This window comes from Coralloluteibacterium thermophilum, from assembly GCF_042654365.1.
In the GTDB taxonomy this organism is placed as follows: Bacteria; Pseudomonadota; Gammaproteobacteria; order Xanthomonadales; family Xanthomonadaceae; genus Coralloluteibacterium; species Coralloluteibacterium thermophilum.
This window is the reverse complement of sequence record NZ_JBHSGG010000003.1, coordinates 1-54,624: the sequence shown is the minus strand read 5'-3', so window position 1 is coordinate 54,624 and position 54,624 is coordinate 1. Positions and strand designations below refer to the sequence as shown.

The following is a 54,624-nucleotide window of genomic DNA, read 5'->3' as shown; positions in this document are numbered from 1 at the left end:
AGCGCCATCGGCACCGAGGCCGCGGAGGTGTTGCCGTGGCGGTCGACGGTGACGACCACGCGGTCCATCGGCATGTCCAGGCGCTTGGCGGTGGCCTGGATGATGCGCAGGTTGGCCTGGTGCGGGATCAGCCAGTCGATCTCGTGGCGGTCGAGCCCGTGGTGTTCCAGGGTCTCCTCGACCACCGCGTCGAGCGTCTTGACCGCGACCTTGAACACCTCGCTGCCGGCCATCAGCACGCGCACGCCGGCGTTCTTCTCCTCCGGCTTGAAGCCCGCCGACACGCCGACCGGGTTCCAGAGCAGCTCCTTGAAGCCGCCGTCGGCGTGCAGATGGGTGGAGAGGATGCCCGTCTCGGTGTCCGGCTTCAGGACGACGGCGCCGGCGCCGTCGCCGAACAGCACGCAGGTCGAGCGGTCCGACCAGTCGAGCATGCGGGTCAGCGTCTCGGCACCGACCACGAGCACGTTGCCGGCGCCGCCGCGGATGAACTTTTCGCCCACCCCCAGCGCATAGACGAAGCCCGAGCAGGCGGCGTTGACGTCGAAAGCGGCGCAGCCGTTGGCGCCCAGCCGGTGCTGGAGCAGGCAGGCGACCGAGGGAAAGATGAGGTCCGGCGTGGTGGTGCCGACGATGATCGCGTCGAGCTCGGAGGGCGCCACGCCTGCGGCCTCCAGCGCGCGCAGGGCGGCACCGTAGGCGAGGTCGCTGGTGGTCTGGCCTTCGGCCGCCACGTGGCGCTGGCGGATGCCCGTGCGCTCGCGGATCCACTCGTCGCTGGTGTCGACGAACTGCCTGAGGTCGTCGTTGCTCAACACCTTCTCGGGCAGAAAGCTGCCGGTACCGGCGATGCGGGCGTACACCCGACCTGCGTTGGAGTGGGCCATGCCGGCTTCCTGATGAGGCCGGCGCGCCGCCGGCCGGTGAACCGAACCGACGCGGCGCCGTTCACGGGCGCCGCGCGGCCATGCCGTCGCGCGCTGCGCGACGTGCGGAACTTACTCTTCGTCGACCGCCGCGCGCGCGGTGTCGATCACCTTCTTGCCGCGGTAGTAGCCGTCGGCGGTGACGTGGTGGCGGATGTGGGTCTCGCCGCTGGTCGGATCGGTCGACAGCTGCTTGGCGCTCAGCGCGTCGTGCGAACGGCGCATGCCGCGGGTGGACGGGGTCTTGCGGGACTTCTGGACGGCCATGGGAGTTTCTCCGGCTTACTAGCTAATGCTTGCGCTCTTTGAGTACGGACAGCGCGGCAAAAGGATTCGGCCGCTCTTCCTGGTTTTCAGACTGCTGCGGCGCCGGCCATTCCTGCTCGGCCGGCTCCGTCCCCGGCGCCACCGGAACCACCGGTATCGCCAGGATCAACTCGTCCTCGATCAGATCGAGGGGGTTCACCGCTCCGTCCTCGCCGACCAGCACCGGTTCGTACTCCCCGGGAAGCGAGGCCTCCTGGGACTCGGACGCGATCAGGCCGAGGCGCTGGTCGATCCGGACCGGATGCAGGAACCGCTGCAGCGTCCGCTGGCACTCCAGCGGAAGGTCTGCCTCGATATGCAGGTCGAGAGTGGCGATCTTCAGGGCGTCGCGGTCGAAGTCCAGCGTGTAGCGGACTTCGCCCTCGGCATCCGTCAGGCTCTCGCCGAGCCGGCCGAACGCCGACAACGGGAGACGGCCTTCGAAGGAGCGCCTGGCCGCGACCATGCGCCAGACATCCAGCACGGCAGGAAGGGACGCGGACATAAGCGCGAAATGGTATGGCGAGGGGTGGCGGGTGTCAACGAAGCGCGCGCCGCGGCCGGCCGCCGCCACAGCGCGGGTTTACCCTGGCCGGCCGCGCGGGTCAGACTCCGCAGCGTGCCATGCCCGCGGGACGGGATGCGCGCCGTCGGCGTGGGCCCTGTCCCCGCACATGCGCCGCTTCACGTGCACCCCGAAGGGCATGACACGCTCCCGCCTCCCCTGCGACCGATCCGCCGCGTGAAGACCGCCCTGCTCTGCCTGCTGCTTCTCGCCCTCGGCGTCGCGATCCTGGAATGGCGACGCCGGCGGGTGCGCCGCCGTGCCCGCACCCTGACCCGCCTCCTGGACGGCGCCGACGCCGTGGAACGCCTGCTCTACCGCACGCGCGAGCGCATGGGCGCCATGCACGGCGTGCTGGGCCGCGTGCCGGACGACATCGGTGCCGCGGCGCGCGCCTCGCTCGACAGCGAGCAGGCGGTCCAGGATGCGCTCCGGGACGTGCTGCAGCACCGGCTCTGGATCGATCGCCACGGCAGCGAGGCCACCCAGGCCGAACTCGACACGGCGTGCGACGCCATGGAACGCGCACGCAGCCGCATCGGCGACGAGCTCGCCCGCCTGGACCGCGCGGCGGCCGCCCTGACCCGCGCGACCGACGAGGCACTGGAAGCCGCCGCGCGCGAGCCCGCCGCCCTGCGGCGCCGCCAGTAGTCCGGCAGCGCCGCGCGCGGGCCTCGTCCACGCTGCCGGAGGCGCACGGCGGCTTTCCGCGACGCCGGAACGCATCGTTGCCCCGCCGACGCGCGCCGGGAGCCGAAACGCCAAATATCCGGCACGAACCCGGAAAACAGCCCCCGAATATCGAAGAGGCGCCGCGATCACGCCCGCCGAACCGCCATTCGCGCCGAATACCCGTCACCCGTCCTCGGGAATGCGCCTGGAAAGGCGCTGGCGCGCCGGAATCCCGGCATTTCCAAACATATCGATTCCACGGATTCCGTGACGGCGTTCCAATATCCGGACGTTTCCTTCTGGATAATCGAGGCGCCGTCCGCCGGGAGCCCGGCGGCGCGCATCGTTCATCAATCAGGGGATACAACATGAAGGTCTACATCGTGCTTGCCGCCGTCGCGGCATCGCTGGCGCCGTTCGCCACCCGCGCACAGGACGCCACCGCGTCGCTCCAGGTCCAGGCGACCGTCGCCGAGTCCTGCGAGGTCACGACGACGCCGGTCGATTTCGGCTCCGTCAACCTGCTCGCTGCGACGGCGCACGAGGCCACCGGCACCATCTTGGTCACCTGCACCAATGACGCCGCCTACCAGATCGCGCTGGATGCGGGCCAGGGCGCCGACGCGACGGTCACGACCCGCCAGATGACCCGGGACGGCGGCACCGGCACGCTCGCCTACGCGCTGTTCAGCGATGAAGCCCGCGCCACGAACTGGGGCGACACCACCGATACCGTGACCGGCACCGGCACCGGCACGGCGAACACGCACGACGTCTACGCGCAGATTCCCGCCGGTCAGACCAGCGTCGCCGCGGGCAGCTACGCCGACACCGTCACCGTCACGGTGAGCTACTGATGCATCGGCGGGCGTCGACGTCGCCGACCTGGGGCGCGGCGCTGCTGTCGCTGCTGGCGTTCATCGTCCATCCTCCGGCCGCCACGGCCGGAGGATTCCTGGTTTCGCCGACCCTCGCCGAAGTACGCGCGGGCGCGCGGGTCGCCTCGTTCGAGCTGGCCAACCGCGGCGACGCGCCGGTCGCCGTGCAGGTGGATGCGCTGGCATGGTCGCAGGACGGCGAGGATGTCCTGGCTCCCGCCCAGGACCTGGTGATCGCGCCGCGCCGGGTCGAGATCGCGCCGGGCGCCAGCCGCCTGGTCCGGCTCGCACTGAATCCCGATGTCGCCGAGGAGACCGGGGAGCGCGCCTACCGCGTGCGCTTCCGGGAGCTCCCCGGTGCCGGCGCGGCACCGCGCGACGGATTCGGGATCGCCACCCTCGTCGAACACAACGTGCCGCTGTTCTTCAACGTCGGGCGCGCTCCCGACCTGCACCTGCGCGCCTGGCGGGACGAGGCCGGGCGACTGATCCTCGAAGCCGCCAACGCGGGCACCCGCTACGCCCGCCTTGCCGGAATGCGGGTCTGGGACGGGGCCGGGACGCTCGCGTACGAGCACAACGGTCCCCGCTACGTCCTGGCCGCCCGCACCATGCGCTGGACCTTGCCGGACGACGTCCGGATCGGTTCCGGCGAGACCGCCCAGGTGCAGTTCGCGGGCGACAGCGGGAAGCGGACCGTCCTGGTGGAGTAGGTGGCGCGCAGGCGGTCGATCCCCGCGTGGTGCACGCTCCTGTTCGCCACGGCAGCGGCCGGCGCGACCGGCGCCGCGCCGTCCGGGGAACCGCCTCCGGCGCAGGGCGCCGCGCATGCGGACCGCCCGCCGGTGCTCGTGCTGACGCACGCCGGCGAATCCTGGGTACGCCGACGCGACATCGCGCGGCTCGGATTGCCGCAGCCCGACGCGCCCGAACGTGCCCATCACGGCGAACGCTTCGTCCCGCTGCGCACGGTGCCGCAGTTGCGGCTGGACCTCGCCCGGAGCAGGCTCGTCCTGTTCCGCCAGCGCACCGATGCGGCACCTCCGCCTGCACCCGCGCCGGCGGACGACGAACACCTGATCGTGGACGTGTACGTCAACGGCGACCGCCTTCCTGATCCCCAGGTGGTACGCCACACGCCGGACGGGGTGCTGCTCGAGGCCGGCACCGCGCATGCGCTGCGCTTACGACCTCCACAGGGTGGCGACGCCGAGGCCGGGTGGATACCGCTGGCGTCGCTGGTCGGCGACGACTACCGCCTCGCCCCCGAGGAGGCCATCCTGTCGATCGCCGCCGCACCGGAGCGGTTCCAGCGCACCGTGCTGCATGCCCGCCCCCCGGCGGGCGCACCCGCCAGGCGGCGGCACGACATGCCGCCGGTGGCCACGCTTTCCTACGACCTGGGGCACGCCTGGGAGGGGACCGGCGCCCGGCACGCCAGGGGCTGGTTCGATGCAGGGCTCGCCTGGCTGGGCGTCCATTGCCGGAGCCGTCACCTGGCCAGCCGCGGCGAGCGGCCGCTCCGGGCATCGAGCCACTGCGCCACCGACTGGCCGGAGCGCCCGGCGACGCTGACGCTGGGCGACGCCATCAGCGACGGCGGTCCGCTCACCGCGCCGTTGCGCTACGCCGGCATCCGCCTGGGCTCGAACTTCGCCCTCCAGCCGGAGGTGCCCACCTATCCGATGCTCATGTTCGAGGGCAGTGTCGACGAGGCATCGCAGCTCGAACTGTGGTTCCGCAATCAACTCGCCCTGCGCGCGCGACTGCCGCCAGGAGGCTTCGTGGTGGACGGGCTGGCGCCCACGGGCGGACGGGGCGTCCTGCATGCGCTGATGTCGACCGCCGACGGCGTGCATGCGCTCGACACCCCGTTCTACTTCGACACGCGCCTGCTGCGGCCGGGACTGGCCGACTGGAGCATCGACGCGGGCTGGCTGCGCCGGGACTTCGGCGGAGAGGACGACCGCTACGCCGATCCCTTCGCACGGCTCGCGTGGCGGCGCGGACTGACGCCGGAGGTCACCGTGGGGCTGGAGAGCGAGTGGAGCGAAGGCCACGCGCTGCTGGGGGCCGGGACGCGGTTCAAGGTCGGCACGCTCGGCATCGTCGACCTGGACACCGCGGCGGCGCGCTCGGACGCGGGGACGGCATGGGCGCACGGCGCGGCGTACACGTTCCGCGCAGAGCGCTGGAACCTGGGACTGCACCATGTCCGGCGCGGCGACGGCTTCGTTCCGCTCGCGCACGCCCAGGCCCTGGCAGGGCCGCTCTGGCCGCTTCGGCCGGCGCTGCCACAGGAGGAGACACGGGCCCAGGCCGGCGCCCGCCTGGGGCGGCTGTCGGCCTCGCTGGGACTGCTCTCCACGCGCCAGGCCGGCCGCGACCGCCAGCGCTACGCGACCCTCGGCCTCAACCTCTCCCTGCCCGGCAGCTTCCTCGGCCTGACCGCGTTCCGCGCGCTCGACGGCGGCGAGGACGTGGCGATGTTGACCTACACGCTGCCGCTCTCGTCCCGCCATACGCTCTCCGCCTGGACCGGCAGGCCGGCCGGAGGCGGCGGCGTGACCCTGCAACGGAGCCCGGGCGGCGGGCTGGGCTACGGCTACCGCGTGGGCTACCGGGACGTGGGTGGCCGCGGTGAGGCCGCGCTCGGCCTCGATTACCTTGCCGAGCCTGTGCGGACGAGCCTGCAGGTACGCCATTCGGCCTCGGGCTGGGCCGGGGCGCTGGGCGCCGCCGGCACGGTGGTCGCCAGCGGCGACGGGCTGTTCCTGCACGCGGACCGCAGCGACGGCTACGCCCTCGTGGCGCTGCCCGACGCCGGCGTCCGCATCTACCGCGATCGCCACCTGATCGCGGTCACCGACCGCAACGGCCGTGCGCTGGTGCCGGGGCTGCGGCCCTACCAGCGCAACCGCATCGACCTCGACCTCGACGACCTGGCACTGACCACTGCACTGGGGCGGGAATGGGAGGAGGTGGTACCGCAGCGCGGCGAGATCGTGCGGGTCGATTTCGCCGCCCGCAGCGAACGTCCCCTGGACGTCCGGCTGGCCGGACCCGGCGGCGCGCCGCTGCCGCTGGGCGCCACCGTGGTGGCCCTGCCCGGCGGCGAGACGGCATACGTCGGCTACGATGGCGTGGTCTTCTTCGAGGACGCCGGCGCCATCGAACGCATCGAGGCGCACTGGCATGGCGGCGCCTGCGTCGCGACGGTCGGCCGGGCCGCTGCGGTCCCGCCGGCATCCACCCTGACCTGCAGGAGCGAGCATGCGCGCTGATCCCCGCGCCCGGGCGGCAGTCCTCGGGCTCCTCCTCGGCTGCTCCGGCCCGGCGGCGGCCTGCACCGTGGCCACGACGCCGGTCGCATTCGGCAGTATCAATCCGCTCACCCAGCGCACGGCCGACGGCGTGGGCAGCATCCGGATCGCCTGCCCGGAGGCGACCGCGTACACGCTGTCGATCGCCGCATCCTCAGGCGATGCCGGGGCCGCCGGCGCGCGCCGGCTGGGCGACGACGGGCGCGGCATCGACTACCAGCTCTACGCGGACGCCGCACGCCGGCAGGTCTGGGGCGACGGCACGGGAGGCACCTCGACCGCGCACGGCACGGCCGACGCCGCAGGCACGGAACATACCGTGTACGGCCGCGCCTTCCCGCGGCCCGAGACCCGCGCCGGGCACTACAGCGGCACGCTCCTGATCACCATCGCGTACTGAGCGCGGCGACGAGATCCACGCCGCGCGTCCGCGACAGGCGTTCAGTCGCGCCGGTGCGTCCCGGCAGGCCCGGCCTCGCCGCCCTCGACCACGACCACCTGCTCCGGCCAGTCCTCGCTGCTGCCGTCCCTGCCGTGCAGGCGCACGCCGAGGCGGTAGGCGCCGTCCGGCCGCTCGCCGACGTCCACCTCGCCGGCGAAGCCGACGTCCGGGTGCGCAGGGTCGCTGGAGGTCCGCCAGAACTCGGCGACGTGCGGGGCGGCCGCGCCGTAGGCGGCCTCGGCGACCGGCTCGCCGTCGAGCAGGATCTCGACGCGCGCGATGCCGGCGCCGTCCTTGAACGCCCAGCCGGCGACGCCGAAGCGCCGGCCCACGCGTGCGCCGGGCGCCGGTACGTCGATCCAGGCCAGGGCCGGCAGCACGCAGGCCGCCGGCGTCGCCTGTGCGCGCGCCGGCAGCGGGAACAGCAGGAAGCGCTTGCGGCCACCGTCGACGTTCAGCACCTGCGGCGGCACGTCGATGCCGGCGACGGCGCACAGGTGTCCGTACCAGTCGAGGCGCAGGCGCGGCGACTGCGCAGTGTCCTCCACCGCCAGCAGCACCGGGCCCTCGCGGCGGTCGATGGCAGTGACCACGTGGTCCCACAGCGCCAGCTGCGGCGCGCGCCCGTGCTTGTGGTTGAGCGGATGGTCGAGGACCTCGACGCCGCCGTCGCCGCGCGCGAAGCCGAGCTGGGCGGCCAGCATGAAGTTGTCGACCACCAGCCGGGTCTCCGGCGGCAGGCGCTCCAGCGCCGCGTCCACCTCGGCGGCCACGTCGCGCCAGCCGGCGAAGTTGTCGGGATACACGGTGGTGCCCGCCAGGCGCGCGCGCAGCGCCGGGCTCGCCGCCGCGAGCAGGTAGCCCAGCGCCACCGCGAGGCCCAGGCCGGCCACGGCCCAGGTGGCGCGGCGCCAGCCGCGCGGCCAGCGCGCGAGCACCGCAGGGGCCAGGGCCAGCAGGGCCAGCCAGCCGGGCAGCGCCCAGTGGAAGCTCACCCGCTCGGTGTCGGCGAAGAAGCCCAGCACGCCGTAGCCCAGCACCGGAACCGCGCCGGCGCCGAGCAGGTAGGCGTGCAGCGCCTCGCCGCGCCCACGCCATGCGTCGCGCAGCGCCACGACCAGGGCGACGCACAGCAGCGGCGTCACGAAGACCAGCTGCACGAACGGAAACAGCGCGCCGCCGGCGTGCAGGCGCCACGGGTGGCGGTCGACGAGCTGGAAACGCAGCCCGACGTCGCCGTGCTGCAGGTTCCAGGCCAGCAGCGGAATCCAGGCGACCGCGCCGATCGCGACCGCCGTCCACACGCGCGGATCGCGCAGCGCGGCCCGCCCCTCGCGCGAGAGCAGGAGCGCGGTCGCGCCGGCGACCACCACCAGGGCGAAGCGGTAGTGCGCCAGCGCACCGAGGGCCAGCCCGGCGGCGAGCTCGGCGCAGGCCCCGGGGGTCACGCCGCGCAGCAGGCGCGCGCCCGCATCCAGACAGAGCATGGCGGCGAAGGTCATCGGCACGTCCGGCAGCGCCAGCACGCCCAGCGTGCCGGAGAGCGGGAGCAGCAGGGCCAGCGCCCCCGCCCGTGCGCCGGCCGCATCGCCGCCGAGCTGGGCGGCGATGCGCGCGACCAGGAAGGGAATGGCGGCCCCCATCAGCAGGAACGGCCAGCGCACGCCCAGGAGGGTATCGCCGCCGACGGCGGTGCCCAGCCACACCAGCCAGGCAGTGGCGCCCGGCAGGTCGGAATAGGCCCAGGCCGGATGCCGGCTCTCCTGCCAGTAGAAGGCCTCGTCGCCGAACAGGGGCAGGGTCGAGGCGAGCGCGACCTTGGCCGCGAACACCAGCGCGCAGAGCACCAGGAAGGCCCGACCCGCTGCGTCGCGCCGCAGCCCGATGCCGGTCATCGCAGCCCGCCGTGGCCTGCGCCGGCACCCGGCCGCGATGCCTGGCGTACGGGCATGCCGCACGGACCGACGGAACGGCCGGCGCGGGGGCGGACAGACGGGCCGGCCCGATCGGGAGTTGGTCGCAGCATCGATAACACGTTCTAATCCCGATCCATCATCACGCCGGCAGCCCGCATGCACGCACAGGTACGGACCGCAGCCATCCTAACCGACGCCGACCGCGCCGCCCTCGACGCCGCCATCGCACAGGTCAACGGCCTGGTGCTGGGCAAGGCGCGCGAGGTGGATCTCGCCTTCGTCGCCCTGCTGGCCGATGGCCACCTGCTGATCGAGGACCTGCCCGGCCTCGGCAAGACCACCCTCGCCCGCGGGCTGGCGGCGACGCTGGGGCTGGACTTCCAGCGCATGCAGTTCACCGCCGACCTGCTGCCCTCGGACATCCTCGGCGTCTCCATCTACGACCAGGCGACCGGCGCGTTCCGCTTCCACGCCGGGCCGGTGTTCACCCAGCTGCTGCTGGCCGACGAGATCAACCGCGCCCCGCCGCGCACCCAGAGCGCACTGCTGGAGGCGATGGCGGAGTACCAGGTGACGGTCGACGGCATCTCGCACCCGCTGCCGCGCCCGTTCTTCGTGATCGCCACGCAGAACCCGGTCGACCTGTCCGGCACCTTCCCGCTGCCGGACTCGCAGCTCGACCGCTTCCTGCTGCGCCTGCACCTGGGCTATCCGGACGCGGAGGCGGAGCGCGAGATGCTCGCCGGCACCGACCGCCGTGCGCTGATCGCCCAGGCGATGCCGGTGCTCGCGCCCGAGCGGGTGCTGGCGCTGCGCGACGCGGCCGCCGCCATGCCCACGCGCGAGGCCCTGGTCGCCTACGTGCAGGCGCTGCTCGCGCGCAGCCGCACGCAGCCGGGCGTGCGCGTGGGGCTGTCGCCGCGCGCGGGGCTGGCTCTGCTGCGCGCGGCCCGCGCGCGCGCCCTGATCGCCGGGCGCGGCCACGTGCTGCCCGAGGACGTGCAGGCGCTGTTCGTCGAGGTCGCCGCACACCGCCTGGTGCCCGAGGCCGAGACCGACGAGCGCGCGCGCCTGGCGGGCGACATCCTTCAGGCGGTGGCGGTCGACTGAGTGCATGTCATGCACCTAGAGACGCGATGCGTGGCCCGTCGGCGATGCGGAGCCGGTGCCGCAGGGCGCAGCCCCGGCCGGCCGCCAGGGCAGGTCCTGCCCCGCCATGCCACGGACGGCCGACCCGCGGGGAGGCGGCCCGGGCCGCTCCGCCCTCGCCCCGAACCGCATCGCGCGCCCTGAGCCGTGGCGCGCCGCTCCGTTCCCGCGCCGGCCGCCGGCACCGCCGACGGCGTCGAGCGCTTCGGCGACCGCCTCGCGCGGCTGGGCTGGAACCGGCCGCGCGAGGTCGAGCCGCTGCCGCTCCGCCTCGACCGGCGGCGCATCTTCGTGCTGCCCACCGGCTACGGGACCTTCGTCTCGGCGCTGCTGCTGGCCATGCTGGTGGGCGCGCTCAACTACAACAACAACCCGGCGCTGCTGCTCGCCTTCGTGCTGTCGGCGAGCGCGCTGTACGGCCTGGTCCAGGCGCAGCTCACGCTGTCGGGAGTACGCCTGGCCGCGCTGCACGCCGCCCCGGTCCACGCCGGGCAGCCGCTGCAGCTGCGGGTGGACCTCGAGGCCGAGCCTGCGCGACCGCGCCGCGGGCTGGAACTGCTGGTCGGCGGGCGCCGCACCACCTTCTCGATGGCGCCCGGCGAGCGCACCGAGGTCGCGCTCGCGCTCCCCACCGCCGCCCGCGGCTGGTGGTCGCCGGGCCGCGTCCGGCTCTCGACCATCCAACCGTTCGGGCTGGCACGGGCCTGGAGCTGGCTGCGCCCGGACGTGCGCCTGCTCGTCTATCCCGCGCTCGAGAGCAACGCGCCGCCGCTGCCCGAAGGCGACGGCGGGCGTCCGACCCAGCGACGCTCGCCCTTCGGCGACGAGTTCCACCACCTGCGCGAGTACCGTGCCGGCGACCCCACCCGGCGCATCGCCTGGCGGCCCAGCGCCCGCAGCGGACGCCTGCTGGTCCGCGAGCACGAGGAGGTCGCGGGGCGCGAGCTGGTGCTCGACTGGCACGCGCTGGAGGCTCTCCCGCACGAAGCGCGCATCCGGCGCCTGGCGCGCTGGGTGGTCGATGCCGACCGTGCCGGCGCCCGCTACCGACTGCGCCTGCCGCGCGAGACGCTGGGGCCGGCGCACGGGCCGGACCATCGCCACGCCTGCCTGCGCGCGCTCGCGCTGCTGCCGCCCGCATGAGCACGCGCCTGCCGCTCGACGCCCCGACCCGGCGCTGGTGCCTCGCCGCCGCGGCCGCCTGCGCCCTGCCCCTGCTGCGCCTGCTCCCCGCCTGGCTGGCGCTGGTGCTCGCCGGCATCGGCCTGCTGGGCGCGCTCAGCGCCTTCCGATGGCCGTGGCCGTCGTGGCTGCGCCTGATCATGACCCTCGCCGTCGCCGGCGCGGTGTTCTTCGCCTTCGACTTCCGCTTCGGCCGCGACACCGGCTGCGCGCTGCTGATGTCGATGCTCGCGCTCAAGTGCGGCGAGACCGCGCAGCTGCGCGACGGCCGCAGCCTGGTCGGCTTCGGTCTGTTCGCCGCGTTCGCCGCCTTCCTGCAGGACCAGGGCCCGATCACCCTGCTGCTGGCGGTTCCGGCGGCGGTGCTCGCGATGGCGGCGAGCCAGCGGCTGGCCGAGGCCGACGCCGGACTCGACGGCCCGCAGGGCGTGACCCCGCGCCTGCGCGCGGTCGGGCTGGTGATGCTGCTCGCCCTGCCGCTGGCGATGGCGGGCTTCTGGCTGTTCCCGCGCCTGCCCTCGCCGCTGTGGGGCGTGCCGGAGAACGCCATCGCCAAGACCGGCATCGACGACCGCATGGCGCCGGGGGAGTGGATCGACCTGATGGCGGACGACAGCCCCGCGTTCCGGGTGCGCTTCTTCGGCGCACCGCCGCCGTCCGGGCAGATGTACTGGCGGGGGCCGGTGCTGTGGCATTTCGACGGCCGGACGTGGTCGCGCTGGGAGGGCATCGCCTACATGGCCTCGCCCGAGGTCGTGGCCGCGCAGGCGCCGCTGCGCTACGAGATCACCCAGGAGCCCACCGACCGCCGCTTCATGTTCGCGCTCGACCTTCCGCTCGCGGCGCCCGACGGCGGCCGGCTCGGCCTGGACCTCTCGCCCTACGCGGACCGCCCGCTGCGCGACGTCACCCGCTACACGCTCGAATCGGCCGTGCCGGCGCGCTTCGAGGCCACCCTCTCGCGCAGCTCGCGCGACATGGCCCTGCGCCTGCCCGAGGGCTTCAACCCGCGCGCCCTCGAACTCGCGCGACGCTGGCGCGAGGAGGCCGGCGACGACGACCTCGCCGTGATCCAGCGCGCGCTCGACCTCTTCAACCGCGAGTTCACCTACGACCTGGCCGCGCCGCCGCTCGGTCGCGACAGCGTGGACGAATTCCTGTTCTCCACCCGCAGCGGGTTCTGCGAGCACTACAGCTCGGCCTTCGCGGTGCTGATGCGTGCGGCGGGCATCCCGACGCGCGTGGTCACCGGCTACGTCGGCGGCTACCGCAATCCGCTGGGCGACTACTGGCTGGTGCGGCAGTCCGAGGCGCATGCGTGGAACGAGTTCTGGATCGAGGGCCGCGGCTGGGTACGCGCCGATCCGACGGCAGCGGTGGCGCCCGAGCGCATCCTCAACACGGTGGGCGACATGCCGGGCACCGCCGGCGCGGCGCTGCGGCCGGTGTTCGACATGGGCGACTGGCTCCGGCGCGGCTGGAACGACCTGATGCTCGGCTTCAACGCGCAGCGCCAGAGCCTGATCCTGCGGCCGGTCGGCATCGAGCACGCCTCGGCATGGCAGGTGGGACTGGTCTTCGCGACGGTCGCCGGACTGGTCCTGGCGGTGAGCCTGGTGCTGATGCTGCGCGAACGCGGCCGCCCGCGCGATCCCGTGCAGCGCGCATGGCGGCGCTTCGTCGGGCGCTTCGCGCGCGGTCCGGCGGCCAAGGCGGCGCACGAGCCGGCACTGAGCTGGGGCTGGCGCGCCGCGGCCCTGCATCCGGCGGACGCCGACGCGATCCGTGCGCTAAGCGCGCGTTTCGCGGCCTGGCAGTACGCTCCCGCCGAGCCCGACGCCGAAACCGCCCGCAGCCTCGTCCGCGACCTCCGCGCCTTCCGTCCGCGTCGCTGAGCAGCCCGCCGTCCCGAACATCCGGAGCCCGCCATGCCGCGCCGCCTGCTTCTCCTTCCGCTCCTCGCCCTGGCCGCCTGCGCCACGCCGCCGGCGCCGCTCAAGGGAAACTACGCGCCGCTGTCGCCGGAACTCGCGGCGCACCGCGAGGCGGTCGGCGACCTGGTCCGCTGGGGCGGCACCCTGGTGCGCGCGACGCCGGAGCCGGGGCGCACGTGCTTCGAGCTGGTCGGGCGCGAACTCGACGCGCGCGGACGGCCAAGGGAGGTCGACCGCAGCGCGGGCCGCTTCGTCGCCTGCCGCGCCGGGTTCTACGACCCGGAGGTCTTCGCCGAGGGCCGCGCGGTCACGGTGACCGGCCGCATCGATGGCTTCGAGACGCGCCGCGTCGGCGAGTACGACTACCGCCAGCCGCGCGTCGCCGCGGACGTGGTCTACCTGTGGCCGGAACGGCGCGAGGTCGAGGTGATCCACGCGCCCTACCCGTACCGCTACGGCTACTGGTGGTGGTGAGGGCCGGCACGCCGGTTCTCACCCGCCGGCGCCACGTCAGCCCGGCGGCCAGCCCATCTGGCGGCCGCCGAGCAGGTGCAGGTGGATGTGGTAGACGCTCTGCCCGCCGTGCTCGCGGCAGTTCATGACGACGCGGTAGCCGTCCTGCGCGATGCCCTCCCTCCGCGCGAAGGCCGCCGCGGCCAGGAACAGCCGCCCGACCAGCTCCGCGTCCTCCGGCTGGATGTCGTCGATGGTCGCGATCGCCTTCTTCGGCACGAACAGCACGTGGACCGGCGCCTTCGGATCGATGTCGCGGAAGCCGAGGACGTGCTCGTCCTCGTGCACGATGTCGGCGGGAATCTCGCGGCGGATGATGCGGGCGAACAGGGTGTCTTCGGACATGGCGGACCTGGGTGGGGACTGGGCCGCCTAGCCTCGCACAGGCGCGGGCGGCGGTTAACCGTCGCGGCGCGGCCACGACCTTGGTCGCATCCCCGGCGGCCGCCCCACCTGCGAGGATCGACCGCATCTCCTCCGGCGTAACGGCGCGTGCGACCCGACTCCCCGGCCCCTCCCGCTGGCTCCGCCACGCGCCCGCTCGCGCTGCTGGGCATCGCCTTCGTGCTGGTGTGGTGCACGGGCTACATCGCCGGCAAGCACGCCATCGCGCAGGCCGGCCCGATGACCACGCTGCTGCTGCGCCTGGTCCTGGCGGCGCTGGTCTTCGCCGCCGTCGCGGCCGCCGCGCGCACCCTCTGGGGCCCGCCGCGGGCGCTGGCGCACAGCGCGGTGGCCGGTGTGCTGCTGCTCGCGGTGCAGTTCGGCGGCATGTATCTCGGGATGCGGCTCGGCGCCACCGCGGGCGCGGCCGCCCTGGCCACCGGCAGCATGCCGCTGCTGGTCGCGGTGCTCGCGGCCCTCGGCGGGGAGCGCCTCGGCGCCCTGCGCTGGTGCGGGCTCGGCATCGGCCTGGCCGGCGTCCTGCTGGTGGTGGGCGAAGGCCTCGAGGGCGCGACACCGCCGGTGGCGTGGCTGGCGCTGGCGGCCAGCCTGCTCGGCATCGCCGTCGGGACGCTCTACCAGAAGCGCCATGCCTCGTCGATCGACATGCGGGTGGGACTGGCGGTGCAGCATGGCGCCGCCGCCCTGGTCGTGCTGCCGCTCGCGTGGCACGAAGGCTTCGCCGCCACGCCCGGCGCCGCCTTCCTGCTGCCGCTGGCCTGGCTGGTGCTGGTGAACTCGGTCGGCGGCTTCGCCCTGCTGTTCCTGCTGATCCGCCGCGGCGCGGCGAGCCGGGTCGCCAGCCTGTTCTTCCTTGTGCCGCCGGTCACCGCCCTGATGGGCTACCTGCTGCTGGGCGAGCCGCTGACGCCCGCCAAGGTCGCGGGCTTCGCCTGTGCGGCCGTCGGCGTGCGCCTGGCCGTCCGCCGGGAGTCCACGCGCTGAGCACCGATGCCTGCATCACGGCCGGACCAGGGCCACGGCGGGCATCGCCACGGCCGCCGGCGCGGCGTCAGCGCTGAATCTCGGCACGCGTGCCGAAGGCATGGGCGAGCGTGCCGCGGTCGGTGTATTCCAGTTCGCCGCCCAGCGGCAGGCCGTGCGCGGGACGGCTGGGCCGTACGCCGTGGCTGCGGGCGAGCTGGGCGAGGTAATGCGCGGTGGCCTCGCCCTCGACGGTCGGATTGGTGGCGACGATCAGCTCGTCGATCTCGCCCGCCGCCAGCCGCTCGGCCAGCCGGTCCAGTCCGAGTTCGCGCGGGCCGATGCCGTCGAGCGGCGACAGCCGGCCCTGCAGCACGAAGTAGAGCCCGCGATAGCCGGTGGCGGCCTCGATGGCGAGGCGGTCGGCCGGGGTCTCGACCACGCACAGCGTGCGCGTGTCTCGCGCGGGACTCGCGCAGATCGCGCACACCGGCGTCTCGCTGAAGTCGCGGCAGCGCTCGCAGTGCCCGACCTTCTCCATCGCCTCCGCCAGCCGCTCGGCGAGACGGCGGCCGCCGGCGCGCTCGCGCTCCAGCAGGTGGTAGGCCATGCGCTGCGCCGACTTCTGGCCGACGCCCGGCAGGCAGCGCAGGGCGTCGATGAGCTGTTCGAGGAGCGGCGTGGTCACGTCAGGGCGTCCGGTGCACTTCGAGATGGGATGCGTGGGTCGTCGGCGCTGCGGAGCAGGTGGCACGGGCGGCGCAGTCTGCGTGACCTTCGTCGCGACCCGTGAAGCGGCCACGCCGCACCGGACCAGGGCGCACCGTCGCGGCTGAAGCCGCTCCTACATCCTGTCCCGGCGCGCCCGCGGCGCTTCGCACGCACCCAGCCCGTTCCTGGGAGCGGGCGTGCGGCGTGCTGCGGGGCCGTGCGGGTGGATCAGAACGGCAGCTTCATGCCCGGCGGGATCGGCATCCCGGCGGTCGCCGCACTCATGCGGGACTGGCTCTCGGCGTTGACCTTGTTGACCGCGTCGTTGAACGCGGCGGCGACCAGGTCCTCGAGCATCTCGGCATCGCCCAGCGCCTGCGGGTCGATGCGCACGCGACGGGTCTCCATGCGGCCGGTGAGGGTGACCTGCACCAGGCCGCCGCCGGACTGGCCGGTCACTTCCAGGTTGCCGAGCTCCTCCTGCGCACGCTTGAGGTTCTCCTGCATCTTCTGGGCCTGCTGCATCAGCTGGGCGATGTTGCCTTTCATGATCGGTTCTCGTTCTGGTTCGAAGGGGCGACGGGGGCGATCGAGCCGGGAACGACCGTCGCCCCGTACTGCTGCACGAAATGCTGTACGGCCGGCTCGTCGAGGAAGGCCTGTTCCGCCTGCTGCTGGCGCTCGCTCGCACGGCGCTCGGCGCGCAGGTGCATGGTCTCGCCCTGCGGCTCGGCGTCGCGGGTGATCTCGAAGCGGATCTGCGGCGTCCCGCCGAAGGCCGAGGCGACGGCATCGGCGAGCTGCGCGACCAGGCGGTCGCTCAGCAGGAGCTCGTCGGCCTCGGGGAGCGCCAGGGTCAGGGCGCGGCCTTCGAGCGACAGGAAGCGGGTGTGCGAGGCCAGCACCTTGGCCGGGCCGCGCAGCTCCGCGCGTTCCAGGATGTCGAGCCAGTCGTCGTTGCTGGCGCAGCCGCGCGCGGCAGCGGGCTGCGGCGACGGCGCCGGACGCGGGGACGGGGCGGGCGGTGCCGGTTCGGCGATGCGATCCGGCGCGACGGACGCCGGAGGCGCCGACACCGGCGCAGCGACGGGAGCGGCGCTGCGCGCGGGCGCCCCCTGCGGCGCCGCCGCCCGGGCCGGACCGGGGGCCTGCGCCTCGCCCTCGCCCAGCGGACGGAAGGCGAGCATGCGCAGCAGCGCCATCTCGAAGCCCGCGCGTGGGCTCGGCGCGTACGGAAGGTCGCGGCGGCCATTGACGGCCATCTGGTACCAGAGCTGCACGGTCTCGGGCGAGACCGCCGACGCCAGCGCGGGATCGGCCTCGCCGGCGGCGCCCGGCACCAGCTGCGCGAGCTGCACGCGGTGCAGGGCCGCGGCGACCTCCTCCAGCACGCTGCCGAAGTCGGGGGAATAGGTGGCGAGCGTCTCGATCTCGCGCATCAGCCCGGCGCCGTCCCCCGCGGCGAGCGCGGCGAGCAGCGCATCCACCCGAGCGTGGTCCACGGTGCCGAGCATGGCGCGCACGCCGGCCTCGTCGAGGGTGGCGCCGGTGTAGGCGATGGCCTGGTCGAGCAGCGACAGGCCGTCGCGCAGGCTGCCGTCGGCGCCCTTGGCCAGCAGCGCCAGCGCGCCCGGCTCGGAGGGCAGGCCCTCGGCGGCGAGGATCTTCTCCATCTGCCCGCGGATCTGGCCCTCGTCGAGGCGCTTGAGGTTGAACTGCAGGCAGCGCGACAGGACCGTCACCGGCAGCTTCTGCGGGTCGGTCGTCGCCAGCAGGAACTTGACGTGCTCCGGCGGCTCCTCGAGCGTCTTCAGCAGCGCGTTGAAGGCGCTCTTGGACAGCATGTGCACCTCGTCGACGAGGTACACCTTGTAGCGGCCGCGGGTGGGCGCGTACTGCGCGTTCTCGATCACCTCGCGGACGTCGTCCACGCCGGTGTTGGAGGCGGCGTCGATCTCGAGCAGGTCAACGAAGCGCCCGGCGTCGACCGCCTGGCAGATCGCGCACTCGCCGCAGGGTTCGGCGCTGACTCCGCTCTCGCAGTTGAGCGACTTGGCGAAGATGCGCGCGATGGTGGTCTTGCCCACGCCGCGCGTGCCGGTGAACAGGAAGGCATGGTGCACGCGGCCGGTGTCGAGCGCGTTGGAGAGCGCGCGCACCACGTGCTCCTGGCCCACGAGTTCGGCGAAGCGCCTGGGGCGCCACTTGCGGGCGAGGACGAGGTAGGACATTCCGGCATTGTGCCAAGCCCCCTCCCCCCGGCCAAGCGAAGCCCCCGCCGCTTGTGGCCGCAGGTGCGCACCGGTACACTTTCGCGCCCCTGTCCGCAGGGGAGATCAGGCGCTACCTCGCGGAGAGGTGTCCGAGTGGTTGAAGGAGCACGCCTGGAAAGTGTGTAAACGGCTAAACCCCGTTTCGCGGGTTCGAATCCCGCCCTCTCCGCCACATCATCGCGCCGCCAGTTCCCATGGTGGCCCCCGTCGGTCCTCGCGACGATAGGCCGAAAACCCCGCCAGGCCCGGAAGGGAGCAACGGTATCGGCCGATTCGGGTGCCGGGGTCAGCCGGCGGGGGCTGCCGCCTTCTGGAGCCGGGAAGAGGAAATCGGGAAGCGGGAAGTGAAGCCGCGCGTGTACTGCCGTGGTGTTCCTCGCCCGACGCTCCTGGCGCGCCACCGAAAGCGCACTGCTGCGGGGCGTCCAGCCCCCGCCCTTCCCTCTTCCCCATGCCCTATTCCCGCTTCTCCTGAAGCGGATGCAACCACCCCTCTCCGCCCTCCACGTAACGCTCGCGCTTCCAGATCGGCACGCGTGCCTTGATGGCGTCGATGATCCAGCGGCAGGCCTCGAAGGCGGGGCCGCGGTGGCCGGCGCTGACGCCGACCCAGACCGCGAGGTCGCCGATGGCGAGTTCGCCGGTGCGGTGCACGCAGTGCGCGGCGACGATGTCGAAGCGGGCCAGGGCCTCGGCGACGATGGCGGCGCCCTCGCGCTCGGCGAGCGCAGCGTAGGCCTCGTAGTACAGCCCGCGGACCGCGCGGCCCTCGTTGTGGTCCCGCACCCATCCCTCGAAGCTGGCATAGGCGCCGGCGGCGTCGTGCAGCAGCGCCGCGCGCAGCGGCGCGATGTCGAAGGGGACGGACGCCAGCGCGAACCCCGACACCGTCAGCCCCCCGAGACCGGCGGAATGAATGCCACCTCGGTGCCGGCGCGCGGCGCCTCCTCCCACTGCGCGAAGGCGCCGTCCACCGCCACCCGCAGGCGCGCGCGCGGCAGCGCGAAGCCGTGCCGCGCCTGCAGCTCGGCGTAGAGCGCCGCCAGGTCCGGCGCGGCGGTCTCGACCGTCTCCTCGGGCGCGCCCGCCGCGTCGCGCAGGCTGGCGAAGTAGAGGACGCGCAGCGCGGTCATGCCGGCGCCCCGACGTCGCGCTTGCCGCCGCGCTTGCCGGTCAGGGCGGCCGGGCCGATCTCGATGGCGTGCGACAGCGCCTTGCACATGTCGTAGATGGTGAGCGCGGCGACGGTGGCGCCGGTGAGCGCCTCCATCTCGACGCCGGTGCGGTGCGTGGTGCGCACGCTGCACACGATACCGAGCGCGGTCTCGTCGTCCCAGTCGATCCCGATGCGGCAGCCCTCGATGGGCAGCGGATGGCAGAACGGGATCAGCTCGTGCGTGCGCTTGACCGCCATGGTGCCGGCGATGATCGCGGCATCCACGACCGCGCCCTTGGCCGTGCGCAGGCCTTCCGCGCGCAGCCGCGCGGCGACCTCGGCGGGAAAGCGCACACGGCAGTGCGCCGAGGCCTCGCGGCGGGTGACGGCCTTGTCGCCGACATCGACCATGGCCGGACGGCCCTGGGCGTCGACGTGGGTGAGGGATGCGTGCTCTGGCATGGCGCTGTCGGGTGGTGCGGCCGCCAAGCCTAGCAATGCCGCAGGCGACGGCCACGTGGAGTCATCCGCCGATGAGGAACATCTCGATCGGGCGGGCGCCCGCGCCGCGGCCGCGCAGTTCGCTGTAGCGGTCCGTGCGCGCCGCCCAGACCGCGGCGATGCGCGCGTCCAGGGCGGCATCGTCGCCCTGCAGGAAGGGCCGCAGCGCATGTCCGCGCGAGGCGAACAGGCAAGTGTAGAGCTGCCCGTCGGCGGACAGGCGCGCGCGGTGGCAGTCGCCGCAGAAGGGCGCGGTGACCGCGCTGACGAAGCCGACCTCGCCCTCGCCGTCCGCGTAGACGTGGCGCTCGGCGACCTCGCCGCGGTAACTGCGGTCGACGGCGCGCAGCGGCCAGCGCGCATGGATGCGGTCGCGCAGTTCGCGCGAGGGCACGACCTCCTCGCGCCGCCACTCGTTGCAGGTGCCCACGTCCATGTATTCGATGAAGCGCACCACGTGCGAACTGCCGCGGAAGTGCGCGGCGATGGCCAGCGCGTCGTCCTCGTTGACGCCGCGCCGGACCACGACGTTGAACTTGATCCGGCGGAAGCCGGCCTCCTCGGCCGCCGCGATACCGCGCAGCACGTCGCGCAGCGCGCCGCGGCCGCCGCTCATGGCCGCAAAGCGCGCGGGATCCAGCGAGTCCAGGCTGACGGTGAGCCGGTGCAGTCCCGCCTCGCGCAGCGCCCTGGCCTGGCGGTCGAGCAGCGCGCCGTTGGTGGTCAGGGCGAGATCCTCGACGCCGGGCAGCGCCGACAGCCGCGCCACCAGGTCGGGCAGGTTCCTGCGCAGCAGGGGCTCGCCGCCGGTCAGGCGCAGCTTGCCGACGCCGGCGCGCACGAAGCCGCGCGCCGCGCGCTCGATCTCGTCGAACGACAGGCGCGCGCCGGCGTCGGTGCCGTGCCGCTCGGGCACGCGCTCGGCCGGCATGCAGTAGGGACAACGGAAGTTGCAGGCGTCGATGACCGAGATGCGCAGGTCGCGCAGCGGTCGGGCGCGGCGGTCGAGGACGGCGGTGCGTGCATCGTTCCGGGCCGCGCTGCGGCTGCTCATCCCTGGGTCTCCACAGGTTGCGGCGGGCCCAGCGGATAGATCTCCCCCGGCCGCGCCACCCGATGCCCGCGCGCGGCGATGGCCGCGGCGTCCTCGGGACTGCCGTAGTGATAGAGCACCATGCGCGAACGCAGCGTGTCGGGGTATTCGCGTTCGAGATCGTCCACGCCCGTGTGGGAGGGATTGCCCACCAGGCCGCAGTCGTGCGCGATCAGCTCGCCGGCCTCGGCCTGCACCGCCAGCATCTCCGGGATCGGCCGGGTGTCCCCGGTCCACACCACGCTGCCGCGCAGGCGCAGGCCGAAGGCGGTGTCGGGCCGGTGGTGGCGCACCGGGAACACGTCGTACCACAGCCCGCCGTGCCAGAAGCCGCGGCTCACCGGGATCAGCCGGAACGCCTCCCAGAAGTTGACCCCGCCCTCGGCGAGGATCCCGGGATAGTCGGCGACGCGCGCCTGCATGTGCGGCAGGAGCGCCGCCGGCACGTACAGCAGGGGGCGCGCGTCGCCGCCGAACCAGGTCAGGGTGAACAGGCGCTCCAGCCCGCCGACGTGGTCCATGTGCAGGTGGGTGACGAACAGCGCCGGCGGCGGCCCCGCATGCCGCGCGAGCCAGGCGTCCAGCGCGTACTCGCCGCAGTCGATCATGAGCTGCGGGACGCCGTCGCGCTCGATCAGCGCGCTGGCCGAACCGAGCGCGGGCGCGGCGCCGGCGTTGCCAACGCCGAGGAAGCGCAGCGCCCAGCGTCCCGGGACGTCCGGTGCGGCGCTCACAGGCTCCGCGCCCAGGCACGCGAGTACGCGGCGTGCAGTTGGCGGTAGTCGCGCTCGACGTCGGCCACCGCACGGGTGCCGCGGAGCTTGAGCAGCGAGCGGCGCAGGCGGCGCAGGTTGCGCTCGCGCCAGCCGCTGGCCGGCGGGCGCCGGCGGCCGCGGTCGAAGTCGATGAGCCAGACCTCGCCGGCCGCGTCGACCAGGATGTTGCTGGCGTTGAGGTCGGCATGGTCCACGCCCGCGCGATGGAAGCGCGCGAGGGTGCCGCCGACCCGCGCCCACAGCGCGGCGTCCGCATCGTGCTGGCGCTCCGCGAGCGAGCGCGTCCCGGGAATCCGCTCCACGATGATGTCGGCGCGATAGCTGGCGCCGCTGCGCACGTAGCCGGCCGCCAGGGGCGCGGGGACCGGCAGGCGCAGCCTGCGCAGCTCGGCGAGCAGACGGAATTCGAGGAAGCTGCGGGTCCGGTTCGCCCCGTGCCACCAGTAGCGGTCGGCGACCAGGCGCGCCGGCAGGCCGCCGCGCCGGTAATGCCGCAGCACGGCCTCGCCCAGCCCGGCGTCGTGCAGGAACCACGCCGAACCGCGGCCGCCGCGGACGCCGACCGGCTCGGCGCGCTCGCCCCAGTGGGCGGGATCGAACAGTTCCCCCGCGGGTTGCCGCACGCGTGCAGGGTCGAACAGAATCGCGCCGTATCCGCGCTCCGCGCGGAACGGCTGCAGGCCCTCGGTGGCGAAGTCCACGCTCATCCCGCTGCAGTCTAGAGAGTGTGCCCTCCGATTTCATGGCGCCGGTTTCCCGGTGGCCCGCGAACGCCCCGATGACCGACGCCTCCCCACCGCCTGCGCCCACGGCGCTCTGCCTGCTCCGACTCTCCGCCCTCGGGGATGTGACCCACGTCGTGCCGCTCGTGCGCACGCTGCGACGCGCCTGGCCGGAGACGCACCTGACCTGGATCCTCGGCGCGGGCGAAGCGAAGCTCCTCGACGGACTGGAGGGCGTGGAGCTGGTGGTCTACGACAAGCGCAGCGGCTGGTCGGGCGTGCGCGCCCTGCGGCAGCGGCTGGCCGGGCGGCGCTTCGACGCCCTGCTGCAGATGCAGGTGGCCCTGCGCGCGAACCTGCTGTCCGCCGCGATCCCGGCCCGCCGCCGCATCGGCTACGACCGCGCCCGCGCCAAGGACCTGCACGGCCTGTTCGTGCGCGAGCGCATCCCCGCACGCAGCGGCGAACACGTGCTGGACGCCATCGGCAGCTTCGCCGAGCCGCTCGGCCTGCGCCAGACCGAGGTGCGCTGGGACCTGCCGGTGCCCGACGCCGCGCGCGAGTGGGCCGCGACGCAGCTCGCGGGCGATGCGCCCTGGCTGCTGATCTCGCCCTGCTCCAGCCACACGCTGCGCAACTGGCGTGCGGAGCGCTACGCCGCGGTCGCCGACCATGCCGCGCGCGCGCACGGCTACCGCGTCGTGCTGTGCGGCGGGCGCAGCGAACTGGAACGCCGCACCGGCGACGCCATCCTCGCCGCAATGAAGACGCCGGCGCTCGACCTGATCGGCAAGGACACGCTGAAGCAGCTGCCCGCCCTGCTCGAGCGCGCGGCGCTGGTGATGACGCCGGATTCCGGCCCGATGCACATCGCCAACGCCATGGGCACGGCCGTACTGGGCCTGCACGCCGCGAGCAACCCGGCCCGCAGCGGCCCGTACAGCGACCGCCGCTTCTGCGTCGACCGCTACGACGACGCCGCGCGCCGTTTCCTCGGCCGTCCCGCCGCCGAGATCGCATGGGGCACGAAGATCGAGCGCCCGGGGGTGATGGACCTGGTCACCGTGGACGACGCCGTGGCCGCCTTCGAGCGCTTCGTGTCGGATCGAGAAGCGAGCGGAGAGAAGTGAGGAACGGGTGCGGAACGACGGCTTTCCCTCGTTTCCCGCTCCCCATGTCTCACTCCGCGCTCGCCCGGTAGTCCTCGTAGGACTTCTCCTCGACGTAGGTCGAGCCCAGGGCGAGATTGATGTCCTTCTTGATCCGGGCGCGCTCGTCGTTCTCGATGTAGACGCTGCGCGCGAGGCGGACGAACTCCTCGTCGAAGGCCTGCGCCTTCTCCTTCAGCCGGATCTCGTCCTCGATGACCCACAGGCGCTCGTTCACCGCCTTGAGCTGGGCGCGCAGGGCGGCGATGTCGTGGCCCGCGGCCGGATGCGCCATCCAGGTGTTCTCCAGCGCCGCCAGCTCGGCACGCACGTTGGCGAGCTTGGCCTCGTCGCGGATGCGCTCGGACTTGATCTGCAGGATCGCGATCTTGTCGAGCAGCTCGCCGAAGGAAACGGGTACGGAAATCTCGGACATGGCAGGCACCACAGACGGGGCCGGCTAGTTTAGGCCGTACCGCAGGGCCGACGCATGCCACGCTCCGGGACCGGAAACGAAAAAACCCCGCCGGAGCGGGGTTCTTCGATCACTGGCGGAGAGGGTGGGATTCGAACCCACGTTACGGCATAACCGTAAACCGGATTTCGAATCCGGCGCATTCGACCACTCTGCCACCTCTCCAGTGATCGCACCGCCGACGCGAGCCGGCGGGCCGGAAATGATACGCGGCCGGCGCCCGCCGCGGCAAGCGTCCGCGGGAGGTCGCACCGCGGCTTGCAGCGGCGTCTCGCGGCCGAGCATGATCCCCGGCCGGTGCCACACGCGCCCAGAGAGCAAGCAGCGCACATGATCGAATTCGGGCACCTGAGCCACGTGGGCCTCCGCCGCGACCTGAACGAGGACACCTACTACGGCGACATCGAACTCGGCCTGTGGCTGGTCGCCGACGGCATGGGCGGCCACGAGTCCGGCGAGATCGCCAGCGCCATGGCGCGCGAGGCGGTGGTGCGCGAGGTGCGTGCCGGTGCCGGCCTGGCCGATGCGATCCGCCGTGCCGACGAGGAGATCCTGGCGCATTCGCGCGCGCGCGCGCAGGCGCTGCCGATGGGCACCACGGTCGCCGCGGTGCGCATCGTGGGCAACCGCTTCGAGACCGTCTGGGTCGGCGACAGCCGGGTCTATCTGTGGACCGGCGAGCGGCTGTGCCAGCTCACCCAGGACCACAGCTACGTCCAGAGCCTGATCGACCAGGGCAGCATCAGCGCCGAACAGGCGCGCAGCCACCCGCAGCGCAACGTGGTCACCCAGGCGCTCGGCGTCACCGCGGCCGAGGCGCTGCAGCTCGATCCGGTCTCGGGCGAGCTCCGGCCGGGCATGCAGCTGCTGCTGTGCAGCGACGGCCTCACCGAGGACGTGGACGACGCCAGCATCGCGCGCATCGTCGCGCGCACCGAGCTTTCCGCGCAGGAGTGCGTGGAGCACCTGCTCGCCGCCGCGCTCGACGCCGGCGGCTCGGACAACATCACCATCGTCCTCGTGCGCCGCCGCTGAGGCGTCGCTCAGGCGGGCGCGACCTCCTCGACCGCCTCGTCCGCCGGCCACAGCAGGGCCCGACCCGCCTTGCCCGCGGTCTTGGCGATCGCGGCCAGGCGCGCCTCGTGCGCCTGCAGTTCCTCGGCCGATGCGCGCAGCACCCGGCGCGGCGCATCGAGCACGGCCGGCCGCAGCGCGTGCACCGCCGCCGCGGCCTGCCCGGCGTCGAGGTCGCCGAAGCCGAGGTCGTCCTGCCCCGAGGTCAGGCCCAGGTAGACCTCGGCCAGCAGCTGGGCGTCGAGCAGCGCGCCGTGGAGCTTGCGGTGCGCGTTGTCCACGCCGAGCCGCTTGCACAGCGCGTCCAGCGAATTGCGCTGCCCGGGATAGCGCTCGCGCGCCAGCGCGAGGGAGTCGCAGACCTGCGCACGGTCGGCGATGCGGCCGTACTGGGGTCCCAGCAGGGACAGCTCGTAGTCGAGGAAGCCGACGTCGAACGCGGCGTTGTGGATGACCAGCTCGGACCCGTCGATGAACGCGAGGAACTCGTCGACGATCTCGCCGAAGCGCGGCTTGTCGGCCAGGAACTCCAGGGTGAGGCCGGTCACTTCCTGCGCCCCGGCCTCGAACTCGCGATCCGGGTTGAGGTACTTGTGGAAGCGCCGCCCGCTGGGCCGGCGCTCGATCAGCTCGACCGCGCCGATCTCGACGATGCGGTTGCCGGTCTGGGTGGACAGGCCGGTGGTCTCGGTATCGAGGATGACCTGCCTCATGCGCCGACCGCCCCCCCGCGCGCCGCGACCGCCTGCAGGCGCGCCTGCGCGCTGGCGATGGCGTCCACCCGCTCATTCTCCGCGTGCCCGGCGTGGCCGCGCACCCAGTGCCAGCGGATCTCGTGCCGCGCCGCGGCGGCGTCGAGGCGCTGCCACAGGTCCTGGTTCTTCACCGGTTCGCCGCCGGCAGTCTTCCAGCCGCGCCGGCGCCAGCCCGGCAGCCACTGCGAGAAGCCCTGCTGCAGGTAGCGCGAGTCGGTGTGGAGATCGACCGAGCACGGCCGGGTCAGCGCCTCCAGCGCGGCGACCGCCGCCATCATCTCCATGCGGTTGTTGGTGGTGTGCGGCTCGCCGCCGGCCAGCTCGCGCTCGTGGCCGCCGGCGCGCAGCAGCGCGCCCCATCCGCCGGGTCCGGGGTTGCCGAGGCAGGCGCCGTCGGTGAAGACCTCGACGGGAGTGAGGGAAGGTGCAGCGTTGGTCATCCGGGACGAAGCTCCGCGCGAAGGCGCCGGGTCGGCACGCGTCGCGCTGCGATGAGGCCGGGCTCGCGGCTCCGGGCCTGGATCAGGTAGGCGGCGCGCAGCGGACGCAGGGCGCCCTGCTCGGGCGCCTCGCGCCAGCGCTCGTCGGCGCGCCAGTAGGGTCCCACGTAGTGCCGCGCCTCGAGGCGCAGCCCCGCGTGGTCGGCCATCCGCGCCAGGGCGCCGGGCGCGAGCGCCGCTGGCACCTGCCGCTGCCAGCGCAGCCGCGTGGCGCTCCAGGGATTGAGCGCCACGATGAGGGCGAGGCCCTCCGGTCGCAGCACGCGCCGGAACTCCGCCAGCAGGGCCGCGGGGTCGGTCGCGGTCTCGAGGACGTGGGCCGCGTAGAGCAGGGAGATGCTGCCGGACTCGAGCGGCAGCGCGTGCTCCGCGCAGCGCACGTCGCCCTCGAAGCCACAGGCCCCGCGCACCAGCGACAGCACGCGGCGCATGCCGGGGCCGAGCGGCGGCGGCGCGAGCCCCGCGCAGGCGCGCAGCACCAGGGCCGCGGGGCCGACGGCCGGCGGCAGGTGGGCGGCCACGTCGCGCTGGATGGCGCCGATCAGCCGCAGCGAGTCCGGCTGCTGGAACCACGCCCCGCCGGACGGCACGGGTTGACGTCTGGAACGGGGCGCGCGCATGGTCGCGATTTTGCGCCAATCGAGGCCTCAGGTCATGCCTTCCTGGTCCCTGCGCCCCCTTCCCGCGCTCGACGACAACTACATCTGGCTGCTGGTCTCGCCCGCCGGCGACGCGCTCGTGGTCGACCCGGGCGAGGCCGCGCCGGTGCTGCGTGCGGTCGCCGACGAGGGGCTGCGGCCGCGGGGCATCCTGCTGACCCACCACCATGGCGACCACATCGGCGGCGTGGAGGCGTTGCTGGAGCGCTTCGATGTTCCCTGCGTCGCGCCGCACGACCCGCGCATCCCCCGCGCCAGCCGCCGCGTCGGCGCCGGCGACCGGGCCGCCTTCGACGCGCCCGACGTCGCCTTCGAGGTCATCGAGGTGCCGGGCCACACGCGCAGCCACGTCGCCTACCACGCGCCGGGCGTGCTGTTCTGCGGGGACACCCTGTTCAGTCTGGGTTGCGGCCGCCTGTTCGAAGGTTCGGCGCCGCAGATGCTGGCCTCGCTGGATCGCCTCGCCGCCCTCCCCGACCACACCGCGGTCTGCGCCGCGCACGAGTACACGCAGAGCAATGCCGTCTTCGCCCGTGCCGTCGATCCCGACAATCCGCGACTGGCAGAACGCGCCGCGCAGGTCGATGCGCAGCGCGCGCGGGGCCTGCCCACCCTGCCGACCCGGCTCGCGGACGAGCGCGCCTGCAATCCGTTCCTGCGCGTGGACGCACCTGCCGTGATCGCCGCCCTCGCCCGCCACCTCGGCCAGGCCCCGGCCGGTCGCGCCGAGCGCTTCGCGGCGCTGCGCGCCTGGAAGGACGGCTTCCGCGCATGAGCTGGAGGAGGCCGCGCCGCTTCGCGCTCGTCGGGGCGATCGCACTGGCGCTGGCCGCCTGCCAGACGCCCCCCCGTGGCGGCGCACCGGCGGCCGAGGAGCCATCCGAGGTGGCCTCCCTGCGCGTGGTCGCGCGTCCGTCCGCACCGCCGCGCCCGCCCAGGGTGCCGGTGCTGCGGGTGAGCGAGGCCGAGCCCGTCACCGGCGGCGAGGTGCTCGACCGCCTCACCGCCCGCCTCAGCACCCCGGCCTGCGTGCGCGGCAGCCACAACGAGACCTGGCGCAGGCGCTACGCGGGTCATCCCGCGCGCTTCAGCCAGCGGGTCGAGGCCATCCTGCCGCTGCTCAACTACGTGCTCGAGGAGGTCGAGAACACCGACCTCCCCGGCGAGTTCGCCCTGATCCCGCTGGTCGAGAGCTGGTACCGGCCGGACGCGGTCGGTGCCGGCGGCAGCAACGCGCCCGGCGGGCTGTGGCAGATGATCCCGGGGACCGCGCGCAACCACGGCATCGCCATCATGCCGGGCTACGACGGGCGCTACTCGCCCATCGACGCCACCCATGCGGCGCTGTCCTACCTCGATGCCCTGCATGCGGAGTTCGGGGACTGGCGCGCGACCGCCATGGCCTACAACGCGGGCGAGGGACGCATGCGCCGCGCGCTGGCGGCGGGCGACGGCCGCGTCCACGGCGAGCGTCGCAAGCCGGCCGGCCTTGCCAGCCACACCTACGCCTACATCGACAAGCTCCGCGCGCTGAGCTGCCTGCTCGCGCACCCGGAGCGCCACGGCCTGCGCCTGCCGCGGGACACCGTGGTGGATCCGCTGCGACGCATCTCGCTGGCCGGCGGGGCGCAGGACCTGGGCGCCGTCGCCGACGTACTGGAGATGCCGGTCGAGGAACTGCGCCGGCTCAATCCCGCCTACACCGGCACGCGGGTCAGCGCCGACGCGCCGCACGTACTGCTGGTGCCCGAGCGGACCCAGCCGCGCTGGGCCGCACTGGCCGACCTGGATCCAGGCGCCCGCGTCGCCGCCACGCGGCCGACCCCGGCGGAGCCCGGCGCCGCGGCCACGGCGACCGCCGGCGCAGCCTACACGGTCAAGCGCGGCGACACGCTGTCCGCCATCGCCCGCAGCCACGGCCTGCGGGTGGCCGACCTGCTGCGCTGGAACCAGCTCACGCAGGCGTCCATCCTACGGCCCGGCCAGGAGATCCGCCTGGCGCCGCAGTAGACGCTCCGCCGTAGGTCCGGACGCCGGCGCATTGATGACACGTCCCGGACCGCTGGGCACACTAGCGTTTTCGCGCCGGTCCGCCGGCCGCCGTATCCGGAGGTTGCAATGGGTTTTCTGAGTGGCAAGCGCGCCCTGATCGTGGGCATCGCCAGCCAGCGTTCGATCGCCAGCGGCATCGCCGAGGCGATGCACCGCGAGGGCGCCGAACTCGCCTTCACCTACCAGACCGAGAAGCTCAAGTCGCGCGTGGAAGACGCGGCCGCGCAGGCCGGATCGGACATCGTGCTGCCCCTGGACGTCGGCGACGACGCGCAGATCGAGAACGTCTTCGCCGAGCTGGGCAAGCGCTGGGACGGCTTCGACATCCTCGTGCACTCGGTCGGCTTCGCGCCGCGCGAGGCGCTGGAGGGCGCCTTCCTCGACAACCTCACGCGCGAGAACTTCCGCATCGCGCACGACATCTCGAGCTACAGCCTGGCCGCCCTCGCCAAGGCCGCGCGCCCGATGATGCGCGGCCGCAACGGCGCCATCCTGACCCTCTCCTACCTGGGCGCGGAGCGCGCGCTGGCGAGCTACAACGTCATGGGCCTGGCCAAGGCGAGCCTCGAGGCCAACGTGCGCTACCTGGCGATGAACCTCGGCCCCGAGGGCACGCGCGTCAACGCGATCTCGGCCGGCCCGATCAAGACCCTTGCCGCCTCGGGCGTGGCCAGCCTGCGCAAGATGCTCACCCACGTCGCCGAGACCGCGCCGCTGCGCCGCAACGTCACCATCGAGGACGTCGGCAACGTCGGCGCCTTCCTGTGCTCGGACCTGGCCGCCGGCGTCACCGGCGAGGTCACCTACGTGGACTGCGGCTACAACATCCTGGGCATGACGGGCATCGGCAACGACTGACCCGCGACAATCCCGGAGCACCGGCACGGCGACGGCTCATCCCCGTCGCCGTTTTCGTTTCCGGCCCCTGTCCGATCCGCCCCCCGGATACGGAAACGGCGACGGTCTCCCGTCGCCGCTCCGTCACGCCGGGAACGAACGCCCTCAGCGCAGGCGGTCCTCCATGACCGTGATGCGGTACTGGCGGCGCAGCGCGTCGATGTAGTCGCGCATCTCGACCGAGGCGTAGAGCTGCGCGAGCTGGTTGCGCATCATGCCGTGCAGCGGCCCGGTCAGCAGGGCGGTGTCGCCCTCGGCCACCGCATCCACCGCCAGCACCACGTAGTTCTCGCCGACCCGGGCGATGCCGTAGGCGGGCACGCCGTCCTGCGGGTGCGGCAGGCGGAAGGCTTCCGCCACGAGTTCGGGTGCCGGCGCCTGGGCGTTGCGCACGACGCCCGCGGCCGAGCGCAGGGCCAGCGTTTCGGCTTCGGCGAGGGCATCCAGGGTCTCGCCCGCGCGCACGCGCGCCAGCAGCGCCTCGGCGCGCACGCGCGCCGCCTCGGCCCGCTGCTCGCGGAGGTAGTCGGCGACGACGCGCTCGCGGATCGACTCCAGCGGCAGGGGCTCGGCCGGACGGTGCTCGCGCACCCGCACCAGCACGAGATGGTTGGCGCCGAGCTCGATGGCGTCGCTGACCTCGCCGCGCAGGCCCGCCTCGGAGAAGGCGGCGCGCTGCACCTCCGGATGCGCGGCGATGCCCTCGCCCTCGCCGCGCGCGAACGGCGCGGTGGTGCGCAGCGGAAGCTCCAGCTCCTCCGCGGCCGGCGCAAGCGCGGTCGGATCCTGGTAGACGCGGTCGATGAGGCGCCCGCTCAGCTCGCTGTAGGCGCGCTCGCGCGTGGTGCGCACGTACTCGGAGGCGAGCGTCTCGCGGACCGACTCGAACGACTGGCGCTGCCCGCCGCGCACCTCGCGCAGCTGGATCACGTGCCAGCCCTCGCCGGTGCGCACCGGATCGCTCACCTCGCCCGGCTCCAGCGTGTACAGCGCCTGCTCGAAGGCGCCGTCGGCCACGCCCGGCTCCAGCCAGCCGAGGTCGCCGCCGGCCGCGCGCGAACCCAGGTCCTCGGACGCCTCGCGTGCCAGGGCGGCGAAATCCGCCCCTTCGGCACGGGCCTGCGCGGCGATGTCCTCCGCGCGCTCCCGCGCCGCCTGCACGGCCGCCTCGTCGGCATCGGGCGCGACCGCGACGAGGATGTGCGACGCCAGGCGCTGGTCGGCCTGCGTGAAGCGGTTGGACTGCTCCTCGTACAGGCGGCGCAGCGCCGCCTCGCTCGGCTCGCCCACCTCGGGCAGCATCTCCGGGGTGATCTCGACGTACTCCAGCGCGACCTGCTCCGGCTGGCGGTAGGCCGCGGCGTGGTCGCGGTGGAAGGCTTCCAGCGTGGCGGCGTCGGGCTCGGCGACGTCCTCGGCGGCGGGCACCTCGAGCCAGCGCAGGTCGCGGGTCTGCCCGCTCAGGCGGAGGAACTCGCGCACCTCGGCGTCGGCGACCACGGTGCTCTCGGTGATCTCGGTGGGCAGCAGGCGCACCTGCAGGTCGTTGCGCACGCTCTGCTGATAACCCAGCGGCGTGAGGCCGGCGCCCAGCAGGGTCATGCGGTAGCGCTCGCGGTCGAACTGGCCGTCGACCTGGAACGCCGGCTCGCTGGCGATCTGCTCGAACACCATGACGTCGGTCGCCTGCATGCCGCCGCGCAGGGCCTCCAGGCGCAGGAGCTCCTCGTCGACCAGGCGGTCCACCATCTGGCGGCGGGTCTCGGGCGTGTCGAAGTCCCGGGCGTCGAACTGCTCGCCGAGCTGCTCGCGCACCTGCTGGCGGTAGAGCTGGAAGCGCTCCTGGAACTGCTGCTGGGTGATCTCGTGGCGATCCCAGAGCATGCGCACGGGCCATGCGTGCGGCGCCGAGGGCCACCACGTCGGGGGCGACTCGATGCGGGCGACGTGCGTGCCCATGTCGTCGGCGGCGTAACGCTCGACGCCCACGAAGACGAAGGGAATGGCCAGGAGACCGATGATGACGACGGCGATCCAGCCGGTGGTCTTCTCGCGGAGTTTCTGCAGCATTGGCTACGGTGCCGAGCGACGGACGGAACCAGCAAGTCTACCGTCGATGCCACGTGTTCCGCAGCTCCGGCCGTCGCCGGATCGCACCAAAGAAAAAGGACGCCCCAGGGGGCGTCCTTCGAAGATGGCGGAGTGGACGGGACTCGAACCCGCGACCCCCGGCGTGACAGGCCGGTATTCTAACCGACTGAACTACCACTCCGCGCTGTACCGCTCCCGGGACGCCGCGGCGCCTCCGGTCCTGCCTGCGATGCCGTCGCCGGCGATCGCCTTCTCTCGAAAAAAAGGACGCCAGCGAAGGCGTCCTCTTTGTAGGTGGCGGAGTGGACGGGACTCGAACCCGCGACCCCCGGCGTGACAGGCCGGTATTCTAACCGACTGAACTACCACTCCGCGCTTGGTGTTGCACGCCGGCACGGGGCCGGCGCTTGCTGCATCTGGTGGGCGCTGAGGGTTTCGAACCCCCGACCCTCGCCTTGTAAGGGCGACGCTCTACCGCTGAGCTAAGCGCCCTGAGCGAGTTGATCAGTTTACAGCGTCCTTCAGCGCTTTGCCAGCCTTGAACGCCGGATTCTTCGAAGCCTTGATCTTGATGGTCTCGCCCGTCTGCGGGTTGCGGCCGACGCGCGCACCGCGCGAACGCACCTCGAAGGTGCCGAAGCCGACGAGGGTGACCGACTCCTTCTTCTTGAGGGCCTTGGTCACGGTGGCGACAAACGCATCGACCGCGCGGCCGGCGTCGGCCTTCGAAAGGTCTGCAGCACCGGCGATGGCTTCGATGAGCTCGGACTTGTTCATTCTTTTGGACTCCCTGCGCGAGATGACCCGCATTGGTGTTTTGAACCGGGCGCCCCCCTGTAAGCGTTTCCCCACGGGTGGCCCGATCGACTGGAATCGCGGCGCCGGACAGGCTCCGCGATTGCGGCGATTTATAGCAGTGGCACCAGGGGGGCGCAACCGAAAAACCGCGCCGTAGCGCGGTTTCCGGGGTGTCTACGGTTTTTCTCGCGCGTGCGCAAGTGGCCTTCAGTGCGGACGCGTCTCACCCTGCGGATCGCGCGGCTTGCCTTCGCCCGAGCCGCTCGACGCGCCCTCGGTCCCGCCGCCCTCGACCGGCTGCAGCGGACGCTCGAGCGCGATGTCCAGCACCTCGTCGATCCACTTCACCGGAACGATCTCGAGCCCCTCGGTCACGTTCTTCGGGATGTCGGCGAGGTCCTTGCGGTTCTCCTCGGGGATGATCACCGTGCGGATGCCGCCGCGCAGCGCGGCCAGGAGCTTCTCCTTGAGCCCGCCGATGGGCAGCACGCGGCCTCGCAGGGTGATCTCGCCGGTCATCGCCACGTCCGCGCGTACCGGCACCTTCGACAGCACCGAGACCAGGGCGGTCACCATGCCGATGCCGGCGCTGGGGCCGTCCTTCGGCGTCGCCCCCTCGGGAACGTGCACGTGGGTGTCGTTGTTGCGATGGAAGTCCACGTCCAGTCCGAGCCGCGCCGCGCGCGAGCGCACCACCGACAGGGCCGCCGACACCGACTCCTTCATCACGTCGCCGAGGTGGCCGGTGACGATCAGGTTGCCCTTGCCCGGAACGAGGGTGGCCTCGATCTGCAGCAGGTCTCCGCCGACCTCGGTCCACGCCAGGCCGGTCACCTGGCCGATCTCGTTCTCCTGCTCGGCGCGCCCGAAGTCGAAGCGGCGCACGCCCAGGTACTTGTCGAGGTTCTTGGAGCTCACCTGCACCGCGCCGGCCTTGCCCTTGGCCTTCTTCTTCTGCATCGCCTCGGCGCCGGCCAGCGCCAGCTCCTTGACGACCTTGCGGCAGATCTTGGAAATCTCGCGCTCCAGGTTGCGCACGCCCGACTCGCGCGTGTAGTAGCGCACGATGTCGCGCAGCGCGCTCTCGGCGATCCTGATCTCCTCCGGCTTCAGGCCGTTGGCCTTGATCTGCTTGGGGACCAGGTAGCGGGTGGCGATGTTGAGCTTCTCGTCCTCGGTGTACCCGGGGATGCGGATGACCTCCATGCGGTCCAGCAGCGGGCCCGGGATGTTCAGCGAGTTCGCCGTCGCGATGAACATGATCTCGGAGAGATCGAGGTCCACCTCAAGGTAGTGGTCGTTGAAGCTGTTGTTCTGCTCCGGGTCGAGGACCTCGAGCAGCGCCGACGCCGGATCGCCGCGGAAGTCCATGGCCATCTTGTCGATCTCGTCGAGCATGAACAGCGCGTTCTTCGAGCCGACCTTGTTGAGGTTCTGCACCAGCCGGCCGGGCATCGAGCCGATGTAGGTCCGGCGGTGGCCGCGGATCTCGGCCTCGTCGCGCACGCCGCCGAGCGACATCCGCACGAACTTGCGGTTCGTCGCCTTGGCGATGGACTGCCCGAGCGAGGTCTTGCCCACGCCCGGCGGGCCGACCAGGCACAGGATCGGGCCCTTCATCTGGCGCACGCGCGACTGCACCGCGAGGTACTCGAGGATGCGGTCCTTGACCTTCTCCAGGCCATAGTGGTCGGCGTCCAGCACTTCCTGCGCGGCCGCGAGGTCGCGGCGCACCTTGGAGCGCTTCTTCCACGGCACGCCGACCAGCCAGTCGATGTAGTTGCGCACGACGGTGGCCTCGGCCGACATCGGCGACATCTGCTTGAGCTTGTTGAGCTCCGACTTGGCCTTGGTCTCGACGTCCTTGGGCATGCCGGACGCGGCGATCTTGCGCGCGAGTTCCTCGATCTCGTTGGGGGCGTCCTCGAGCTCGCCGAGCTCCTTCTGGATCGCCTTCATCTGCTCGTTGAGGTAGTACTCGCGCTGCGACTTCTCCATCTGCGACTTCACGCGGCCGCGGATGCGCTTCTCGAGCTGCTGGACGTCGATCTCGCCGTCGACGAAACCGATCAGCATCTCCAGGCGCGCGCCCACGTCGAGCTTCTCGAGCAGGGTCTGCTTGTCCGGCAGCCGGATGGCCAGGTGCGCGGCGATGGTGTCGGCGAGACGGCTCGGGTCGTCGATGCCCGACAGCGTCGCCAGGAGTTCCGGCGGCAGCTTGCGGTTCATCTTGACGTACTGCTCGAACAGCGACAGCAGCGAGCGGACGGTCACGTCCAGCTCGCGCTCGTCGCGCTCGTAGTTCGACTCGACCACCTGGCCGGTGGCGGTGAGCGCACCGTCGCGGTCGCCGAAGCCGCTCAGCGCCACGCGCTCCGAGCCCTCGACCAGCACCTTGATGGTGCCGTCGGGCAGCTTGAGCAGCTGGAGCACCTGGGCCAGCGTACCGACCCGGAACAGGTCGGCGGCCTGGGGATCGTCGATGTCGGGACTCTGCTGGGCGACCAGCAGGATCTGCTTGTCGCCTTCCATCGCGAGCTCGAGCGCCTTGATCGAGCGCTCGCGCCCCACGAACAGCGGAATGACCATGTGCGGGTAGACCACCACGTCGCGCAGCGGCAGGACCGGCAGGTCGAGGATGGTGGAAGTGTTCTCGGACATTCGAACTCCTGGAGGAGAGCCGGAGCGGCACGCCCTCGACGTGCCCGGCCGGGCCCTGGCGCACGGCGCCACGCCCGCTGAGATGGGGTCGCACCGGCACCATGCAAGATCCAGCCTGCGCCAGCCCGGGACGGCAGGCAAGGCGTCTTTCGGATCAACGACTTGCGGGTGAACCGCGGCCAACGCCGCAGCCGGCGGCGGATACGAAAAAGCCGCCCCGGAGGCGGCTCTCTCGCTGGACCGGAGCGGGCGGTCGCCCTATTCCGAGGCCGCCCGCGGCTGCTGCGCCGGGGTCGAGTAGATCAGGTAGGGCTCGGCGCGCTGTTCGATGACCGACTCGTCCACCACCACCTTGCTCACGCCCTCGGTGGAGGGCAGCTCGTACATGGTGTCGAGCAGCACGGACTCGATGATGGTGCGCAGGCCGCGGGCACCGGTCTTGCGCTTGAGGGCCTTGCGGGCGATCGCCGAGAGCGCGTCGGGCCGGATCTCGAGCTCGACGCCCTCCATCTCGAACAGCTTCTTGAACTGCTTGGTGACGGCGTTCTTGGGCTCGAGAAGGATCTTGACCAGCGCCTTCTCGTCCAGTTCCTCGAGCGTCGCGACCACCGGCAGGCGGCCGACGAACTCGGGGATCAGGCCGAACTTGATCAGGTCCTCGGGCTCGGCGTCGGCGAGCAGCTTGCCGATGTCGGCCTTGCGGCTCTTGCTCTTGACCTGGGCGCCGAAGCCGATGCCGCCGGCCTCGGTGCTGCGCTGCTGGATGATCTTGTCCAGCCCGGCGAACGCGCCGCCGCAGATGAAGAGGATGTTCTTGGTGTCGACCTGCAGGAACTCCTGCTGCGGATGCTTGCGGCCGCCCTGCGGCGGCACCGAGGCGACGGTGCCCTCGATCAGCTTGAGCAGGGCCTGCTGCACGCCCTCGCCGGAGACGTCCCGCGTGATCGACGGGTTCTCGCTCTTGCGCGAGATCTTGTCGATCTCGTCGATGTAGACGATGCCCGTCTGCGCCTTCTCGACGTCGTAGTCGCACTTCTGAAGGAGCTTCTGGATGATGTTCTCGACGTCCTCGCCGACGTAGCCGGCCTCGGTGAGCGTCGTGGCGTCCGCGATCGTGAAGGGCACGTTGAGCAGGCGCGCCAGCGTCTCGGCCAGCAGCGTCTTGCCCGAGCCGGTGGGCCCGATCAGCAGGATGTTGGACTTCGCCAGCTCGATCTCGTCGTTCTTCTGACGGCTCTCGATGCGCTTGTAGTGGTTGTAGACCGCCACCGACAGCGTCTTCTTGGCGCGGTTCTGGCCGACGACGTACTGATCGAGCACGTCCATGATCTCGCGCGGCTTCGGCAGATGGCTGCGCGCGGCCTGCGCCTTCTCCTCGAGTTCCTCGCGGATGATGTCGTTGCAGAGCTCGACGCACTCATCGCAGATGAACACGCTCGGGCCCGCGATCAGCTTGCGGACCTCGTGCTGGCTCTTTCCGCAGAAGGAGCAGTACAGGATCTTGCCGCTGTCACTGGAACGGCCTTGGCGCTCGTCGGTCATCGCCCGTAGCCCCGCTGGAATGAGTCGGTCTGGAGAGTAGCACTTGCCCCCGGACCGGTCAGCCGGGGGTTCATGAAGCGGTTATCGGCAGGCATCAGGACGGCTGGACGCTCGATTCGGTGCGGCGGTCGATGACCTGGTCGATCAGGCCGTACTCGCGTGCGCCCTCGGCGCTCAGGAAGCGGTCGCGCTCCATGTCGCGCTCGATCTGTTCGAGCGGCTGCCCGGTGTGGTCGGCGTAGATCTGGTTGAGGCGCTGGCGGAGATAGAGGATCTCGCGGGCGTGGATCTCGATGTCCGTCGCCTGGCCGTGCGCGCCGCCGGAGGGCTGGTGGATCATCACGCGCGAGTTCGGCAGCGCGAAGCGCTTGCCCTTCGCGCCCGCCATGAGCAGCAGCGAACCGGCGCTGGCCGCCTGGCCGACGCACATGGTGCTGACGTCGGGCTTGATGAACTGCATGGTGTCGTAGATCGCGAGACCCGCGGTGACCACGCCGCCCGGCGAGTTGATGTAGAGGCTGATGTCCTTGTCCGGATTGTCGGCCTCGAGGAACAGCATCTGCGCGATGACCACGTTGGCCACATGGTCGTCGATCGGCCCCACCAGGAAGATGATGCGTTCCTTGAGCAGGCGCGAGTAGATGTCGTACGACCGCTCGCCGCGGCTGGTCTGCTCGACGACGATGGGGACCAGGTTCAATGCCTTCGGGCTAATCATGGTGCGACTCGATCCTCGTGTGCGGTTGACCTGATCGTGCGGCGGCGCCCACGGCGCCGCCACTCCCGCGTCCGGCTCAGGCCGGACGCATCAGCTCGTCGAAGCTCAGCGTCTGCTCGGTGACGTCGGCGTGGCTGGCCACCCAATCGATGACCTGCTCCTCCATCACCCGCGTCTGCAGGCTGGACATCAGATTGGGATCCTGCCGGTAAAGTTCAACGACCTGCTCCGGCTCCTCGTAGGTCGAGGCGATGAGGGCCAGGGTCTCGCTGACGCGCTTGGGATCCAGGCGAAGCTCGTTCTGGCGCGCGATCTCGCCCAGCAGCAGGCCGGCGGCGACGCGGCGCGAGGCGGCGGGCAGGAAGTTCTCGTGGGCGATCTTCTCGCCCGGGCGGCCCTGCTGCGCGGACTGCTGCTCGGCCTGGCGCGACATGGCGCGGGCCTCGGCCTCGATCAGGCGCGGCGGGAACTCGGTGGACGCGTAGGCGGCGACCAGCTTCTCGACGACCTCGGCGCGCAGGCGGTTCATCAGCGCGCCCTTGAGCTCGCGCTCGAGGTTGCCGCGCACGTCCTTGCGGAACTGCTCGATGTCGCCCGACTTGATGCCGAAGCTGCGGATGAAGGCCTCGTCGACCTCGGGGAGCTGCGGAGCGGACACGCTCTCGACCTTCACGTGCACGGTGGCGGTCTTGCCGGCCAGGGCCTGCACGCGCCAGTCGGCAGGGAACTCGACCTCGACGTCGGCCTCGTCGCCGGCCTTCAGGTCCTTGAGCGCGGCTTCCATGGCAGGCAGCAGCACGCCGGAGCCCAGGATGGTGGTGCCGCGCTCGGCGCCCTCGGCCGGCAGGCGGACGTCGCCGGCCTGCGCGCTGCTCTCCAGCTGGACGAGGTCGCCGTCCTGCGCGGCGCGCTCCACCGGCTCCCAGGTCCGCCGCTGCAGGCGCAGGGTCTCGATCATGCGGTCGACATCGGCGTCGGTGACCTCGGCGACCGGCCGGGTGATGGCCAGGCCGCTGACGTCGATGGTGCCCAGCTCCGGGATCACCTCGAAGGTCGCGACCACGCGGACCTCGTCGCCCTCCTCGCCCGCGGACTCGATGCGCGGCGCGGCGGCCGGGCGCAGCTTCTCCTGGTCGATGGCGGCATTGAGCGTGGAGCGCACCAGCTCGCCCAGCGCTTCCGCGCGTACCTGCTCGCCGTAGCGCTGCTCGATCACCTTGGCCGGCACCTTGCCGGGACGGAAGCCCTTGATGCGCACCGAGCGCGACAGCTCGCGCAGGCGCGAGCCGATCTGCGACTGCAGGCGGTCGCCGGGCAGGCTGACGGTGAGGCGACGCTCGTGGTTACCGACGGTTTCGACCGAGACTTGCATTGCTGATGCTCCTGGACGCGCGTCACGCGCGAGCTGATGCTTCACCCCGCGCGCCACCGCGCAGGCACAAAAAAACCCGCGGAGTACGGTCGCCCCGCACCCCGCAGAACATCGCTGGTGCGAAAGGAGAGACTCGAACTCTCACGGGTTTCCCCACTGGAACCTAAATCCAGCGCGTCTACCAATTCCGCCACTCTCGCGCTTACAGCGACGAACGCGTCGGGTCTTCGAAGATGGTGGGCCGTCAAGGATTCGAACCTTGGACCTACTGATTAAGAGTCAGCTGCTCTACCAACTGAGCTAACGGCCCATCTTAGACCTGCCGCCGCGGCGGCTGCGAACGGACATTATGCCCTATCGCATGTGTGGGGTGGAAGACGGGACTCGAACCCGCGACCCTCGGAATCACAATCCGATGCTCTAACCAACTGAGCTACATCCACCACATCGGAACATCTTACGACCTGCAGCATGCGGATGGCGCGCCCGACAGGAATCGAACCTGCAACCCTCGGCTTAGAAGGCCGATGCTCTATCCGGTTGAGCTACAGGCGCCCGGATGGATCTTCGCACCCTTCAAGCCCGGCCGCATCGCCAACCTCGCGCCGCGACCGTCTGCGGATGGTCGGGGTAGAGGGATTCGAACTCTCGACATCCAGCTCCCAAAGCTGGCGCTCTACCAGGCTGAGCTATACCCCGAAGTCCGTCCCGCACACCTACCTACCGCCACTGCCTGCCACCGACCGTCAACACCGTGCGAAGCATGCTGCCGGCCAGAACAAAAAGGGTGCCGAAGCACCCTTCCTGCCGTATGGCGCGCCCGGAGAGATTCGAACTCCCGACCCCCAAGTTCGTAGCCTGGTGCTCTATCCAACTGAGCTACGGGCGCAGAAGCGAGATTATGAAGCGTTGCCACATCGTCCGTCAACGACTTTTTCATCATCGACGTCGTGTCGCAGATGCCATGCGACGGCACGATCCCGCACCGTGTCGTCGCACGCGAACGCCGCCCTGGGGCGGCGTTCGCTAAGGCTGGCGGAGAGTGAGGGATTCGAACCCTCGATGGAGCTTTTGACCCCATACTCCCTTAGCAGGGGAGCCCCTTCGGCCTCTCGGGCAACTCTCCGTGTTCCGTGGCGGCGCGCCTGGGCGCCCCGCCTGTCTCTCACGCCGCGGCCGATGCAACCGGCCGACGACCCCGAGAGCGGTCGCACAGCATAGCGACTCGCCGCTCCCGGGTAAACCGCATCCGGTCAGCGGGAGCCCTGCGGCTCCTCGCTCTCGCCTTCGCGATGGATGCGGTCGTAGATCTCCTCGCGGTGAACGGCGACGTTCTTGGGCGCAGTGATGCCGATGCGCACCTGGTTGCCCTTCACACCGAGCACGGTGACGGTGACTTCGTCGCCGATCATCAGGGTTTCGCCGACCCGGCGGGTCAGAATCAACATAAGCTCTCCTCGCCGACACGTCCCTGCATCGGGTCTGCCCATCGCCGCATCCTGCGTCGAACAGGTCGATAATTCCCCGGGAAAAGCCGCGCGACCGCGCGACCACGAAGCACGTGATCGTAGCGAACCGCTGCCCCCCGGTGCAATGCGCCGGAGGTCATGTCCCTCACCCCAGTTTGGCCTGCAGCCAGCCTGGGACGTCCGCGAGCGCCTCGACCAGGGCCGGGCCGTCGGGACCGCCGCCCTGGGCCATGTCGGGCCGACCGCCGCCCTTGCCGCCGATCCGTCCGGCGACATGGGCGAGGAGCTCTCCGGCCTTGACCCGCCCCAGCGCCGCACCGTGGACGGCGGCGACCAGGGCCGCCTTGCCGTCGGTCGCCGACGCCAGCACCACGACCGCATCGCCGAGCTGCTGCTTCAGCCGGTCGACCGCCTCGCGCAGCGCCTTGGGCTCGATGCCCTCCAGCCGCGCGGCGACCACCTTGACGCCGCCGACCTCGACCGCGCCGGCGGCGAGTTCGCCCGCAGCGCCCGCCGCGGCCTTGGCCTTGATCGCCTCCAGCTCCTTCTCGAGCCGCTTCTGGCGCTCGAACACCTGGCGGAGCTTCTCGAGCATGCCCTCGCCCGCCGCGCCGAGCAGCTGCGCGGCCTCGCCGAGCCTGCGCTCCTCCTCGGCGACGTGGTCCAGCGCGCCCTGCCCGGTCACCGCCTCGATGCGGCGGACGCCCGCGGAGATGCCGCCCTCGGACACGATCTTGAACAGCCCGATGTCGCCGGTGCGGCTGGCATGCGTGCCGCCGCAGAGCTCGGTGGAGAACCCGCCCATGCGCAGCACGCGCACCTCGTCGCCGTACTTCTCGCCGAACAGGGCCATGGCGCCGGCATCGAGCGCGTCCTGCATCGCCATGTGCCGGACCTCGACCTCGGCGTTGCCGCGGATCTCCGCGTTCACCAGGCGCTCGATCTCCGCCAGCTCCGCGGGCCCGATCGGCTGGAAGTGCGAGAAGTCGAAGCGCAGGCGCTCGGGCGCGACCAGCGAGCCCTTCTGCTGCACGTGCGTGCCGAGGACCTTGCGCAGGGCGGCATGCAGCAGGTGCGTGGCCGAATGGTTGAGCACGGTGGCCTGCCTGCGCGCGACGTCGATGCGCGCGCCGACCGTGTCGCCGACCGCGAGCGTGCCCTGCTCCAGATGGCCCACGTGGCCGTGGAAGGCGCCCGAGAGCTTCTGCGTGTCGGTCACCGCGAAGCGCAGGCCCGGGCCGAGCAGTTCGCCCTGGTCGCCGACCTGGCCGCCGGACTCGGCGTAGAACGGCGTGCGGTCGAGCACGACCACCGCCGCGTCGCCGCTGTCGAGCCGCTCGACCGGTTTGCCCTCGCGCAGGATGGCCAGCACCCGCCCCTCGCCGGTATGCGCGTCGTAGCCGTCGAAGACGGTCGGCGCGAGCGTGCTCGCGAGCTCGGCGGGCAGCGTGACCGCACCCGCGAACTGGCTGGCGGCGCGCGCGCGCGCGCGCTGCGCCTGCATCGCCGCCTCGAAGCCCGGCATGTCCACGCGCAGGCCGCGCTCGCGCGCGATGTCCGCGGTGAGATCCACCGGGAAGCCGTAGGTGTCGTAGAGGCGGAACACGTCCTCCCCGGCGATCACGCCGCCCGAGGCGCGCGCGGCCACGTCCTCGAACACCTTCATGCCGGAGTCCAGCGTCTCGGCGAAGCGCGCCTCCTCGGCCGCCAGCGCGGCCTCGATGGTCTCGCGTCCGGCGACCAGCTCCGGATACGCGGCGCCCATCTCCTCGACCAGGGGTTCGAGCATGCGGTGGAAGAAGGCGCCGCGCACGCCCAGCATCCAGCCGTGGCGCAGGGCGCGGCGGATGATCCGGCGCAGCACGTAGCCGCGGCCCTCGTTCGAGGGCAGCACGCCGTCGGCGATCAGGAAGGCGCAGGCGCGGATGTGGTCGGCGATGACCCGCAGCGACCCGTTCGCCAGGTCCTCGGTGCCGGTGAGCGCCGCCGCATGGCGGATCAGGCGCTGGAACAGGTCGATCTCGTAGTTCGAGTGCACGTTCTGCAGCACTGCGGCGAGGCGCTCCAGCCCCATGCCGGTGTCGACGCAGGGCGCCGGCAGCGGCAGCAGGGTGCCGTCGGGCTGGCGGTCGAACTGCATGAAGACCAGGTTCCAGATCTCGATGTAGCGGTCGCCGTCCTCGTCCGGCGAGCCGGGAGGGCCGCCGGGGATCGCCGGACCGTGGTCGTAGAAGATCTCGGTGCAGGGGCCGCAGGGACCGGTGTCGGCCATCTGCCAGAAGTTGTCGGAGGCGTAGGGCGCGCCCTTGTTGTCGCCGATGCGCACGATGCGGTCGGCCGGCACGCCCACCTCGTCGTGCCAGATCCCGTAGGCCTCGTCGTCGGTGTGGTAGACCGTGACCAGCAGGCGCTCCGGCGCCAGGCCCCAGACCCGGGTGAGCAGCTCCCAGGCCCAGAGGATGGCATCGCGCTTGAAGTAGTCGCCGAACGACCAGTTGCCCAGCATCTCGAAGAAGGTGTGGTGGCGCGCGGTGTAGCCGACCTGGTCGAGATCGTTGTGCTTGCCGCCGGCGCGCAGACAGCGCTGCACGTCCGCCGCACGCACGTAGCCCGGCTTCTCGCTGCCGAGGAAGACGTTCTTGAACTGCACCATGCCCGAGTTGGTGAACAGCAGCGTCGGGTCGTTGCCGGGGACCAGGGTGCTCGACGGCACGATGGTGTGTCCGCGCTCGCGGAAGAAGTCGAGGAAGTCCTGGCGGATCGATTGGGTGGTCTTCATTACGGGGCGTGGCATGGCGCTGGCGATGGGGACGGACGCGGCCGCACGTGGCGGGGCACCCGCATGCGCGGGCGCCTGGAAGCCATGGCGGGCCCGGCGGACCGGGCCGGAAAGCCTAGCATCGGCGCGCCCTGCGCGCCGCCCTCGCGACGGCCGCGCTCAGGCGTCCGGGTCGCACAGCGCCTCGACGGCGGCGTAGGCGTCGTCGCGCCCGAAGCCGCGCCGGAGCAGAAGCTCGACGGCCTTGCGCCGGCGCACCGGATCCTCCAGGTCCGCGACCGCGAACCGCCGGCCCACGAGGTCCTCGGCCACGGCCCGCCAGGAGGCCACCTCCTCCGCCATCGCCGCGTCGATATCGGCGGTATCGACGCCGTGCTGTTCCAACTCCATGCGCACCCGCAGCGGGCCGTAGCCGCCGGCGGCGCGGGTACGCACCAGGGTCTGCGCGAAACGCGCATCGTCCTGCCAGCCCTTGCCGGAGAGTGTCTCCACCGCCTCGCGCGCGGCCTCGGGCTCCACGCCCTTGGCCACCAGCTTGCGGGCAAGCTCGCGCCGCGAATGCTCGCGCCGGGCGAGCAGGCCGATGGCCCGGGCGACGGGATCGGGCGGCGGGCGGCTCACGCGCGCCCTCCTGCGCGCGCGGCGCCCGTCGCGACCGGCGCCGGCACGTCCGCGGGCGCCGGACCGCACAACGCACTGCCCCGGCCGGAGCCGGGGCAGGTCGGATCGCGGAGCAATGCGCTGGCCATCAGGCCTCGACGCCCTCCGCGTTCTCCTCGCCGATGACGAGGTCGGGCACGAACAGCTCGCGCAGCTTCTGCTCCAGCTCGGCGGCGGCCGCGGGATTGTCCTTCAGCCACTGGCGGGCGTTCTCCTTGCCCTGGCCGATGCGCTCGCTGCCGTAGCTGTACCAGGCACCCGCCTTGTCCACGAGCTTGGCGGTCACGCCCATGTCGATCAGTTCGCCCTCGCGGCTGATGCCCTCGCCGTAGAGGATCTCGGTGACGATCTGCTTGAAGGGCGGCGCCAGCTTGTTCTTGACCACCTTGATCTTGGTCTGGTTGCCGATGATCTCGTCGCCCTTCTTGACCGCGCCGATGCGGCGGATGTCCAGGCGGACCGAGGCGTAGAACTTCAGCGCGTTGCCGCCGGTGGTGGTCTCGGGGCTCTGGCCCGGCATCATGACGCCGATCTTCATGCGCAGCTGGTTGATGAAGATCACCAGGCAGTTGGAGCGCTTGATGTTGCCGGTCAGCTTGCGCAGCGCCTGGCTCATCAGGCGCGCCTGCAGGCCCGGGAGCTGGTCGCCCATCTCGCCCTCGATCTCGGCGCGCGGGGTGAGCGCGGCGACCGAGTCGACCACCACCATGTCCACGGCGTTCGAGCGCACCAGCATGTCGGCGATCTCGAGCGCCTGCTCGCCGGTGTCGGGCTGCGAGACCAGCAGGTCGTCGACGTTGACGCCGAGCTTCTGCGCGTAGACCGGGTCGAGCGCATGCTCCGCGTCGACGAAGGCGGCGGTGCCGCCGTTCTTCTGGCACTGCGCGATCGCCTGCAGGGTCAGCGTGGTCTTGCCCGAGGACTCGGGACCGTAGATCTCGACGACGCGCCCCTTGGGCAGGCCGCCGATGCCGAGCGCGATGTCGAGCATCAGCGAGCCGGTGCCGATGACCTCGGCCGCCTCGATGCTCTTGTCGCCCATGCGCATCACCGCGCCCTTGCCGAACTGCTTCTCGATCTGGGAGAGCGCCGCGGTCAGGGCCCGCTTCTTGTTGTCGTCCATCGAAGATTTCCTCGGGGTATTCGGATGTGCTGGGAGAAGCTTAGCGAGGGTGCGTCGCAGGGGCTGCGACACCGCCGCCGGCGACGATAGGGATGCAGGCGGGCCGGCATCGCCCGCGGGCCGCCGCGGCCGCGGTAGGAATTCGCCGCACGCGGGCCGGGCGGCATGACCGCGCCGTCACCGGTTGGGCCTGACCAGGCCGCAGTAGAGGCCCTCGATGGCGAAGTCCTGGTCCGGGCGCACCTCGATGGGCGCGTAGTCCGGGTTGCGCGGCAGCAGGCGGATGCGGTCCTTGCCGATCTTGAGCAGCTTGACGGTGATCTCGTCCTCGATGCGCGCGACCACGATCTGCCCCGAACGCGCCTCGCGCGTGCGGTGCACGCCGATCAGGTCGCCGTCGAAGATGCCCTCGTCGCGCATGGAGTCGCCCTGCACCCGCAGCAGATAGTCCGGCGCCGGGGAGAAGAACACCCGGTCGAGCAGGACCACCTCCTCGCTGCCGATGTCGGCGCCGATGGGCAGGCCAGCCGCGACGCGGCCGAGCACCGGCAGCCGCAGCGCATCGGCGTCCGATGCCGGCGGCAGCGCGGCCTCGGGCGGCTGCACCAGACGGATGCCGCGCGCCTGGCCGGGCACGCGACGGATGGCGCCGGCCTGCTCCAGGGCCTCCAGGTGGTACTGCGCGGCGCGCACGCCCTTGAAACCGAGGGCCGCGGCGATCTCCGTCTGCGACGGCGGGACGCCATCGGCCGCGATGCGGTCGGCGATCAGGCGCAGGATGGACTGCTGGGTCTCGGTGAGCGGCTGCATGTTAGTAGTAATACTACTAACCACCGCCCGGACGCAACGATCAGATGCCCTTGGCGAGCAGGCCCGCGGCGAGTCCGATCATCACCACGGCGATCAGCGCATCGAGCACGCGCCAGGCGGTCGCCTTCTGGAACAGCGGCGCGAACAGGCGCGAGCCGACCGCAAGCACCAGCAGCCACAGCACGCTGGCGGTGATGACCCCGCCCGCGAACAGCAGCCGGGTCTCGGCGAAGCTGTCGGCCAGCGCGCCGATGACCACCATGTCCAGCCAGAAGTGCGGATTGAGCAGGGTGAAGCCGAGCGCGGCGAGCATGGCCGCGCGGCGCGAGGGCACGGCGACCTTCGCCGCCTGCAGGCCGCTTTCCGCCCGCCAGGCGCGCAAGGCCGACTGCACGCCGTACCACGACAGGAAGGCGACGCCGAACCACAGCACCGCCTGGGTCAGCCACGGCACCATGCCGGTCAGCAGCTGCAGGCCGAGGACGCTGAGGGTGATCAGCAGCGCGTCGGTGAGCGCGCAGACCAGGATGATGCTCTTCAGGTGCGCACGCATCAGGCCCTGGCGCAGGATGAAGGCGCTCTGTGCGCCGACCACGGCGAACAGGCCGAGGCCGGTGGCGGTGCCGGTGAGCCAGGCGGTGACGGCGGGGGTGGCGAGCGTTGCGGACAGCATGCGGATTCCAGAAACGGGGCGTTGGAAGGGACTGCCCCTTCAGATGGGCGCCATCCTGCACCGCAGCAAGCCTGAAACAGAGCTAATTTTTCTAAATCGTCTTAAGCTACGCTAATGGACCATGCCCAGCTCAAGGCGCTGGCGGCGGTGGTGCGCGAAGGCAGCTTCGAGAAGGCGGCCGCCGCGCTGCATGTCACCCCGTCGGCCATCTCCCAGCGCATCAAGGCGCTGGAGAACCGCATCGGCCGGCTGCTCCTGCAGCGCGGGACGCCGACGGTGGCCACGCCGGACGGCCAGATCCTCGTGCAGCTCGCGGAGCAGACCGCCCTGCTGGAACACGACGCGCTCGAGCGCCTCGGCGTGCAGGACGAGGCGCGGACGCACGCCAGCATCTCGGTGGCGGTCAACCACGACAGCCTGGCGACCTGGTTCCTCGACGCCATGGTGCTGTTCGCGGCACGGACCACCGCCACCCTCGACCTGCAGTCCGAGGACCAGGACCACACCATCAGCCTGCTGCGCCAGGGCGCCGTGCTGGCCGCGGTGACCGCGCGCGACGAGCCGGTGCAGGGCTGCCGCATCCACCCGCTCGGGAGCATGGCCTACGCGCCGACCTGCAGCCCGGCCTTCCACGAGCGCTACTTCTCCAGGGGCGTGAACGCGGCCTCGCTGGCGCAGGCCCCGGTGCTGGTGTTCAACCGCAAGGACGCGATGCAGGCGCGGTTCGTGCGCAAGATCATCGGCGATGCGCCGTGGAATCCGCCCGTGTGGTGGCTGCCTTCGGCGCGCGCCTTCGTCCGCGCCGCGCTCGCCGGCCTGGGGTGGACCATGAATCCCCTGCCCCTGGTCCAGGACCATCTCGACCGCGGCGAACTGGTGGTCCTGCGCACCCGCATGCGCGAGGAGGCCCCGCTGTTCTGGCAGCACTGGCGCATGCGCTCGGCCCTGATGGACCAGCTCACCGACGCGGTCCTGGAAGCCGCAGCCCGCTTCACCCGCAGCGCACGGCGGGGGTAGGGCTTGGGGCTTGGGGCTTGGGGCTTGGGGCTTGGGGCTTGGGGCTTGGGGCCTGGGGCCTGGGGCCTGGGGCCTGGGCCTGGGCCTGGGCCTGGGGCCTGGGGCCTGGGGCCTGGGGCCTGGGGCCTGGGGCCTGGGGCTTGGGGCTCAGGGCAGAGGCCACTTGCGCCCTACGCCCTACGCCCTACGCCCTACGCCCTACGCCCTACGCCCTGCGCCCTATGCCCTACGCCCTATGCCCTGCGCCCTGCGCCCTGCGCCCTGCGGCCAGCTTCCTAGCCCTCTTCCCCGACCAGCTCCAGCAGGCCCCGGAGCGCCACCGCCACCGTCTGGCGGCGGATCGCCTCGCGGTCGCCGTCGAAGCGGTACAGGGTGGCGCGGGTGTAGCCGCCGCGCTGTTTCCAGGCGACCCAGACCGAGCCGACCGGCTTGTCGGGGGTGCCGCCACCGGGGCCGGCGATGCCGGTGACCGCCACCGCGAGGGTGGCGCCGGAGTTCGCCAGGGCGCCGGCGACCATCTCGTGCGCGGTCTCGCGACTGACCGCGCCGTGGGTCTCCAGCGTCTGCGGGCGCACGCCGAGCAGGGCCTGCTTGGCCTCGTAGCTGTAGGCGGCCATGCCGCAGTCGAACCACGCGGAGCAGCCGGGCACGTCGGTCACGGCCTTGGCGATCCAGCCGGCGGTGCAGCTTTCGGCCGTCACCAGCCGGTGGTGGCGCGCGAGGAGAACCTCGCCGAGCCGGGCCGAGAGGGCGCCGAGGGCCGCGTCGTCCACGGCGGCGGGAGGAGCGGGATGCAGGTCGGACATCGCCGCATCATAAGCTCTGCGGCGCTTTCAGCGATCAGACCCGAATCCCGATCACGCGGGCCGCAAGCCGTAAGCCTCAGTGCATAGGAACCTGGGCGACTGCACCCATCGCCTCTGCCTATTCCGCCATGAGCGGAACCACGCGCCGTTCCAGACGGAGCACCACGAGAAGAGGCCCGCGTATAACGCGGCCCCCTTCAAACCGCCACACCTATTGCAGCAACCCATGGATAGCGTGGCCGGAGCTCTCTTGCGCGATGGGAATGTAGAGCGGAACCTGCCCACCTCCACTCCCGCCCACCCTCCAAACGCCCCCTTGAGGCGGCGGATAAAAATCAGCAACCAACTGCTTCGTCTCGTTTATCGCGCGGACGTTGTCACGAACATCCGCATCACCGGCGACAATGCCCAGGTGAGAGTTACTGGGGGAAGAAAAAAGGGCGAGCCTGGCACAGCCGGGAGGGTGGCAACCGGAAGCCATGATTGTCGCCCAGTCACTAGATTCATCCTCTTCGGCCGCCGAAAAGTAAAACGCATGCCCATATGGGTACGCGGGATTAGAGGGCACGGGGTCGGGCTGGTGATCAGCCCCCAGAAGATGACCAATCTCGTGCGTCAAGCTACCGCTAATTATACAAGAACGCTGCACTGCGACCAGCGCAGTCTCAGCCGTAGCCTTAATCTGCGCCGCACCGCCACAGTTATCTGCCGCCCCTGTGTCGACGACGGCCACGACAATATCCGCACGCTCCTGATTTCGCGCGCGATGAAGGAGACCCAAAGGACCGAACTGCCCTTCGCGCAGATCATATACTGCCTGCTCAACGGTCGACTCGACATACGGAACGAGCGCAAACGCTGCAATTTGCAACTGAAGCCCGGCACCGCTCGCAACGAAGATCTGCTGAGAGTCCATAACAGCACCCGTCAACTCATCAGCGACATCTTGCCATGTGCCCTCCCCGACAACTCTCGGAGTGAAGCCAACGGCCACTCGAATCACCGGCGACTCTGATGATTGATCGACCCGACCGACATCGGGCATATCCTTCGACCCCTCCGGAGATTCCCGAAAAATGACGTCATCACCTTCCTGCATCCTGCTGAGATCCCACTTTATCAGCGCGTGCGCTCCAGATCTGAGAGGCCTAATGGAGTAGCTTGCACCGGGCAGACGAATCGTACCCACCAGCCGTTGGTCGCGAAGAGTGAGTCGCACATTCGGTACAGGCCCCTCCTCGGCACCGGCGCTGAAACCGACCCACTGCATGGCCGATGATCGTCCGGGGCCCATGGCTGCAGCGCTCGCCTCACCGTCCTTCACTGCCACCAGGTCGACATCGAATAGGTCAAGGACAATCTGATCGGAGGCGAGACCGTTGCCGTCCACGCTCACCTTCCGAACCCACTCTACGAACTGATCTTTTCCCAAGGCTGAAAGCTGCTCTGCATCAGCATCAGAGGAAACGTGAGGGCCGGGCGAACCCAGTACCCGCTGAACGCCTTCCTGTGCCGCGACCGAACCTGCCAGCAGCACCGCAGCTACAGCAAGCAACTTCCTAACTCCCATACTTCCTCCTTGAAAATGCCATTTGCGGCTATTCCAGTTTAGCGCCTCGACCGCCACCCGCTACCTAGGGCTACCCCCATGTAAATACGCAAGTGCACCCCGGGGATCCATAGGCAGCGGTGGCGTTCAATCGCATGATCCACCATGCGTCACTCGGGTTTGAGCGCGGCCCCTTGCGGAGCCGCGCGACGTCCCTGTCGCCCGCCGGCGCGTGCCGGCGGGCCCGTCCTGCGTCACCACACCAAGGCCGCACCCACGCCCACGCTCCCGTCGCCGCGGGTGTTGGTGCTGGCGTTGACCTTGTAGATCCAGCGGCCGTCCTCCGAGATCCGCGACATGCCGACGGCGAAGCCCGACTCGCCGTGGTAGCTGCCCGCCGCCACCGCCATGGAGTTCTGGTTCGGCTGGTAGGCCTGCGGCAGGCTGGCCATCGCCACCGCCGCCGCGATGCCGGCGTTGGCGCGGCTGCTCAGCCGGTCGAGGTTGCGGTCGAAGCTGTCCATCCGCTGGTCGACGTAGTTGCGGGTCCAGTCCCGGTTCTCCTGCATGGTCGCGGTCAACTGGTTGACGTTCACCGCATCGGTGCCGGCGGTGCCGGGCGCGACGTTGGTGATCTGCCGTTCCGCACCGGCCGCCCCCACCGAGACGGTGTTGGCGCGGTCGGCGACCGAGCCGGCGCCGAGGGCGACGCTGTTGTCGGCGGTCGCGGAGGAGCCGGAGCCCAGCGCGGTGCTGCCGGTACCGGCGGCATTCGCATTGGGGCCGACGGCCGAGCTGCGGTCGCCGCTGGCGGTGGCCCCGGTGCCGACGGCCAGGGAGGTGTCGCCCGAGGCCACGGCGCCGGCGCCGGTCGCGGCGGAGTCGTTGCCCGACGCGGAGGCGTACGGGCGGCCGCTGGCGTTGTTGACCTGGGAGAAGCCCGCCCTGCCCTCGGTCAGGTCCTCGACCCGGCCGGCGAGCTCGCCCACGTTGTCGCCCATGCTCGTGATCGTCTCCACGATCGAGTAGATCTGGCTGCCGTTGACAGCATCCGTGGAGTCGGCGGTGATGCGGCCGGCCGCGACGTTCTGGATCTGCCGCTCCGCGCCCTCCGCACCCACGCTGACCGCGCCGACCGGATTGCTGCCGGCGAAGCCGTCGTAGGTCACACCGTTGATGGTGGCGCTGTCCACGCCCACCGCCTCGCGGCTGACCGAGCCCGCACCCAGCGCGACGTCGTTGGGATTGTTCGCCACCGCGCCGGCACCGACCGCAGTGGAGTTGTCGGCGACGGCGTTCGAGCCCGCACCGATGGCGGAGGCGTTCTCGCCACTCGCGGTCGCACCCGTGCCCACCGCGGTCGAGTTGTCGGCCACCGCGTTCGAGCCGGAGCCGATCGCCGAGGCGTTGTTGCCCGCGGCGTTCGAGCCCGCACCCACGGCCGAGGCGTTCTCGCCGCTCGCGGTCGCGCCCGAGCCGACGGCGGTGGCGTTGTCCGCGACCGCATTCGAACCGGAGCCGATCGCCGAGGCGTTGTCGCCCACCGCGTTCGAGTCCGCACCCACGGCGGTCGCGCCGTTGCCGTCGGCGACGGCACCGCCGCCCGCGGCCAGGGCGTCGTCGCCCGTGGCGTTGCTGCCGTCGCCGACGGCGACGCTGTTGTCGCCGTCCACCGTGCCGCCGCCGATGCCGCCACCGCCGCCGGCCTCGATCTGGGCGACGCGGTTCTCGAGGTCGGCCATCTGGTCGCCCAGCTGCGTCACGTTGTTCACGACCTGGGTGATGCTCTGGTTGGTGGCGAAGAGCTGCGAGCCGTTGATGGCGTCCGTGCTGGTCTCCGAGATCTCGCCCGGCGCCACCCCGGTCAGCACGCGTGCGGCGCCGGTGTTGTTGGCGAAGTTCACCAGGCCGCCGTCGGTCCCGGCCGCCACCGTGATGACGCGGGTCGCGGCGTCCTGCTGCACCAGGCCCAGGCCACCCGTGGCGATGCTCTCCTCCAGGCTGGCGATGCTGCTCTCGTTGGCCGTGGTGCGGCCGTCGATGTTGGTGATGGCGTCGCCGAGGTTGGTCACCAGCGTCGTGCCGCCGGCGCCGTCGCCCACGGTGTACTGCGGCCCGGTGAAGGCGCCGGTGCTCGGGTCGTAGGCGGCACCGCCGCCGAGACCCTCGGCGAGCGCGCCGCCCAGGGTCTGGGAGACGCCACGGAGCTGGGCCACGTTCACCGCGTCGGTGTCCGCCTCGCCCGCCGCCAGGTTGGTGATCTGCCGCTCGTTGCCGCTGGTACCGATCGAGACCTCGCCGGCGCTGTCCTGCGGGTCGGTCAGGCCGAAGGCGCTGTAGCCGGCCTGCACGCCGCGGACCGTCGTCGACCCGGCGCCCAGCGCCACGCTGTCGGCATGGGCGGCGGTGGCATCCGCGCCCAGCGCCAGGCCGCGCTCGGCCCCGGTCTGGGTCATCGCGTTCTGCCCCACCGCGATCGAGCGGTCGCCCTGGGCCAGGGCGCCGACATACGGGTCGTTCTCGTCGGGACCGGAATTGGCCTGGAAGTAGGCCAGGGTCAGCGTTCCGGTCTCCAGGTCCTCCTGGAGCTGGTTGTAGACGTTGGTCAACTGCTGGTTCAACTGCCCCAGGTTGACGGCCTCGTCGTCCTGGTTGGCGGCGGCGACGCCGGTCAGTACCCGCGCCTCACCGGCGCTGTTGGCGAAGTCCACGGTGGTACCGCCGCTCTGCGCACCGACGGTGATGACCTCCGTCGGGCCCGCCTGCCGCACCAGGCCGACGCTGCCCTCGGCGATGCTCTCCTGCAGCTCGCTGATGGCGCTTTCGTTGTTGACCGTCCGGCCGTCGATGTTGGTGATGGCATCGCCGAGGTTGGTCACCAGCGTCGTGCCGCCGGCGCCGTCGCCCACGGTGTACTGCGGCGGCGTGAAGGTACCCGTCGCCGGGTCGTAGGCCGCGCCGCCGCCCACGATGCCCGCCACGCCCTGGCCCTGCTGCGCCACGATGGCGTCCTGTGCGGCCAGCGCGTCGCCGATGGTGGTGTAGGCGGTCCCGCCGATGGCATAGGTCGGCCCGGTGAAGGCCCCCGTCACCGGGTCGTAGAGCGCGCCGCCGCCCAGTGCCGCCGCGACGTCGCCGATGCCCTGGCGGGTCGCGTAGAGCTGCGAGCCGTTGATGGCGTCGAGGCTGGTCTCCGAGATCTCCCCGTCCGCCACGCCGGTCAGCACGCGCGCATCTCCGGCGTTGTTGGTGAAGTCCACCGTGTCGCCGTCGGTCCCGGCCGCCACCGTGATGACGCGGGTCGTAGCGTCCTGCTGCACCAGGCCGACCGTGCCCTCCGCCAGGCTCTCCTCGAGGCTGGTGGTGCGGCCATCGATGTTGGTGATCGCACCCTCCACGCCGGTCACCGGCGTGCCGCCCACCATATAGGTCGGGGCGCTCAGAGTGCCGGTCGCGGGGTCGTAGGTCGAGCCGCCGCCCAGCGCCGCCGCCGTGGTGCTGCCCTGGGTGCTGACCAGGTTGTCCTGCGCGAGCAGGGCGTCGCCGACGTTGGTGTATGCACCGCTCGCCAGGATGTAGACCGGGCCGCTGAACTCGCGCGTGATCGGGTCGACCGTGGCGCCACCGCCATAGGTCTGCGCGAGGGTCTGGCGCATCTCGAACATCTGCGCACCGCTGATGGCATCGGTGCTGGTCTCGGAGATGTCGCCCATCGCGACGCCGGTGAGCACGCGCGCTGCGCCGGCGTTGTTGGTGAAGTCCACGGTGTCGCCGTCCGTCCCGGCCGCCACCGTGATGACGCGGGTGGTGGCGTCCTGCTGCACCAGGCCGACCGTGCCCTCGGCGATGCTCTCCTCCAGGCCGGCGATGCTGCTCTCGTTGGCCGTCGTCCGGCCGTCGATATTGGTGACGGCGTCGCCCAGGTTGTTCACCACGGTGGTGCCGCCGGCGCCGTCGCCCACGGTGTACTGCGGCGGCGTGAAGGTGCCCGTCTCCGGATCGTAGGCCGCGCCGCCGCCCACGATGCCCGCCACGCCCTGACCCTGCTGCGCCACGATGGCGTCCTGTGCGGTCAGCGCGTCGCCGACGTTGGTGTAGGGCGTCCCGCCGATGGCATAGGTCGGCCCAGTGAAGGCGCCCGTCACCGGGTCGTAGAGCGCGCCGCCGCCCAGTGCCGCCGCGACGTCGCCGACGCCCTGCCGGGTCGCGTAGAGCTGGGAGCCGTTGATGGCGTCGAGACTGGTCTCCGAGATCTCGCCGTCCGCCACGCCGGTCAGCACGCGTGCGTCGCCGTCCACGTTGGCGAAGGTCACGCTGCCGCCGCCGACCTGGGCGCCGACAGTGATCTCGCCGTCCTCGACCGGCTGGCGCACCAGGCCGACGGTACCGCCCTCCAGCTCCGCCAGCGCGCTCTCCAGCGAGCCGATGGCGCTCTCGTTGTTGATCGTGCGGCCGTCGATGTTGGTGATGGCGTCGCCGAGGTTGGTCACCACGGTGCTGCCGCCCATGCCGTCGCCGATGGTGTACTGCGTCGGCCCTGAAGAACCCCTCATAGCCAGCAGCCATGCGGCCTGTGGCGCCGAGGGGTCG

At 71.8% G+C, this 54,624-nt stretch carries 49 protein-coding genes, 12 tRNA genes and 1 other RNA gene (1 of these 62 only partly in view); 18 read left to right on the top strand and 44 right to left on the bottom strand.

Annotated elements, in window-relative coordinates; translation table 11 throughout:
• The 3 genes from ACFO3Q_RS02605 to ACFO3Q_RS02595 all read right to left on the bottom strand — a co-directional run.
• Positions 1–887, bottom strand: partial view of a beta-ketoacyl-ACP synthase III gene (locus tag ACFO3Q_RS02605; RefSeq protein WP_377003055.1) — the 5' portion only. 103 nt of this gene lie to the left of the window's left edge; the window shows 887 of its 990 coding nt (coding positions 1–887); its start codon is at positions 885–887; the stop codon falls past the left edge of the window.
• Between the two features lie 111 nt (positions 888–998).
• Positions 999–1,193, bottom strand: coding sequence for a 50S ribosomal protein L32 (gene rpmF / locus ACFO3Q_RS02600; RefSeq protein WP_377003054.1), 195 nt, complete (start codon positions 1,191–1,193; stop codon positions 999–1,001).
• Positions 1,194–1,215: 22 nt separating this feature from the next.
• On the bottom strand, positions 1,216–1,737 hold the full coding sequence (locus ACFO3Q_RS02595) for a YceD family protein (protein WP_377003053.1): 522 nt from the start codon (positions 1,735–1,737) through the stop codon (positions 1,216–1,218).
• A 237-nt stretch (positions 1,738–1,974) separates the two neighbouring features.
• On the opposite strand from ACFO3Q_RS02595, the gene ACFO3Q_RS02590 reads away from it, so the two are divergent.
• The 5 genes from ACFO3Q_RS02590 to ACFO3Q_RS02570 all read left to right on the top strand — a co-directional run bounded on the left by ACFO3Q_RS02590 (position 1,975) and on the right by ACFO3Q_RS02570 (position 7,070).
• Positions 1,975–2,448 carry a hypothetical protein gene (locus ACFO3Q_RS02590; RefSeq protein ID WP_377003052.1) on the top strand — a complete coding sequence of 158 codons (474 nt, stop codon included), beginning with the start codon at positions 1,975–1,977 and terminating at the stop codon, positions 2,446–2,448.
• Between the two features lie 389 nt (positions 2,449–2,837).
• A complete protein-coding gene (locus ACFO3Q_RS02585) occupies positions 2,838–3,326 on the top strand; it encodes a Csu type fimbrial protein (RefSeq protein WP_377003051.1) in 489 nt (162 codons plus the stop codon).
• Entirely contained in the window at positions 3,326–4,060 is a 735-nt protein-coding gene (locus ACFO3Q_RS02580; RefSeq protein WP_377003050.1) for a fimbrial biogenesis chaperone, read from the top strand. Before ACFO3Q_RS02585 ends, ACFO3Q_RS02580 begins: the two co-directional genes overlap by 1 nt.
• Entirely contained in the window at positions 4,061–6,631 is a 2,571-nt protein-coding gene (locus ACFO3Q_RS02575; RefSeq protein ID WP_377003049.1) for a fimbria/pilus outer membrane usher protein, read from the top strand.
• Positions 6,621–7,070: a Csu type fimbrial protein gene (locus ACFO3Q_RS02570; protein WP_377003048.1), complete on the top strand. Its 450-nt coding sequence runs from the start codon at positions 6,621–6,623 to the stop codon at positions 7,068–7,070. Before ACFO3Q_RS02575 ends, ACFO3Q_RS02570 begins: the two co-directional genes overlap by 11 nt.
• A gap of 41 nt (positions 7,071–7,111) precedes the next feature.
• On the opposite strand, the gene ACFO3Q_RS02565 is transcribed toward ACFO3Q_RS02570, so the two are convergent.
• Positions 7,112–9,007, bottom strand: a complete 1,896-nt coding sequence (locus ACFO3Q_RS02565; RefSeq protein ID WP_377003047.1) for an ArnT family glycosyltransferase — start codon at positions 9,005–9,007, stop codon at positions 7,112–7,114.
• 177 nt (positions 9,008–9,184) lie between these two features.
• Between ACFO3Q_RS02565 and ACFO3Q_RS02560 the strand changes: the two genes are divergently transcribed.
• The 4 genes from ACFO3Q_RS02560 (at position 9,185) to ACFO3Q_RS02545 (ending at position 13,767) form a co-directional block, all read left to right on the top strand.
• A complete protein-coding gene (locus ACFO3Q_RS02560; protein ID WP_377003045.1) occupies positions 9,185–10,138 on the top strand; it encodes an AAA family ATPase in 954 nt (317 codons plus the stop codon).
• Positions 10,139–10,402: 264 nt separating this feature from the next.
• Positions 10,403–11,320 carry a DUF58 domain-containing protein gene (locus tag ACFO3Q_RS02555; RefSeq protein ID WP_377003170.1) on the top strand — a complete coding sequence of 306 codons (918 nt, stop codon included), beginning with the start codon at positions 10,403–10,405 and terminating at the stop codon, positions 11,318–11,320.
• Positions 11,317–13,254: a transglutaminase TgpA family protein gene (locus ACFO3Q_RS02550; RefSeq protein ID WP_377003044.1), complete on the top strand. Its 1,938-nt coding sequence runs from the start codon at positions 11,317–11,319 to the stop codon at positions 13,252–13,254. The genes ACFO3Q_RS02555 and ACFO3Q_RS02550 overlap by 4 nt, the downstream gene beginning before the upstream one ends.
• Positions 13,255–13,287: 33 nt before the next feature.
• Positions 13,288–13,767 (top strand): Slp family lipoprotein, encoded by a 480-nt coding sequence (locus ACFO3Q_RS02545; protein WP_377003043.1) that lies wholly within the window; start codon positions 13,288–13,290, stop codon positions 13,765–13,767.
• Positions 13,768–13,803: 36 nt separating this feature from the next.
• Here the strand turns inward: ACFO3Q_RS02545 and ACFO3Q_RS02540 are convergent, their stop codons facing one another.
• Positions 13,804–14,151: a histidine triad nucleotide-binding protein gene (locus tag ACFO3Q_RS02540; RefSeq protein ID WP_377003042.1), complete on the bottom strand. Its 348-nt coding sequence runs from the start codon at positions 14,149–14,151 to the stop codon at positions 13,804–13,806.
• Between the two features lie 147 nt (positions 14,152–14,298).
• Here ACFO3Q_RS02540 and ACFO3Q_RS02535 point away from each other — a divergent pair, with 147 nt between their 5' ends.
• Positions 14,299–15,195: a DMT family transporter gene (locus ACFO3Q_RS02535; protein ID WP_377003041.1), complete on the top strand. Its 897-nt coding sequence runs from the start codon at positions 14,299–14,301 to the stop codon at positions 15,193–15,195.
• 67 nt (positions 15,196–15,262) lie between these two features.
• On the opposite strand, the gene recR is transcribed toward ACFO3Q_RS02535, so the two are convergent.
• From recR to dnaX, 3 genes are all read right to left on the bottom strand, one after another.
• The gene (recR, locus tag ACFO3Q_RS02530) at positions 15,263–15,862 is read right to left on the bottom strand and encodes a recombination mediator RecR (protein WP_377003040.1); all 600 of its coding nucleotides are present in this window, start codon (positions 15,860–15,862) and stop codon (positions 15,263–15,265) included.
• A 251-nt stretch (positions 15,863–16,113) separates the two neighbouring features.
• A complete protein-coding gene (locus tag ACFO3Q_RS02525) occupies positions 16,114–16,434 on the bottom strand; it encodes a YbaB/EbfC family nucleoid-associated protein (protein ID WP_377003039.1) in 321 nt (106 codons plus the stop codon).
• Positions 16,431–18,116: a DNA polymerase III subunit gamma/tau gene (gene dnaX / locus ACFO3Q_RS02520; protein WP_377003038.1), complete on the bottom strand. Its 1,686-nt coding sequence runs from the start codon at positions 18,114–18,116 to the stop codon at positions 16,431–16,433. Before dnaX ends, ACFO3Q_RS02525 begins: the two co-directional genes overlap by 4 nt.
• A 121-nt stretch (positions 18,117–18,237) precedes the next feature.
• Between dnaX and ACFO3Q_RS02515 the strand changes: the two genes are divergently transcribed.
• Together ACFO3Q_RS02515 and ffs are read left to right on the top strand one after the other, a co-directional pair.
• Positions 18,238–18,330: transfer RNA gene (locus ACFO3Q_RS02515), tRNA-Ser, on the top strand.
• 31 nt (positions 18,331–18,361) lie between these two features.
• An RNA gene (gene ffs / locus ACFO3Q_RS02510) (signal recognition particle sRNA small type) lies at positions 18,362–18,453 on the top strand.
• Positions 18,454–18,614: 161 nt separating this feature from the next.
• Here ffs and ACFO3Q_RS02505 read toward each other — a convergent pair.
• From ACFO3Q_RS02505 to ACFO3Q_RS02480, 6 genes are all read right to left on the bottom strand, one after another.
• Complete coding sequence (locus tag ACFO3Q_RS02505; protein WP_377003169.1) at positions 18,615–19,052, bottom strand: molybdenum cofactor biosynthesis protein MoaE; 438 nt, start codon at positions 19,050–19,052, stop codon at positions 18,615–18,617.
• Positions 19,049–19,291, bottom strand: a complete 243-nt coding sequence (moaD, locus tag ACFO3Q_RS02500) for a molybdopterin converting factor subunit 1 (RefSeq protein WP_377003037.1) — start codon at positions 19,289–19,291, stop codon at positions 19,049–19,051. Before moaD ends, ACFO3Q_RS02505 begins: the two co-directional genes overlap by 4 nt.
• Positions 19,288–19,776 carry a cyclic pyranopterin monophosphate synthase MoaC gene (gene moaC, locus ACFO3Q_RS02495; RefSeq protein ID WP_377003035.1) on the bottom strand — a complete coding sequence of 163 codons (489 nt, stop codon included), beginning with the start codon at positions 19,774–19,776 and terminating at the stop codon, positions 19,288–19,290. The genes moaD and moaC overlap by 4 nt, the downstream gene beginning before the upstream one ends.
• Positions 19,777–19,837: 61 nt before the next feature.
• A complete protein-coding gene (gene moaA, locus ACFO3Q_RS02490; protein WP_377003034.1) occupies positions 19,838–20,869 on the bottom strand; it encodes a GTP 3',8-cyclase MoaA in 1,032 nt (343 codons plus the stop codon).
• Positions 20,866–21,642 (bottom strand): MBL fold metallo-hydrolase, encoded by a 777-nt coding sequence (locus ACFO3Q_RS02485; protein WP_377003033.1) that lies wholly within the window; start codon positions 21,640–21,642, stop codon positions 20,866–20,868. The genes moaA and ACFO3Q_RS02485 overlap by 4 nt, the downstream gene beginning before the upstream one ends.
• Positions 21,639–22,391: a 3-deoxy-D-manno-octulosonic acid kinase gene (locus tag ACFO3Q_RS02480; RefSeq protein ID WP_377003032.1), complete on the bottom strand. Its 753-nt coding sequence runs from the start codon at positions 22,389–22,391 to the stop codon at positions 21,639–21,641. The genes ACFO3Q_RS02485 and ACFO3Q_RS02480 overlap by 4 nt, the downstream gene beginning before the upstream one ends.
• Positions 22,392–22,462: 71 nt before the next feature.
• Here ACFO3Q_RS02480 and ACFO3Q_RS02475 point away from each other — a divergent pair, with 71 nt between their 5' ends.
• Positions 22,463–23,536 (top strand): glycosyltransferase family 9 protein, encoded by a 1,074-nt coding sequence (locus ACFO3Q_RS02475; protein ID WP_377003031.1) that lies wholly within the window; start codon positions 22,463–22,465, stop codon positions 23,534–23,536.
• A gap of 49 nt (positions 23,537–23,585) precedes the next feature.
• Here ACFO3Q_RS02475 and ACFO3Q_RS02470 read toward each other — a convergent pair whose 3' ends face one another.
• Both ACFO3Q_RS02470 and ACFO3Q_RS02465 read right to left on the bottom strand, forming a co-directional pair.
• Positions 23,586–23,990 (bottom strand): DUF6165 family protein, encoded by a 405-nt coding sequence (locus ACFO3Q_RS02470; protein WP_377003029.1) that lies wholly within the window; start codon positions 23,988–23,990, stop codon positions 23,586–23,588.
• A gap of 113 nt (positions 23,991–24,103) precedes the next feature.
• Positions 24,104–24,194: transfer RNA gene (locus ACFO3Q_RS02465), tRNA-Ser, on the bottom strand.
• Positions 24,195–24,359: 165 nt separating this feature from the next.
• Between ACFO3Q_RS02465 and ACFO3Q_RS02460 the strand changes: the two genes are divergently transcribed.
• A complete protein-coding gene (locus ACFO3Q_RS02460) occupies positions 24,360–25,064 on the top strand; it encodes a PP2C family protein-serine/threonine phosphatase (protein ID WP_377003028.1) in 705 nt (234 codons plus the stop codon).
• 8 nt (positions 25,065–25,072) lie between these two features.
• Here the strand turns inward: ACFO3Q_RS02460 and dnaQ are convergent, their stop codons facing one another.
• From dnaQ to ACFO3Q_RS02445, 3 genes are read right to left on the bottom strand one after another with little or no spacing between them, the layout of a single operon-like run.
• The gene (gene dnaQ / locus ACFO3Q_RS02455) at positions 25,073–25,816 is read right to left on the bottom strand and encodes a DNA polymerase III subunit epsilon (RefSeq protein WP_377003027.1); all 744 of its coding nucleotides are present in this window, start codon (positions 25,814–25,816) and stop codon (positions 25,073–25,075) included.
• Entirely contained in the window at positions 25,813–26,298 is a 486-nt protein-coding gene (gene rnhA / locus ACFO3Q_RS02450; RefSeq protein ID WP_377003026.1) for a ribonuclease HI, read from the bottom strand. The genes dnaQ and rnhA overlap by 4 nt, the downstream gene beginning before the upstream one ends.
• Positions 26,295–26,978 carry a methyltransferase domain-containing protein gene (locus tag ACFO3Q_RS02445; protein ID WP_377003024.1) on the bottom strand — a complete coding sequence of 228 codons (684 nt, stop codon included), beginning with the start codon at positions 26,976–26,978 and terminating at the stop codon, positions 26,295–26,297. Before ACFO3Q_RS02445 ends, rnhA begins: the two co-directional genes overlap by 4 nt.
• A 34-nt stretch (positions 26,979–27,012) precedes the next feature.
• Between ACFO3Q_RS02445 and gloB the strand changes: the two genes are divergently transcribed.
• The 3 genes from gloB (at position 27,013) to ACFO3Q_RS02430 (ending at position 29,927) form a co-directional block, all read left to right on the top strand.
• Positions 27,013–27,792 (top strand): hydroxyacylglutathione hydrolase, encoded by a 780-nt coding sequence (gene gloB, locus ACFO3Q_RS02440; RefSeq protein WP_377003023.1) that lies wholly within the window; start codon positions 27,013–27,015, stop codon positions 27,790–27,792.
• Entirely contained in the window at positions 27,789–29,027 is a 1,239-nt protein-coding gene (locus ACFO3Q_RS02435) for a transglycosylase SLT domain-containing protein (RefSeq protein ID WP_377003021.1), read from the top strand. The genes gloB and ACFO3Q_RS02435 overlap by 4 nt, the downstream gene beginning before the upstream one ends.
• A 108-nt stretch (positions 29,028–29,135) precedes the next feature.
• Complete coding sequence (locus ACFO3Q_RS02430) at positions 29,136–29,927, top strand: enoyl-ACP reductase FabI (protein ID WP_377003019.1); 792 nt, start codon at positions 29,136–29,138, stop codon at positions 29,925–29,927.
• Positions 29,928–30,071: 144 nt separating this feature from the next.
• Here the strand turns inward: ACFO3Q_RS02430 and ACFO3Q_RS02425 are convergent, their stop codons facing one another.
• The 22 genes from ACFO3Q_RS02425 to ACFO3Q_RS02320 all read right to left on the bottom strand — a co-directional run bounded on the left by ACFO3Q_RS02425 (position 30,072) and on the right by ACFO3Q_RS02320 (position 46,662).
• On the bottom strand, positions 30,072–32,036 hold the full coding sequence (locus tag ACFO3Q_RS02425) for a SurA N-terminal domain-containing protein (protein ID WP_377003017.1): 1,965 nt from the start codon (positions 32,034–32,036) through the stop codon (positions 30,072–30,074).
• A 125-nt stretch (positions 32,037–32,161) separates the two neighbouring features.
• Positions 32,162–32,238, bottom strand: a tRNA-Asp gene (locus ACFO3Q_RS02420).
• A gap of 114 nt (positions 32,239–32,352) precedes the next feature.
• Positions 32,353–32,429: transfer RNA gene (locus ACFO3Q_RS02415), tRNA-Asp, on the bottom strand.
• Positions 32,430–32,474: 45 nt separating this feature from the next.
• A tRNA-Val gene (locus ACFO3Q_RS02410) sits at positions 32,475–32,549 on the bottom strand.
• 12 nt (positions 32,550–32,561) lie between these two features.
• Positions 32,562–32,867, bottom strand: a complete 306-nt coding sequence (locus ACFO3Q_RS02405; RefSeq protein ID WP_377003016.1) for an HU family DNA-binding protein — start codon at positions 32,865–32,867, stop codon at positions 32,562–32,564.
• 195 nt (positions 32,868–33,062) lie between these two features.
• Complete coding sequence (gene lon / locus ACFO3Q_RS02400) at positions 33,063–35,516, bottom strand: endopeptidase La (RefSeq protein WP_377003015.1); 2,454 nt, start codon at positions 35,514–35,516, stop codon at positions 33,063–33,065.
• A gap of 258 nt (positions 35,517–35,774) precedes the next feature.
• Positions 35,775–37,058: an ATP-dependent Clp protease ATP-binding subunit ClpX gene (gene clpX / locus ACFO3Q_RS02395; RefSeq protein WP_377003014.1), complete on the bottom strand. Its 1,284-nt coding sequence runs from the start codon at positions 37,056–37,058 to the stop codon at positions 35,775–35,777.
• A 94-nt stretch (positions 37,059–37,152) separates the two neighbouring features.
• Positions 37,153–37,776, bottom strand: coding sequence for an ATP-dependent Clp endopeptidase proteolytic subunit ClpP (gene clpP, locus ACFO3Q_RS02390; RefSeq protein WP_377003012.1), 624 nt, complete (start codon positions 37,774–37,776; stop codon positions 37,153–37,155).
• 76 nt (positions 37,777–37,852) lie between these two features.
• Positions 37,853–39,148 carry a trigger factor gene (tig, locus tag ACFO3Q_RS02385; protein WP_377003011.1) on the bottom strand — a complete coding sequence of 432 codons (1,296 nt, stop codon included), beginning with the start codon at positions 39,146–39,148 and terminating at the stop codon, positions 37,853–37,855.
• Between the two features lie 115 nt (positions 39,149–39,263).
• Positions 39,264–39,348: transfer RNA gene (locus ACFO3Q_RS02380), tRNA-Leu, on the bottom strand.
• 34 nt (positions 39,349–39,382) lie between these two features.
• Positions 39,383–39,458, bottom strand: a tRNA-Lys gene (locus tag ACFO3Q_RS02375).
• Between the two features lie 56 nt (positions 39,459–39,514).
• A tRNA-His gene (locus ACFO3Q_RS02370) sits at positions 39,515–39,591 on the bottom strand.
• 35 nt (positions 39,592–39,626) lie between these two features.
• A tRNA-Arg gene (locus tag ACFO3Q_RS02365) sits at positions 39,627–39,703 on the bottom strand.
• A gap of 67 nt (positions 39,704–39,770) precedes the next feature.
• A tRNA-Pro gene (locus ACFO3Q_RS02360) sits at positions 39,771–39,847 on the bottom strand.
• Positions 39,848–39,960: 113 nt separating this feature from the next.
• A tRNA-Arg gene (locus ACFO3Q_RS02355) sits at positions 39,961–40,037 on the bottom strand.
• 144 nt (positions 40,038–40,181) lie between these two features.
• A tRNA-Ser gene (locus ACFO3Q_RS02350) sits at positions 40,182–40,274 on the bottom strand.
• A gap of 127 nt (positions 40,275–40,401) precedes the next feature.
• Complete coding sequence (gene csrA / locus ACFO3Q_RS02345; RefSeq protein WP_377003010.1) at positions 40,402–40,596, bottom strand: carbon storage regulator CsrA; 195 nt, start codon at positions 40,594–40,596, stop codon at positions 40,402–40,404.
• A gap of 166 nt (positions 40,597–40,762) precedes the next feature.
• Positions 40,763–43,411 (bottom strand): alanine--tRNA ligase, encoded by a 2,649-nt coding sequence (alaS, locus tag ACFO3Q_RS02340; RefSeq protein WP_377003009.1) that lies wholly within the window; start codon positions 43,409–43,411, stop codon positions 40,763–40,765.
• A gap of 144 nt (positions 43,412–43,555) precedes the next feature.
• Positions 43,556–44,017, bottom strand: coding sequence for a regulatory protein RecX (locus ACFO3Q_RS02335; RefSeq protein WP_377003008.1), 462 nt, complete (start codon positions 44,015–44,017; stop codon positions 43,556–43,558).
• 127 nt (positions 44,018–44,144) lie between these two features.
• Complete coding sequence (gene recA / locus ACFO3Q_RS02330) at positions 44,145–45,179, bottom strand: recombinase RecA (RefSeq protein ID WP_377003007.1); 1,035 nt, start codon at positions 45,177–45,179, stop codon at positions 44,145–44,147.
• Positions 45,180–45,356: 177 nt separating this feature from the next.
• Positions 45,357–45,989: a transcriptional repressor LexA gene (gene lexA / locus ACFO3Q_RS02325; protein ID WP_377003006.1), complete on the bottom strand. Its 633-nt coding sequence runs from the start codon at positions 45,987–45,989 to the stop codon at positions 45,357–45,359.
• A gap of 40 nt (positions 45,990–46,029) precedes the next feature.
• The gene (locus ACFO3Q_RS02320; RefSeq protein ID WP_377003005.1) at positions 46,030–46,662 is read right to left on the bottom strand and encodes a LysE/ArgO family amino acid transporter; all 633 of its coding nucleotides are present in this window, start codon (positions 46,660–46,662) and stop codon (positions 46,030–46,032) included.
• A 114-nt stretch (positions 46,663–46,776) separates the two neighbouring features.
• On the opposite strand from ACFO3Q_RS02320, the gene ACFO3Q_RS02315 reads away from it, so the two are divergent.
• Complete coding sequence (locus ACFO3Q_RS02315; RefSeq protein WP_377003004.1) at positions 46,777–47,679, top strand: LysR family transcriptional regulator ArgP; 903 nt, start codon at positions 46,777–46,779, stop codon at positions 47,677–47,679.
• A gap of 275 nt (positions 47,680–47,954) precedes the next feature.
• Here ACFO3Q_RS02315 and ACFO3Q_RS02310 read toward each other — a convergent pair whose 3' ends face one another.
• The 3 genes from ACFO3Q_RS02310 to ACFO3Q_RS02300 all read right to left on the bottom strand — a co-directional run bounded on the left by ACFO3Q_RS02310 (position 47,955) and on the right by ACFO3Q_RS02300 (position 54,587).
• Complete coding sequence (locus tag ACFO3Q_RS02310; RefSeq protein WP_377003003.1) at positions 47,955–48,485, bottom strand: CinA family protein; 531 nt, start codon at positions 48,483–48,485, stop codon at positions 47,955–47,957.
• A 211-nt stretch (positions 48,486–48,696) separates the two neighbouring features.
• Positions 48,697–50,055 carry a zinc-dependent metalloprotease family protein gene (locus tag ACFO3Q_RS02305; protein WP_377003002.1) on the bottom strand — a complete coding sequence of 453 codons (1,359 nt, stop codon included), beginning with the start codon at positions 50,053–50,055 and terminating at the stop codon, positions 48,697–48,699.
• A 233-nt stretch (positions 50,056–50,288) separates the two neighbouring features.
• Positions 50,289–54,587: a YadA-like family protein gene (locus ACFO3Q_RS02300; protein ID WP_377003000.1), complete on the bottom strand. Its 4,299-nt coding sequence runs from the start codon at positions 54,585–54,587 to the stop codon at positions 50,289–50,291.
• Positions 54,588–54,624: the final 37 nt, after the last annotated feature.

Bases quoted from the DNA above. Each gene is read 5' to 3' on its own strand.
- rpmF (WP_377003054.1), bottom strand. From the start codon at position 1,193: ATGGCCGTCCAGAAGTCCCGCAAGACCCCGTCCACCCGCGGCATGCGC.
- ACFO3Q_RS02595 (WP_377003053.1), bottom strand. From the start codon at position 1,737: ATGTCCGCGTCCCTTCCTGCCGTGCTGGATGTCTGGCGCATGGTCGCG.
- ACFO3Q_RS02585 (WP_377003051.1), top strand. From the start codon at position 2,838: ATGAAGGTCTACATCGTGCTTGCCGCCGTCGCGGCATCGCTGGCGCCG.
- ACFO3Q_RS02580 (WP_377003050.1), top strand. From the start codon at position 3,326: ATGCATCGGCGGGCGTCGACGTCGCCGACCTGGGGCGCGGCGCTGCTG.
- ACFO3Q_RS02570 (WP_377003048.1), top strand. From the start codon at position 6,621: ATGCGCGCTGATCCCCGCGCCCGGGCGGCAGTCCTCGGGCTCCTCCTC.
- ACFO3Q_RS02565 (WP_377003047.1), bottom strand. From the start codon at position 9,007: ATGACCGGCATCGGGCTGCGGCGCGACGCAGCGGGTCGGGCCTTCCTG.
- ACFO3Q_RS02560 (WP_377003045.1), top strand. From the start codon at position 9,185: ATGCACGCACAGGTACGGACCGCAGCCATCCTAACCGACGCCGACCGC.
- ACFO3Q_RS02550 (WP_377003044.1), top strand. From the start codon at position 11,317: ATGAGCACGCGCCTGCCGCTCGACGCCCCGACCCGGCGCTGGTGCCTC.
- ACFO3Q_RS02545 (WP_377003043.1), top strand. From the start codon at position 13,288: ATGCCGCGCCGCCTGCTTCTCCTTCCGCTCCTCGCCCTGGCCGCCTGC.
- ACFO3Q_RS02540 (WP_377003042.1), bottom strand. From the start codon at position 14,151: ATGTCCGAAGACACCCTGTTCGCCCGCATCATCCGCCGCGAGATTCCC.
- ACFO3Q_RS02525 (WP_377003039.1), bottom strand. From the start codon at position 16,434: ATGAAAGGCAACATCGCCCAGCTGATGCAGCAGGCCCAGAAGATGCAG.
- dnaX (WP_377003038.1), bottom strand. From the start codon at position 18,116: ATGTCCTACCTCGTCCTCGCCCGCAAGTGGCGCCCCAGGCGCTTCGCC.
- moaD (WP_377003037.1), bottom strand. From the start codon at position 19,291: ATGACCGCGCTGCGCGTCCTCTACTTCGCCAGCCTGCGCGACGCGGCG.
- moaC (WP_377003035.1), bottom strand. From the start codon at position 19,776: ATGCCAGAGCACGCATCCCTCACCCACGTCGACGCCCAGGGCCGTCCG.
- moaA (WP_377003034.1), bottom strand. From the start codon at position 20,869: ATGAGCAGCCGCAGCGCGGCCCGGAACGATGCACGCACCGCCGTCCTC.
- ACFO3Q_RS02480 (WP_377003032.1), bottom strand. From the start codon at position 22,391: ATGAGCGTGGACTTCGCCACCGAGGGCCTGCAGCCGTTCCGCGCGGAG.
- ACFO3Q_RS02475 (WP_377003031.1), top strand. From the start codon at position 22,463: ATGACCGACGCCTCCCCACCGCCTGCGCCCACGGCGCTCTGCCTGCTC.
- ACFO3Q_RS02470 (WP_377003029.1), bottom strand. From the start codon at position 23,990: ATGTCCGAGATTTCCGTACCCGTTTCCTTCGGCGAGCTGCTCGACAAG.
- ACFO3Q_RS02460 (WP_377003028.1), top strand. From the start codon at position 24,360: ATGATCGAATTCGGGCACCTGAGCCACGTGGGCCTCCGCCGCGACCTG.
- dnaQ (WP_377003027.1), bottom strand. From the start codon at position 25,816: ATGAGGCAGGTCATCCTCGATACCGAGACCACCGGCCTGTCCACCCAG.
- rnhA (WP_377003026.1), bottom strand. From the start codon at position 26,298: ATGACCAACGCTGCACCTTCCCTCACTCCCGTCGAGGTCTTCACCGAC.
- ACFO3Q_RS02445 (WP_377003024.1), bottom strand. From the start codon at position 26,978: ATGCGCGCGCCCCGTTCCAGACGTCAACCCGTGCCGTCCGGCGGGGCG.
- gloB (WP_377003023.1), top strand. From the start codon at position 27,013: ATGCCTTCCTGGTCCCTGCGCCCCCTTCCCGCGCTCGACGACAACTAC.
- ACFO3Q_RS02435 (WP_377003021.1), top strand. From the start codon at position 27,789: ATGAGCTGGAGGAGGCCGCGCCGCTTCGCGCTCGTCGGGGCGATCGCA.
- ACFO3Q_RS02430 (WP_377003019.1), top strand. From the start codon at position 29,136: ATGGGTTTTCTGAGTGGCAAGCGCGCCCTGATCGTGGGCATCGCCAGC.
- ACFO3Q_RS02425 (WP_377003017.1), bottom strand. From the start codon at position 32,036: ATGCTGCAGAAACTCCGCGAGAAGACCACCGGCTGGATCGCCGTCGTC.
- ACFO3Q_RS02405 (WP_377003016.1), bottom strand. From the start codon at position 32,867: ATGCGGGTCATCTCGCGCAGGGAGTCCAAAAGAATGAACAAGTCCGAG.
- lon (WP_377003015.1), bottom strand. From the start codon at position 35,516: ATGTCCGAGAACACTTCCACCATCCTCGACCTGCCGGTCCTGCCGCTG.
- clpX (WP_377003014.1), bottom strand. From the start codon at position 37,058: ATGACCGACGAGCGCCAAGGCCGTTCCAGTGACAGCGGCAAGATCCTG.
- clpP (WP_377003012.1), bottom strand. From the start codon at position 37,776: ATGATTAGCCCGAAGGCATTGAACCTGGTCCCCATCGTCGTCGAGCAG.
- tig (WP_377003011.1), bottom strand. From the start codon at position 39,148: ATGCAAGTCTCGGTCGAAACCGTCGGTAACCACGAGCGTCGCCTCACC.
- csrA (WP_377003010.1), bottom strand. From the start codon at position 40,596: ATGTTGATTCTGACCCGCCGGGTCGGCGAAACCCTGATGATCGGCGAC.
- alaS (WP_377003009.1), bottom strand. From the start codon at position 43,411: ATGCCACGCCCCGTAATGAAGACCACCCAATCGATCCGCCAGGACTTC.
- recA (WP_377003007.1), bottom strand. From the start codon at position 45,179: ATGGACGACAACAAGAAGCGGGCCCTGACCGCGGCGCTCTCCCAGATC.
- lexA (WP_377003006.1), bottom strand. From the start codon at position 45,989: ATGCAGCCGCTCACCGAGACCCAGCAGTCCATCCTGCGCCTGATCGCC.
- ACFO3Q_RS02320 (WP_377003005.1), bottom strand. From the start codon at position 46,662: ATGCTGTCCGCAACGCTCGCCACCCCCGCCGTCACCGCCTGGCTCACC.
- ACFO3Q_RS02315 (WP_377003004.1), top strand. From the start codon at position 46,777: ATGGACCATGCCCAGCTCAAGGCGCTGGCGGCGGTGGTGCGCGAAGGC.
- ACFO3Q_RS02310 (WP_377003003.1), bottom strand. From the start codon at position 48,485: ATGTCCGACCTGCATCCCGCTCCTCCCGCCGCCGTGGACGACGCGGCC.
- ACFO3Q_RS02305 (WP_377003002.1), bottom strand. From the start codon at position 50,055: ATGGGAGTTAGGAAGTTGCTTGCTGTAGCTGCGGTGCTGCTGGCAGGT.
- ACFO3Q_RS02300 (WP_377003000.1), bottom strand. From the start codon at position 54,587: ATGAGGGGTTCTTCAGGGCCGACGCAGTACACCATCGGCGACGGCATG.